The organism is Terriglobia bacterium (genome assembly GCA_020073185.1).
Taxonomy (GTDB): Bacteria; Acidobacteriota; Terriglobia; order Terriglobales; family Acidobacteriaceae; genus JAIQGF01.
Genome location: JAIQFT010000001.1, coordinates 57,672 through 115,342 on the forward strand (window position 1 = coordinate 57,672; position 57,671 = coordinate 115,342).

The 57,671-nt window shown below is 62.3% G+C and carries 51 protein-coding genes and 1 tRNA gene (1 of these 52 only partly in view); 29 read left to right on the forward strand and 23 right to left on the reverse strand.

Annotation, left to right across the window (positions count from 1 at the left end; all coding sequences use genetic code 11):
• Both LAN64_00265 and LAN64_00270 read left to right on the forward strand, forming a co-directional pair.
• Positions 1–678, forward strand: a complete 678-nt coding sequence (locus LAN64_00265) for a hypothetical protein (GenBank protein MBZ5566261.1) — start codon at positions 1–3, stop codon at positions 676–678.
• Between the two features lie 112 nt (positions 679–790).
• Positions 791–2,239 (forward strand): hypothetical protein, encoded by a 1,449-nt coding sequence (locus tag LAN64_00270; GenBank protein ID MBZ5566262.1) that lies wholly within the window; start codon positions 791–793, stop codon positions 2,237–2,239.
• Positions 2,240–2,289: 50 nt separating this feature from the next.
• Here the strand turns inward: LAN64_00270 and uvrB are convergent, their stop codons facing one another.
• Entirely contained in the window at positions 2,290–4,281 is a 1,992-nt protein-coding gene (gene uvrB, locus LAN64_00275) for an excinuclease ABC subunit UvrB (GenBank protein ID MBZ5566263.1), read from the reverse strand.
• Between the two features lie 402 nt (positions 4,282–4,683).
• Between uvrB and LAN64_00280 the strand changes: the two genes are divergently transcribed.
• Positions 4,684–5,124, forward strand: a complete 441-nt coding sequence (locus LAN64_00280; GenBank protein ID MBZ5566264.1) for a hypothetical protein — start codon at positions 4,684–4,686, stop codon at positions 5,122–5,124.
• A 163-nt stretch (positions 5,125–5,287) separates the two neighbouring features.
• Positions 5,288–5,833: a DUF4118 domain-containing protein gene (locus LAN64_00285; GenBank protein ID MBZ5566265.1), complete on the forward strand. Its 546-nt coding sequence runs from the start codon at positions 5,288–5,290 to the stop codon at positions 5,831–5,833.
• Positions 5,834–5,885: 52 nt separating this feature from the next.
• Here LAN64_00285 and LAN64_00290 read toward each other — a convergent pair whose 3' ends face one another.
• A complete protein-coding gene (locus LAN64_00290) occupies positions 5,886–6,461 on the reverse strand; it encodes a hypothetical protein (protein ID MBZ5566266.1) in 576 nt (191 codons plus the stop codon).
• Between the two features lie 339 nt (positions 6,462–6,800).
• On the opposite strand from LAN64_00290, the gene LAN64_00295 reads away from it, so the two are divergent.
• Positions 6,801–7,553: a class I SAM-dependent methyltransferase gene (locus tag LAN64_00295; GenBank protein MBZ5566267.1), complete on the forward strand. Its 753-nt coding sequence runs from the start codon at positions 6,801–6,803 to the stop codon at positions 7,551–7,553.
• A 42-nt stretch (positions 7,554–7,595) separates the two neighbouring features.
• Here the strand turns inward: LAN64_00295 and LAN64_00300 are convergent, their stop codons facing one another.
• On the reverse strand, positions 7,596–8,342 hold the full coding sequence (locus LAN64_00300; GenBank protein MBZ5566268.1) for an HAD hydrolase-like protein: 747 nt from the start codon (positions 8,340–8,342) through the stop codon (positions 7,596–7,598).
• 110 nt (positions 8,343–8,452) lie between these two features.
• Between LAN64_00300 and LAN64_00305 the strand changes: the two genes are divergently transcribed.
• Entirely contained in the window at positions 8,453–10,657 is a 2,205-nt protein-coding gene (locus LAN64_00305; GenBank protein MBZ5566269.1) for a dehydrogenase E1 component subunit alpha/beta, read from the forward strand.
• Positions 10,658–10,803: 146 nt separating this feature from the next.
• Here LAN64_00305 and LAN64_00310 read toward each other — a convergent pair whose 3' ends face one another.
• From LAN64_00310 to LAN64_00325, 4 genes are all read right to left on the reverse strand, one after another.
• Positions 10,804–11,229, reverse strand: a complete 426-nt coding sequence (locus LAN64_00310) for a DoxX family protein (protein MBZ5566270.1) — start codon at positions 11,227–11,229, stop codon at positions 10,804–10,806.
• A 15-nt stretch (positions 11,230–11,244) separates the two neighbouring features.
• Positions 11,245–12,432 carry a saccharopine dehydrogenase NADP-binding domain-containing protein gene (locus LAN64_00315; protein ID MBZ5566271.1) on the reverse strand — a complete coding sequence of 396 codons (1,188 nt, stop codon included), beginning with the start codon at positions 12,430–12,432 and terminating at the stop codon, positions 11,245–11,247.
• A gap of 109 nt (positions 12,433–12,541) precedes the next feature.
• Positions 12,542–13,060 (reverse strand): hypothetical protein, encoded by a 519-nt coding sequence (locus LAN64_00320; protein ID MBZ5566272.1) that lies wholly within the window; start codon positions 13,058–13,060, stop codon positions 12,542–12,544.
• Positions 13,061–13,106: 46 nt separating this feature from the next.
• Positions 13,107–13,262: a hypothetical protein gene (locus LAN64_00325; GenBank protein MBZ5566273.1), complete on the reverse strand. Its 156-nt coding sequence runs from the start codon at positions 13,260–13,262 to the stop codon at positions 13,107–13,109.
• Between the two features lie 150 nt (positions 13,263–13,412).
• On the opposite strand from LAN64_00325, the gene LAN64_00330 reads away from it, so the two are divergent.
• On the forward strand, positions 13,413–13,820 hold the full coding sequence (locus LAN64_00330) for a hypothetical protein (GenBank protein MBZ5566274.1): 408 nt from the start codon (positions 13,413–13,415) through the stop codon (positions 13,818–13,820).
• 319 nt (positions 13,821–14,139) lie between these two features.
• On the opposite strand, the gene aspS is transcribed toward LAN64_00330, so the two are convergent.
• From aspS to LAN64_00355, 5 genes are all read right to left on the reverse strand, one after another.
• Positions 14,140–16,311, reverse strand: a complete 2,172-nt coding sequence (gene aspS / locus LAN64_00335) for an aspartate--tRNA ligase (GenBank protein ID MBZ5566275.1) — start codon at positions 16,309–16,311, stop codon at positions 14,140–14,142.
• A 218-nt stretch (positions 16,312–16,529) separates the two neighbouring features.
• Positions 16,530–17,807, reverse strand: a complete 1,278-nt coding sequence (gene hisS / locus LAN64_00340; GenBank protein ID MBZ5566276.1) for a histidine--tRNA ligase — start codon at positions 17,805–17,807, stop codon at positions 16,530–16,532.
• A gap of 103 nt (positions 17,808–17,910) precedes the next feature.
• Complete coding sequence (locus tag LAN64_00345; GenBank protein ID MBZ5566277.1) at positions 17,911–19,536, reverse strand: sel1 repeat family protein; 1,626 nt, start codon at positions 19,534–19,536, stop codon at positions 17,911–17,913.
• Between the two features lie 58 nt (positions 19,537–19,594).
• Complete coding sequence (locus LAN64_00350; GenBank protein ID MBZ5566278.1) at positions 19,595–19,798, reverse strand: type II toxin-antitoxin system HicB family antitoxin; 204 nt, start codon at positions 19,796–19,798, stop codon at positions 19,595–19,597.
• Between the two features lie 21 nt (positions 19,799–19,819).
• Positions 19,820–20,335: a gamma carbonic anhydrase family protein gene (locus tag LAN64_00355; protein ID MBZ5566279.1), complete on the reverse strand. Its 516-nt coding sequence runs from the start codon at positions 20,333–20,335 to the stop codon at positions 19,820–19,822.
• Positions 20,336–21,179: 844 nt separating this feature from the next.
• On the opposite strand from LAN64_00355, the gene LAN64_00360 reads away from it, so the two are divergent.
• The 3 genes from LAN64_00360 to LAN64_00370 all read left to right on the forward strand — a co-directional run bounded on the left by LAN64_00360 (position 21,180) and on the right by LAN64_00370 (position 25,538).
• Entirely contained in the window at positions 21,180–24,389 is a 3,210-nt protein-coding gene (locus tag LAN64_00360; GenBank protein ID MBZ5566280.1) for a TonB-dependent receptor, read from the forward strand.
• A 386-nt stretch (positions 24,390–24,775) separates the two neighbouring features.
• Positions 24,776–24,973, forward strand: coding sequence for a 30S ribosomal protein S21 (gene rpsU / locus LAN64_00365; protein ID MBZ5566281.1), 198 nt, complete (start codon positions 24,776–24,778; stop codon positions 24,971–24,973).
• 256 nt (positions 24,974–25,229) lie between these two features.
• Positions 25,230–25,538: a zinc-ribbon domain containing protein gene (locus LAN64_00370; protein ID MBZ5566282.1), complete on the forward strand. Its 309-nt coding sequence runs from the start codon at positions 25,230–25,232 to the stop codon at positions 25,536–25,538.
• A gap of 275 nt (positions 25,539–25,813) precedes the next feature.
• Here the strand turns inward: LAN64_00370 and LAN64_00375 are convergent, their stop codons facing one another.
• Positions 25,814–26,263 (reverse strand): response regulator, encoded by a 450-nt coding sequence (locus tag LAN64_00375; protein MBZ5566283.1) that lies wholly within the window; start codon positions 26,261–26,263, stop codon positions 25,814–25,816.
• Positions 26,264–26,371: 108 nt separating this feature from the next.
• Here LAN64_00375 and mtaB point away from each other — a divergent pair, with 108 nt between their 5' ends.
• Positions 26,372–27,706 carry a tRNA (N(6)-L-threonylcarbamoyladenosine(37)-C(2))-methylthiotransferase MtaB gene (mtaB, locus tag LAN64_00380; GenBank protein MBZ5566284.1) on the forward strand — a complete coding sequence of 445 codons (1,335 nt, stop codon included), beginning with the start codon at positions 26,372–26,374 and terminating at the stop codon, positions 27,704–27,706.
• Here the strand turns inward: mtaB and LAN64_00385 are convergent.
• Together LAN64_00385 and LAN64_00390 are read right to left on the reverse strand one after the other, a co-directional pair.
• Complete coding sequence (locus LAN64_00385; GenBank protein MBZ5566285.1) at positions 27,594–28,358, reverse strand: LuxR C-terminal-related transcriptional regulator; 765 nt, start codon at positions 28,356–28,358, stop codon at positions 27,594–27,596. The genes mtaB and LAN64_00385 overlap by 113 nt on opposite strands.
• 272 nt (positions 28,359–28,630) lie before the next feature.
• Positions 28,631–29,683 (reverse strand): sensor domain-containing diguanylate cyclase, encoded by a 1,053-nt coding sequence (locus LAN64_00390; protein MBZ5566286.1) that lies wholly within the window; start codon positions 29,681–29,683, stop codon positions 28,631–28,633.
• 238 nt (positions 29,684–29,921) lie between these two features.
• Here LAN64_00390 and LAN64_00395 point away from each other — a divergent pair, with 238 nt between their 5' ends.
• The 3 genes from LAN64_00395 to ahcY all read left to right on the forward strand — a co-directional run bounded on the left by LAN64_00395 (position 29,922) and on the right by ahcY (position 33,531).
• Entirely contained in the window at positions 29,922–30,722 is an 801-nt protein-coding gene (locus tag LAN64_00395) for a helix-turn-helix domain-containing protein (protein ID MBZ5566287.1), read from the forward strand.
• 260 nt (positions 30,723–30,982) lie between these two features.
• Positions 30,983–32,170, forward strand: a complete 1,188-nt coding sequence (gene metK, locus LAN64_00400) for a methionine adenosyltransferase (GenBank protein ID MBZ5566288.1) — start codon at positions 30,983–30,985, stop codon at positions 32,168–32,170.
• A gap of 83 nt (positions 32,171–32,253) precedes the next feature.
• Positions 32,254–33,531: an adenosylhomocysteinase gene (gene ahcY / locus LAN64_00405; protein ID MBZ5566289.1), complete on the forward strand. Its 1,278-nt coding sequence runs from the start codon at positions 32,254–32,256 to the stop codon at positions 33,529–33,531.
• Positions 33,532–33,658: 127 nt separating this feature from the next.
• Here the strand turns inward: ahcY and LAN64_00410 are convergent, their stop codons facing one another.
• Together LAN64_00410 and LAN64_00415 are read right to left on the reverse strand one after the other, a co-directional pair.
• A complete protein-coding gene (locus LAN64_00410) occupies positions 33,659–34,885 on the reverse strand; it encodes a hypothetical protein (GenBank protein ID MBZ5566290.1) in 1,227 nt (408 codons plus the stop codon).
• A 225-nt stretch (positions 34,886–35,110) separates the two neighbouring features.
• The gene (locus LAN64_00415; GenBank protein MBZ5566291.1) at positions 35,111–36,802 is read right to left on the reverse strand and encodes a hypothetical protein; all 1,692 of its coding nucleotides are present in this window, start codon (positions 36,800–36,802) and stop codon (positions 35,111–35,113) included.
• Positions 36,803–36,977: 175 nt separating this feature from the next.
• Between LAN64_00415 and LAN64_00420 the strand changes: the two genes are divergently transcribed.
• A complete protein-coding gene (locus LAN64_00420) occupies positions 36,978–37,913 on the forward strand; it encodes a DUF4097 domain-containing protein (protein MBZ5566292.1) in 936 nt (311 codons plus the stop codon).
• A gap of 62 nt (positions 37,914–37,975) precedes the next feature.
• Here LAN64_00420 and LAN64_00425 read toward each other — a convergent pair whose 3' ends face one another.
• On the reverse strand, positions 37,976–38,311 hold the full coding sequence (locus LAN64_00425) for a Smr/MutS family protein (GenBank protein MBZ5566293.1): 336 nt from the start codon (positions 38,309–38,311) through the stop codon (positions 37,976–37,978).
• Positions 38,312–38,377: 66 nt separating this feature from the next.
• On the opposite strand from LAN64_00425, the gene LAN64_00430 reads away from it, so the two are divergent.
• From LAN64_00430 to LAN64_00465, 8 genes are all read left to right on the forward strand, one after another.
• Complete coding sequence (locus LAN64_00430; protein ID MBZ5566294.1) at positions 38,378–39,844, forward strand: TldD/PmbA family protein; 1,467 nt, start codon at positions 38,378–38,380, stop codon at positions 39,842–39,844.
• A gap of 65 nt (positions 39,845–39,909) precedes the next feature.
• On the forward strand, positions 39,910–40,317 hold the full coding sequence (locus LAN64_00435; protein ID MBZ5566295.1) for a four helix bundle protein: 408 nt from the start codon (positions 39,910–39,912) through the stop codon (positions 40,315–40,317).
• A gap of 3 nt (positions 40,318–40,320) precedes the next feature.
• Positions 40,321–41,700, forward strand: a complete 1,380-nt coding sequence (locus LAN64_00440) for a TldD/PmbA family protein (GenBank protein MBZ5566296.1) — start codon at positions 40,321–40,323, stop codon at positions 41,698–41,700.
• Positions 41,701–41,836: 136 nt separating this feature from the next.
• The gene (locus LAN64_00445) at positions 41,837–42,133 is read left to right on the forward strand and encodes a PilZ domain-containing protein (GenBank protein MBZ5566297.1); all 297 of its coding nucleotides are present in this window, start codon (positions 41,837–41,839) and stop codon (positions 42,131–42,133) included.
• A gap of 17 nt (positions 42,134–42,150) precedes the next feature.
• Positions 42,151–42,930, forward strand: a complete 780-nt coding sequence (locus LAN64_00450; protein ID MBZ5566298.1) for a response regulator transcription factor — start codon at positions 42,151–42,153, stop codon at positions 42,928–42,930.
• A gap of 157 nt (positions 42,931–43,087) precedes the next feature.
• On the forward strand, positions 43,088–43,564 hold the full coding sequence (gene bfr / locus LAN64_00455) for a bacterioferritin (GenBank protein ID MBZ5566299.1): 477 nt from the start codon (positions 43,088–43,090) through the stop codon (positions 43,562–43,564).
• A 174-nt stretch (positions 43,565–43,738) separates the two neighbouring features.
• Positions 43,739–43,828: transfer RNA gene (locus LAN64_00460), tRNA-Ser, on the forward strand.
• A gap of 465 nt (positions 43,829–44,293) precedes the next feature.
• A complete protein-coding gene (locus LAN64_00465) occupies positions 44,294–45,847 on the forward strand; it encodes a hypothetical protein (protein MBZ5566300.1) in 1,554 nt (517 codons plus the stop codon).
• Positions 45,848–45,895: 48 nt separating this feature from the next.
• Here the strand turns inward: LAN64_00465 and thiE are convergent, their stop codons facing one another.
• The 3 genes from thiE to LAN64_00480 all read right to left on the reverse strand — a co-directional run bounded on the left by thiE (position 45,896) and on the right by LAN64_00480 (position 47,935).
• Positions 45,896–46,564, reverse strand: coding sequence for a thiamine phosphate synthase (thiE, locus tag LAN64_00470; protein ID MBZ5566301.1), 669 nt, complete (start codon positions 46,562–46,564; stop codon positions 45,896–45,898).
• Positions 46,561–47,370, reverse strand: coding sequence for a hydroxyethylthiazole kinase (gene thiM / locus LAN64_00475; protein MBZ5566302.1), 810 nt, complete (start codon positions 47,368–47,370; stop codon positions 46,561–46,563). Before thiM ends, thiE begins: the two co-directional genes overlap by 4 nt.
• 106 nt (positions 47,371–47,476) lie before the next feature.
• Entirely contained in the window at positions 47,477–47,935 is a 459-nt protein-coding gene (locus LAN64_00480; GenBank protein ID MBZ5566303.1) for a hypothetical protein, read from the reverse strand.
• Between the two features lie 115 nt (positions 47,936–48,050).
• On the opposite strand from LAN64_00480, the gene LAN64_00485 reads away from it, so the two are divergent.
• From LAN64_00485 to LAN64_00500, 4 genes are all read left to right on the forward strand, one after another.
• Positions 48,051–49,718 carry a GMC family oxidoreductase gene (locus tag LAN64_00485; protein MBZ5566304.1) on the forward strand — a complete coding sequence of 556 codons (1,668 nt, stop codon included), beginning with the start codon at positions 48,051–48,053 and terminating at the stop codon, positions 49,716–49,718.
• A 172-nt stretch (positions 49,719–49,890) separates the two neighbouring features.
• Positions 49,891–52,578: a bifunctional acetaldehyde-CoA/alcohol dehydrogenase gene (adhE, locus tag LAN64_00490; GenBank protein ID MBZ5566305.1), complete on the forward strand. Its 2,688-nt coding sequence runs from the start codon at positions 49,891–49,893 to the stop codon at positions 52,576–52,578.
• A gap of 11 nt (positions 52,579–52,589) precedes the next feature.
• On the forward strand, positions 52,590–52,862 hold the full coding sequence (locus LAN64_00495; protein MBZ5566306.1) for an STAS domain-containing protein: 273 nt from the start codon (positions 52,590–52,592) through the stop codon (positions 52,860–52,862).
• Positions 52,863–52,882: 20 nt separating this feature from the next.
• Positions 52,883–54,460, forward strand: coding sequence for a wax ester/triacylglycerol synthase family O-acyltransferase (locus LAN64_00500; GenBank protein MBZ5566307.1), 1,578 nt, complete (start codon positions 52,883–52,885; stop codon positions 54,458–54,460).
• On the opposite strand, the gene LAN64_00505 is transcribed toward LAN64_00500, so the two are convergent.
• Positions 54,457–54,993, reverse strand: coding sequence for a pesticin (locus LAN64_00505; protein ID MBZ5566308.1), 537 nt, complete (start codon positions 54,991–54,993; stop codon positions 54,457–54,459). The genes LAN64_00500 and LAN64_00505 overlap by 4 nt on opposite strands.
• 107 nt (positions 54,994–55,100) lie before the next feature.
• Between LAN64_00505 and LAN64_00510 the strand changes: the two genes are divergently transcribed.
• Positions 55,101–56,027 (forward strand): hypothetical protein, encoded by a 927-nt coding sequence (locus tag LAN64_00510; protein MBZ5566309.1) that lies wholly within the window; start codon positions 55,101–55,103, stop codon positions 56,025–56,027.
• A gap of 113 nt (positions 56,028–56,140) precedes the next feature.
• Positions 56,141–57,079 (forward strand): alpha/beta fold hydrolase, encoded by a 939-nt coding sequence (locus LAN64_00515; GenBank protein MBZ5566310.1) that lies wholly within the window; start codon positions 56,141–56,143, stop codon positions 57,077–57,079.
• 9 nt (positions 57,080–57,088) lie between these two features.
• On the opposite strand, the gene LAN64_00520 is transcribed toward LAN64_00515, so the two are convergent.
• Positions 57,089–57,671, reverse strand: the 3' portion of a protein-coding gene (locus tag LAN64_00520; GenBank protein MBZ5566311.1) for a hypothetical protein. 1,142 nt of this gene lie beyond the right edge of the window; only the last 583 of its 1,725 coding nucleotides appear in the window; the start codon falls outside the window, past its right edge; it ends in the stop codon at positions 57,089–57,091.

A 57,671-nucleotide genomic window follows, 5' to 3' on the forward strand; every position in this document is an offset into this window, starting at 1 on the left:
GTGTCGCAACCCTCGGTGTTAATCGTCTCGGATGAACCGGAGTTCGCGCCCACCATTATGGCGCGCTGGCAGACGGAACGCAGCGTACCCGCTTTCCTGCTGATGTCGACTCCCGCCTGGAGCGATTTGCTGGTGGCGGCCTGCGATATGGTGCTGATCGCCGGCGTGCGGCAGGTGGTCGCGCCGCTGTTCAAGTGCCTGGACGAGTCCGTCAAACCGGTCGTATACCTGGTTCCCGATTCTCTCGAACTGCAAAAGCTGCGCAGCGATTACTCGCGTTTCATGCTGGTGCGCGACCACCACGGCTGGGTAGACGTGCTGGTAGCGCTGGCGGCCGAGACTTTGCGCCGCCTGGATGCCAACGCGCGCGCGCGCCGGGCCGAGCAGGCGCTGGCGCAAGCCGAGCCCCATGCTATGCTGGGGCAGTACATGCTGGACATGCGGCACAGCCTGAACAATGCGCTGACCTCGGTCCTGGGAAATGCCGAGCTCATGCTGCTGGAGCCGGGTGCCTTTACCGCCGAGGTGCGCGATCAGGTTGCCACTATCCACACCATGGCGCTGCGCATCCACGATATTGTGCAGCGGTTCAGTACGATGGAGTCAGAAATCAAGTTCGCCGCCAAGTCTCACTCTGAGATGAAGGCCCCGCCCCCACGACTGGCCACTGCACGTTGAGGTGCATGTCCTAAATTCCGGTTCTCGCGGTGACGATTCTTGAGTACAGTACGGCTGGAGACCATCCACCAGCCGTCGTCGTTTTTTCTGAAATCAAGTTCCGGAGAATTCTGTGAAGGACCGAGTCAAGAATCGCGTGTGGTCGCTAGTTGGTTTTAACGCAGTCGTTCTCATTGTCGTGCTCGCGCTGGCTTACGCCGCCGGAGCCAGGTCGGGAGGGCTGTCGCTGCTGGATTTTGGTGCACTGCCGAAGATCGCCGGCTTTGAGTTCCTGGGCGCCGCCTTCCTGGTGATGCTGGCCAGCATTGTGCTGCTGCTGCAACTGGGCAGCCACGTGGTGAAGCCGACACGCGACCTGGTGGAATTTTCCGAGAAGCTGATGGCGGCCGACTATGAGGTGCGCGCCAGCGTGACGCCGGACGACTTCGGCTTGATCGCGGAAAGTTGGAACCGCGCCGCGGAGCTGCTGGCGCAGTTGGCGGCGATCAAAGCGGCAGAGGAGTCGCTGAGGGCGGACGTCGCGCAGTTGGAGCAAGTGGTTACGCAGGTGGCGCGCGGGGAGTTGACGGCACGGGCGCAGATAGCGCATCCCGTGCTGACGCCAGTCATTGAGGCTTTCAATGCGCTGGCTGACAATTATGCGCGGCGGATGGAGCGGGTGCGCGCCGCCAGTGCCGAGATCGCGTCGGCGGCCAACCAGGCGCTGGATGCGGCCGGCGAAATGGTGAACGGCGAGGAGCGGCAGGAGCAGGCGACCATGGATGCCACCGCGGCCGTCGCGGACCTGGCCGGCAGTACACAGCAGGTCGCAATGCATGCCAACGCGGCGACCGAGGCGGCGCGCAACGCGCTCGAATTGTCCGATCAGGGCAGCCGTGCGGTGCGCGACACCGCCGACGGCATGCAGCGCATTAGGTCCTCGATGCAGGCAACGGCGGCGAAGATCAAATCGCTGGGAGATCGCTCGCTGGAAATCTACGACATTATCAACCTGATCCACGAAACCAACCTGCTGGCGCTGAGCGCGGTGGTGGAATCGTCGCGCGGCGGGCCGGCCGGACAGACGGTGGACGTGCTCTCGACGGAACTCAAGAAGCTGTCGGACCACTCCCGTTCGGCGACGCGCGACATCGTGAGCTTGCTGAAGTCGATCCAGGCGGAAAGCAACGAAGCGGTGGGTGTCATGGAGCAGGGAAACCGCGTAGCGGAGACGGGGTCGAAGCTGACCGAGCAGGCCAACAGCGCGTTTGCCGGGATCGCCACGGTGCTGCGGCAGACCTCGGAATTCGCGGAGGCAATTGCGGCGGCCTCGCACGAGCAGGCATCGGGGACGCAGCGTGTGGCCAACGCGGTGCAGGAAATCGCGGCCGAGGTGCGACAGAATTCGGGGATCGGCCGGCAGAGCGCAAGCCTGGTCGCGCAGTTGGCACGCTCGGGCGAGCAACTCACCCAGCTGGTCGCGCCGCCGCGTCCTGCCGCCGTCCCGACGGTGGTGAAGCCGGAGACCGACGAGGCGGTATCGGCGGCGGTCGGCGGACGAGGCATTCAACTGTTTCCGTGACGTCCGGCGAGTCTCGATCCATCTTTCGCGCCGTCTGTCGTTAGGCCCGCTCAGGCGAAGAGGAATTCTTGCGTACGCAAGTCGCGGATGGTGTCGCGCAGCTTGGCGGCTTGTTCGAATTCGAAGCGCTTGGCGGCCTCGCGCATTTCCACCTCCAGCTTGGCAATGTAAGCGTCCAACTCCTCCTGCGACTTGAATTCCGGAATGCCCTCGGCCTGCTCGGTAACGTCCACGTAATCGGCTTCGACGATGTGCGCCAGTGACATCTCCAGCGGGCGCACGATGGACTCGGGCGTGATCCCGTGTTCTTCGTTGTAGGCGCTCTGGATGGCGCGGCGGCGCGTGGTTTCGTCAATCGCCTTCTTCATCGAGTCGGTCATGCGATCGGCATAAAGAACGGCGCGGCCGTGCAGGTTGCGGGCGCAACGTCCCATGGTCTGGATGAGCGAGCCGGCGGAGCGCAGGAACCCTTCCTTGTCGGCGTCGAGAATGGCCACGAGTGAGACTTCGGGCAGGTCGAGGCCTTCGCGCAACAGGTTGATGCCGATGAGGACGTCGAATTCGCCCTTGCGCAGGTCGCGCAAGATTTTCACCCGTTCCAGGGTCTCGATCTCGGAGTGCATATAGCGGCAGCGCACGCCGACCTCGCTGTAGTACTCCGCCAAATCTTCTGCCATGCGCTTGGTGAGCGTGGTCACCAGCACACGTTCACTTTTTTCCACGCGCCCGCGGATTTCGTGCAGCAGGTCGTCAATCTGGCCCTTGACGGGGCGGACTTCGACTTCCGGATCAATCAGTCCGGTAGGACGGATGATCTGCTCGACGACCACGCCGGCGGACTTGGTCAGTTCGTAAGGGCCGGGCGTGGCCGAGACGTAGACGAGTTGGTTGACGCGGTGCTCGAATTCCTCGAAGGTGAGTGGGCGATTGTCGAGCGCGGAGGGCAGGCGGAAGCCGTACTCGATAAGGGTTTCCTTGCGCGAGCGGTCGCCGTGCCACATGCCGTGAAGCTGCGGGATGGTCTGGTGCGACTCGTCGATGAAGAGCAGGAAATCGCGCGCGACGTAATCGAGCAGCGTCGGCGGCGGCTCGCCCGGCAGGCGGCCGGTGAAGTGGCGGGAATAATTCTCGATGCCGTGGCAATAGCCGACTTCCTTCATCATCTCGACGTCGAAGCGGGTGCGCTGGTGGACGCGCTGCGATTCCACCAGCCGTCCCTGCTTTTCCAGTTCCGCCTCCCACCACGCCAGTTCCTGGAGGATGGAATCGACCGCTGCGCTCTTGGTTTCCGCCTTCATGACGTAGTGCGTCTTGGGGTAGATCGGGAGGCGCGCGTATTTCTGCTTGACCGTGCCGAAGAGCGGATCAATTTGGCTGAGCGACTCGACCTGGTCGCCCCAGAGTTCGATCCGGTAGGCGTTGTCGTCGTAGGTGGGGAAGATTTCGATTACGTCGCCGCGCACGCGGAAGGTGCCGCGGCGGAAGTCGCTGTCGTTGCGCTCGTAGAGGATCTCGACCAGCTTGCGCAGAATGTCTCCGCGCTTGATCTTTTGCCCCTTCTCGAGGAACAGCAGCATGCCGTAGTAGGCCTCCGGCGAGCCTAGGCCGTAGATGCAGCTCACCGAGGCGACGATGATGCAGTCGCGGCGCTCGAACAGCGACTTGGTGGCGGAGAGCCGGAGCTTGTCGAGCTCCTCGTTGATGGTGGCCTCTTTCTCGATGTAAACGTCGCCGGCGGGAATGTAGGCTTCCGGCTGATAATAATCGTAATACGATACAAAGTACTCGACCGCATTGTGCGGGAAGAAGCTCTTGAACTCGTGGTAGAGCTGTGCCGCCAGGGTCTTGTTGTGGGCCAGTACCAGCGTGGGGCGGTTGATCTGCTCCATGACCTTGGCCATGGTGTAGGTCTTGCCCGAGCCGGTGACGCCGAGCAGGACCTGGTGCTTGTCGCCGTCGAAAACACCGCGCGTGAGGGAGTCGATGGCCTTCTCCTGGTCGCCGCGGGGCTTGTATTCACTGACGAGCTTGAAGTCGGGCATGGCAGGACCTGATTTTTAGTATACCGGGCCGCCGCTTGCGGCGATCGTGACTGCTACGTATCCTGTGATCACATGGCTGGCATTGCGAAGCCGCAAAGAACCGCCCCGACCAAGAAGGACTTGCAAGACTTGGCTCGGCTTCGGTCGAGTGTTGGAAATTGCGACGTACCCAGCCGAGGGATTCGGCAGTTCGTACAAAGTTCACAGTCTTGACCAGTTGAAAGTCTTGGCCGCTCTCGATCCTGACATAAGGGTCACCAAGCACAAGGAGTTGTTCGATAACTGGTCAATCGCCGTCAAATGGGATCCTGAACAGCGCTACGACCCACCGGGGACATACGATAGGCAAGCGGCTAAAGACATCCTCGACAGTATCCAAACGAAGCCAAATGGAGTGTTGACGTGGCTTACAAAACGTTGGTAGCTGATACGTTTACAACCCGGTTGTGGGATGCTCTGCGGAGCATCGAGGAAGACAAGGGTCCGTATTTCCTCGTCATGGTCGTGCCTTCTGAATCAGGCCTTTCACAGAAGTGGAACTTGGTCGTAAGTGCCCCCTGGATGGATCAGGAAGGGGTTCGTAATTCTGTGATTCGTGTCTCATCCGCCCTCAAGCAGGGTCTTAAATCAATGGCCAACCGCATCGAACGCATATCGGTGATGCCCGGCGGCGACCCTTTCGTGCGTGAGATGGCATTGTTGAATATCTCTGGGGGACCACCGACCCGAATTGAGAGCCTCGCATTAATGAGCCGCGGCTTTGAGGACGCGATCGTATTCGTGGCAAAACGTCCACCTGACCTGCACCAACAGGCTCGCCCAACCGTGAGAAACCAACGGTAACCACGCCATCGCGCAATATGTAGTCGCGGAGCGTGCGTCACAAGCGCGCCGCTCCGTCCCATCTTGGGAGTTACCAAAGCAGGTGCACCGGCCCAAAAGGCTTGCGCAGAGCGGCTTTCCACCTCATGCTTGTAGGTGCCCTTAAGTTCCTGGGAGGTGTGCGATGAAGTCCCTGCGCACCTACGCCGTGGTGCTGGGCTCAGTGGCGGCCGCCGCCGGGATCACCTGGCTGCTGCGCCCCACCATGCAGGAAGCCGTGTCGATTGTGTTCCTGGGCGCGGTGACGGTCAGCGCTAGGTATGGCGGGGTGGCGCCTGGACTGACTGCGGCGGCGCTCTCCGTCCTGTCGTTTGAATATCTTTTTCACCGCACACCGGAGACGGTCGAGAGCGCCATCGCCTGGGCGGTGCGCACGATCCTGTTCGTGGCCGCTTCGCTCATGGTCAGCTACTTCGAAGCCTCTTTGCGCAATGCCCTGGAACAGGTCGAGGCGGCGAATCGGGACCTGCGGGACATCCTGGACCACACCCGGCGGCTGGAATCGCTGCTCCCCATCTGCGCCGGCTGCAAACGCATCCGCAATAAAAAGGGCGAATGGGTGGTGGTCGAGCGCTACCTGCACGACACCGCCGGCACCAATTTCACCCATGGGCTGTGCCCCGTCTGCCTGCAGCGGTACACGGGAGAGGACACAGGCACGGCGGCGTAGATCAACCGTCGAGTTCGCATCCAAGATCGATTCTCCAAGCCAATCTGACTATTCATTTCCACCGGTGTCCGTGCAGACCCGACTCGTAGGAGCGGCGGTCGAGGCGATTCAGGTTCTTCTCCTGCGCCGCGGTAAGCAGGCGGTAATGATGAATTTCCAGCAGGTACTCGGGGATGAACCACAGGTCTTTTTCCGAGGTCATCCACTGGCGGTCGTCGAAGCGCGTCAAGTTCACCGGGCGGGAGAAAGTGCGCAGGGTGCGCTCGCCGCGGAGGTTGAAGTAGTCCTCGAAGTAGCTGATGGCCAGCTCGCGCAGGCTGCGATAGACCGGCTCGCGATAGCGGCAGCCGGCGTAATTGGAGTTGGCGACGGCACCCCAGTGGCCGCGGTGGCGGAACACCGCGAGGACGTGGTCGGTGTCCTGCGCCGCCTCAAGGTCCACCACGCGCGGCGGATAGCCGAGCACGCGCAGCGCGGCAGCGGCGAAGATCGCCCCCTCCAGACAGTGGGACGTGCGCTCGCGCAGCACCCGGCGCGGCGACCAGGCACTGGTGGCGACGTGGTAGGGCATGTCGTTGAGGAATTTCTGGATGCCGTGCGGATTTTTCAGCGAGCGGAGCTTGCGCAGCTCGGCAGCAGTGAAGCCGAAGTTTGAGTTGTTGGACATGAAGAGTTTCAGTTTCGGTTTCAGTTTCGCCGGAGGAGTGCAGATTCGCCCTTCGCTGAATGAATGTCCCACGATTACCCATGCGGTGCCATCCCGAGCGAAGCGAGGCGAAGCCAAGCGGAGTCGAGGGACCTTGCGTTCGTTCCCTAAACACAACGTCCCTCGGCTCTCCTTCTGCCTCGCCGCGCTCGGCCTCATGGCAAGTTCCGCCGTGCTGCCCCCGCTGCTGCAACTGAGACGCGAAACTGCAATAATGCGGGTACGGCGGGGGGTTGCGCAAGCCTTCACGCCGCGACGCCTATGGACTCGACACTACGATTCTCCAACCGCGTTGAAGACTACGCCCGCTACCGCCCGGGATATCCGCCGCAGGTGCTGGAAACGCTGCGGCGCGAATGCGGGCTGACGGCGCAGTCGTTGATCGCCGACGTCGGCTGCGGCACCGGCATCTTGTCGCGGCTATTTTGCGATGCGGAGAATTGGGTGTACGGGGTCGAGCCGAACGCGTCTATGCTCCAGGCCGCGCGCGAGTCGCTGCGCGCCTACCCGAAATTTACCGCCGTGCACGCCCCTGCCGAGGCGACCACGCTTCCCACCGCCGCGGTGGACTTTGTTACCGCCGCGCAGGCGTTCCACTGGTTCGATCCGAAGGAAACGCGACGGGAGTTCACGCGCATCCTCAAGCCGGGGGGCTGGGTGGTGCTGCTGTGGAACGAGCGCCGCATGGACGCCACGCCGTTCATGGTGGCCTACGAGCATTTGCTGGTGCGCTTCGGCGTTGACTACCACAAGGTCAAACCGTTGTGGAATAAGAACTCGCTGCCGGAGTTCTTCGGCGCCGCCGGTTTTCGCAAAGCCGTGTTCGACAACCCACAGATCTTCGATCGCGCCGGGCTGACGGGCAGGGTTCTTTCCGCCTCGTACATGCCGCACCGCGGACATCCGAACTTTGCGCCGATGCTGGGGGCGATTGACAATATGTTTGACGCCTACCAGAAGGACGGACAGTTGCGGATGGAGCAGGAGACCATGATGTTTTATGGGAAGTTGTGAGTTGCGAACCCGTTTGCGGAACTGCGGAATCGGAGAACCGCCTTAGGCTGGGGTCCCGGGAATTGCTGCTTGCGCATCGGGATCGGGCGGCTGGTTTCTGAAAATGAGCGGCAGTTCGCGCGGTGAGTCCGCCATGACGTCGGGCGGAGCCTGCTCCAGCGAGTGCGGCGCGAAGCCGTAGGTCACGCCGCAGCTCCACATGCCGGCATTGCGGGCGGTGAGCACGTCAATGTCGGAGTCGCCGACAATCAGCGCTTGGCGCGGCTCGACGGCGTTCTCGCGGGCCAGGGTGAGAGCGCCCAGCGGGTCGGGTTTCTTGGTGAGGAAGCTGTTGCCGCCGTAGACTTGCGTGAAGAATTCGCCCAGGCCAAGCGCCTCCACGATGGCGCGCGAAGGGTTCACCGGCTTGTTGGAAAGCACCGCCATGCGGCGCTCCATACCGGCGCCATTGCCGCAGATGCGAATAGAACGCAGGGCTTCAAAAACTCCGGCGTAAACCATAGTCGTGTCCAGCTTGTGCTCGCGGTAGTAGGTAAGGAAAAACTCCAGCGCGGATTTCAGGAGGGTTTCATCGTCAGGATCGGCGAGTGCGCGGCGGATCAGCATGGGCGCGCCGTCGCCGATGTAACTGGCGATCACCTCGATCGGCAACTCCGGCCTCCCGAAATGGCGGAGCATGCCGTTGACCGAATTGGCCAGGTCGAGGCGTGAGTCCACCAGCGTGCCGTCCAGGTCGAAGATGACGAGGCGGATGTCGTCGCCGCGGATTTGCCGGTTGACCTTCAGCATCTTATCCGAAGTAACTCTGGGCCGGGGTTCCGGCACTGGTTGAGTATATCCGCTGTTGGCACCCGCGATTTACAATGCGGGTGCCAGATTCCCGGGGTCGAGGACAGAGCATGGCGACAAGCAAAATCGAGCCCAAACCGGCGCGGTGCGAAACCGGAAGTGAACCCAGCTACCAAGGCCTGACGGTGCCTCAACTCGTCCGCATGTACCGGCTGATGTTCCTGTCGCGGCGGGTGGATGATCGCGAGATTCTACTCAAGCGGCAGCAGAAGATTTTTTTCCAGATTTCTGGCGCGGGACACGAAGCCTTGGGCATTGCCGCCGGGATGACGCTGAAGCCGGGCTACGACTGGTTCTATCCCTACTATCGCGACCGCACCCTGTGCCTGGCGCTGGGCATGACGCCCTACGAGCAGTTGTTGCAGGCGGTGGGCGCGGCCGATGATCCCAGCTCGGGCGGGCGGCAAATGCCGTCGCACTGGGCAAGCAAGAAGCTGAACATCGTGACCCAGTCTTCGCCGACGGGCACGCAGTTGCTGCAAGCGGTGGGGTGTGCCGAGGCCGCACGGTATCTCACGCGGCATCCGGATGCGGTCCAGAAAGTAGCGGGCGATTATCGCCAGTTCAAGGACGTTGTTTTTCACGGCGACGAGGTGGTGTATGTCTCCGCCGGCGAGGGCACGACCAGCGAGGGCGAGTTCTGGGAGGCGATGAATACTGCCTCCACCCGCACGTTGCCGGTGCTGTTTCTGATCCAGGACAACGGGTACGCCATCTCGGTTCCGGTTGAAGTGCAGACGCCCGGCGGGAATATTTCGCGGCTGGTGGCGAATTTCCCCAATTTTCATTTCGAAGAGGTTGACGGCACCGACGCGATCGCCACCTGCGCCGCCTTAACCAGAGCTGTCGCCCACGTTCGCGCCGGCAACGGGCCGGGGTTCGTGCACGGCCACGTGGTGCGGCCCTATTCCCACTCCCTCTCCGACGACGAGCGTCTCTACCGGCCGGACTCGGAGCGCCAGGACGAAGCCAGGCGTGACCCGATCACGCGGCTGCAGATGTTCCTGCTGCGCGAAGGCCTCCTCGACGAAGAAGGCATTAACAACCTGGAAAAGGAAGTTGAGGAGGAAGTGCTGGCGGCCAGCGACCGTGCCGCCGCCGCCGCTTTCCCGGACCCGAAAAGCGTGACCGTGTTCGTGTACTCTCCGAACCTCGACCCGCGCTCCGAAGCGTTCCACACGCAGCCACACTTCCCCAAGGTTGAACCCGGCAAGGCATCGCCCGGCGAAAAGACCATGGCGGACCTGATCAACGCCACCTTGCGCGACGAGATGCGTCGCGATGAACGCATCGTGATGTTCGGCGAAGACGTGGCGGACTGCTCGCGCGAGCAGTACCTGCAGCAGAAGCTGATCAAGGGCAAGGGCGGGGTGTTCAAGCTGACCGCCGGGCTGCAGCGCGAATTCGGTTCCGACCGCGTCTTCAATTCGCCGCTGGCGGAAGCTAATATCGTGGGACGAGCTATCGGCATGGGAACCCGCGGGCTGAAGCCCGTGGTCGAAATCCAGTTTTTCGATTACATCTGGCCGGCGATGCACCAGTTTCGCAACGAGATGCCGCTGATCCGCTGGCGCTCCAACAATGCTTTCTCCTGCCCGCTGGTCGTGCGGGTGGCGATCGGCGGATACCTGACCGGCGGCTCCATCTATCATTCGCAGTGCGGTGAGAGCATTTTCACGCACATTCCCGGCCTGCGCGTGGTGTTTCCGTCGAACGCGCTGGATGCCGCCGGCCTGCTGCGCACCGCCATCCGCTGCGACGATCCGGTGCTGTTCCTGGAGCACAAGCGGCTGTACCGCGAGACCTTCGGGCGGGCGCCCTATCCCGGGCCGGATTTCATGCTGCCGTTCGGCAAGGCGCGCGTGGTGCAACATGGCGATGACTTAACGGTCGTAACGTACGGCGCGGTAGTGCCGCGGGCGTTGCAGGCGGCGCAGCGGCTGGAGCGCGAGCACGGCCTCAAGGTCGAAGTGCTCGACCTGCGCACCCTGAATCCGTACGACTGGGAGGCGATTGCCGAGTCGGTGCGTAAGACCAGCCGGGTGATCGTCGCGCACGAGGATACGCGGAGTTGGGGCTACGGGGCCGAGATTGCCGCTCGGATTGCGGAGGAGTTGTTCGAGTATCTCGACGCGCCGGTGCGCCGCGTGGCTGCCCTCGACACCTTTGTCGCCTATCAGCCGCTGCTGGAGGACGAAATCCTGCCGCAGGCGGACGATCTCTATAAGGCAATGCTGAAACTGAGCGAATTCTAGGGGCTGCCTCACAAGTACATCGCAGCTTGCGCGGCTGTTGCAGCGCGCTCGCCCGCGAGCGCGACCAACCGCTCAGTTTCAGTCTTAGTGTGGACCGTAGTCGCCGAAACCCGAAACTCGAAACCGAAACTGAACTTTCCTTCCCATTACCCGCGCCGGCGCGGCAACGATGGACGGCCGCTGAAGATCGAATCCAGCGAGATCGGTCCGGCGCCAAAGAAAATCAGCGCGAAAGCAATCACCACCACCGACAGCGGAAACTCGAAGCCGCCAGGGCCGCGCAGCCCGGCCTTGGCGTGCACCTTGACGATCGCTACCAGCAAGTCGATGGTGATGGCCAAGGCGGCCAAGCGGGTCAGGACACCGAGCAGCACCAGAATCCCTCCTCCGAATTCGGCTGCGGCGGACAAGTAGGCCATCCAGGCCGGGAAACCGATGTGGGAGACTATGGTCTGGAATTTCGGCATGCCGCCGAAGACCTTCTGCGAGCCGTGCGCGATCATCACCGTCGCCAGCACCAGCCGCATGACGAGCAGGGCCAAAGGTTGCAGGCGGTCAAGAAATTCGCTCACACTTCCTCGTCAAGATCACCGTTCCTCATACTGAATTTGGATGCCGCGGCGCGCCATGGCGCTCAAGAAAGCTTCCGCCGGTACCTCCGTTTCCTGGCGCACGGCGCCGCGCTTGGCGATCTCGCCCGACGCCAGCATTTGCACGATGATGGACGCCGGCCAGGCGGTGGTCCGCATCATGGAAGTCATGCCGGTGCGCGCATCGGAATGGTCCACCAGCGTGAAGCAGAGCACCCGCGCGGGACGTTTTTCCGCAAGCAGCGCGCGCAGGCCTCCGGGACGCTTTTCGTGGGCCTCGACGCGCATGATGGTGACGTCGGGATCCATGCCGGCGAAGCGCTCCTCGAACAGCTTGGCCATCAGCTCGCGCGGCCCGACCTCGACTTCCCCCACTCGTCTCTTTTCCTTGGAGAACAAGCCCAGGTCATAGAGCGCGCGCACCATCGCCAAGTGGCCGGGGTAGCGCAACGTCTTTTCGAAGCACTCACCCACCCGGCCGCGAAACGTTTCCGGCAGCGTCGAGGTGCCGCCGGAGGTGTGAAAGGCTTCCAGCGGTGGGAACCCGGCAATGCGGAAGACCTCCGCTTCGCTGAGCGGCTCAACTTCAGCAATCTTGCCTTTGCGCAGGATTCTTGCCGGCTCGGCGTACTCGTTGATCAGGCCCTCGACCGAGAAAGCCAGTTGGTAGTTGAAGGGTGGCTTGGGTTTCTCCGGCAGACCGCCGACGTAGATTTTGAGCGCGCCAGCCTCGCCGCCGATGCGGCGCATAAGCTCGCCGGCGAGTATGGATGCCATGCCCGGAGATAACCCGCAGTCGGGAGCGATGGCCACGTCGCGCTTGGCGGCCTTTTTCTCCAACTCGAATTCCTGGCGCACGACCGTGTTGTTGCCGCCCAGGTCGGCGAAGTGACAGCGCGCTTCCACAGCCGCCCGTGCAAGTCCGAGATTGAAGAAGTAGGGAACGGCGGAGAGGGCCGCGTCGTGGCCGCGCATCAGCTTGGCGGAGGCTTTTTCGCTGCCCGCGTCCACCTCGACGGCGCGGACCTTGTCGCTACGCGTGAGCTTGTTGACACGCGCGGCCGCATCCTTGGCGCGCTTCTTATCGGCGTCGGCAAGCGTGACCGACTCCACTGACTCTTCGCGCGCCATGTCGTAGGCTGCCGCCGAACCCATCATTCCCGCCCCGATGACCAGCAGTTTCATCGTCCGCACCTCCGTGCCGTGGAAACCGTCAGGTTACCGAACCCTGGGCAGGCAAAGCAATGATTGGACTCACTCGGTAGTGGGTCAGTTTTGACTGACCCACTACCACTCACTCCTGCCATCCGCCGAGGGCGGCGCGCAGCGATTCCAGGCGCAGGCCGCGTTCACGCAGGATCAGGGCGGCGAGCGAAGTGTCCGAATGCAGCAGGCCGAGCAAGAGATGCTCGGCGGCGATCTGGCGCGAACTGAAGCCACGGGCTTCACGGGCGGCGGCCACCAAGGCCAGCCGCGCGTCGTCGCTGAAGGGCAGGTCGTCGCGATAATCCACGATGGCGCCGCCGCCGACGTGGTCTTTCACCTCGTCGCGGATCGCCTGGTGCGAGTCCAGCGGCAGCAGACGGACGATCGCGGGCGCCGGCACATGCAGCAGTCCCAGCAGCAGGTGTACCGGCTCAATGGTAGGCGATTGCAGGCGTTCGGCTTCCACCCGCGCGAAGGCGATGGCGCGTTGCGCTTCTTCGGCGAAGCGGGTCTCGCGACGCCGCGCCGAGCGCAGGATCCAGAGATACGCGGCGAGCAGCAGCAGCACCGCGAGAACCGACGAAACCAGCCGGAACCAGTCGAGCATGGCGGGAATAGTCTATCGGGCTGCCGGGCCATCGGTCGATCCAGTATCAGCCAATGCCGAGTTCGTCGGAGGATTCCAGCGGGGTTCCGCAGACGCGGCAGATGACCGCCGAGCAGTCGCCGCAGGTGAGCGGATCGGTCACTTCGCGGGCGCACTGCGGACAGTACAGCGCGGGCGGAGGTGCTTGCGGCGGGTCGGGCATGAGATTCAGTCTATCCGGCGGCAATCGGGCTATGATAGTCCGAAGCGCAAGCGCCGTTTTGCAATCCCAATCGAAAATGCAGCGGCTTACCTTGACACGGCAACCGCCAGTGGTACGATCCAGCATTCCACGGAATGGGGCAGGTGGCTCTTGAGAAAACGAGTTACTCTTCTCGTGTTTTTCCTAGTGTGTTCGGCGGCGGCGGGAGATGTCGGCACCGTCACCATCTTCCGAACGATAGATCATCACCGGGGCTGGAAGCCGATCGCGTTCTGCGACGGGCAACGAATCGCCGCGGTGCAGGGCGGGAAGTACGTGAAGATGAACGCCTCCGCCGGCAAACACACCTTTACCTCGAATAACGCCAAGACCGGCATTGATCTGGAAGTAAAACCCGGCGGCGACTACTTCCTTCGAGTCGTCGGCACGACACTCAGTGAGAATGGAACGTTCGAGCTAGTCGATGCGGTGCAGGCACGGCAGCAGGTTGACCGCTTGGAACCACTCAAGGCCGATCAAGTCGCCGGCGTGTGTCGGAGTGGAGCCGGCGGGCAATAATTGAGCCGATCGCCAGGGGGCGATCTTCCAGCACTACGCTCATTCCCATGCACTCCACTACCTCGAGATCTTTGTCAGCTTATATACTACAATAGTAGTTATTGACCCGGAGCGCGCGGCGCGACAGAACCCAGCCCGGCACGTAAGTGCCGGGTTTGAGAATGGAATTTGAGAAAGAGTCCCGCAGGGACGCCAGAACCTAGCGCGGCACGTTAGTGCCGCGTTGGAAATGGAATTTCGATAAGAGTCCCGCAGGGACGACAGAACCCAGTCGCGATCCTGATGATTGTGCACGCGAACCAAGTCTCACTTGATAGGCCTAACCCATTGGCGTCACCGGAAGTCTTACGTCTCCGTGAATGAGTGAGAAACTTCCGTTCTCGTCCATTACGCGAACTATCCAGGGGCCTTTCTGGTTCTGAATGAGGTCGATCACGTTCCTCTCGAGCCGAAAGGCTGTGATCGATTCGTCCCCGCGCAAGCACAGGAGGATTATGTAGTCACAGTGTTTGTCCCACCTGAACGTCCATTCCTTGTCCGCGCGACCGTAATCGAAAGAGATCGTTACTCGCTGATCCTGAGCATCCAAAAAAGTGCCGCCGCCTTCGTCTCGTCGCAACTGCAGTTGATCGCGGTTCCGAGCCGTCCAGAGCTCTCTGTGAATCATGCGTTTGAACCTAATTGCCAAATCACCTAATTGAGAAGAGGGCACCGGTGTCGGCGCGTCCACCATCAGGTCCACCGCCTTGGCGGTCTTGGGGAAGGGAATCACCTCGCGCAGGGAATCCGCGCCAGCAAGGATCATCACGATGCGATCCAGTCCCAGCGCGATGCCACCATGCGGCGGCGTGCCATAGGTCAGAGCCTCCAGGAAGAATCCGAAGCGCGCCTGCGCCTCTTCCGGGGTCATGCCCAGCGACTTGAAAATCTTTTGCTGGATTTCCTGCTGGTGAATACGGATTGATCCGCTGCCCAACTCAGTGCCGTTCAACACCACGTCGTAGGCCAGCGCGCGCACCGACGCCGGATCGCTCTCCAGCTTGCCCATGTCCTGTTCGTGCGGCGAAGTGAAGGGATGATGCGCCGCCGCCCAGCGCTGCCCTTCCTCGTCCCACTCAAACATGGGAAAGTCGGTCACCCACAAAAAGTGGTACGACGCCGGGTCGTTGCGCGCGCCCGCAAACGCCTTGTGCCGGTCGGCGTACCTCTGCCCCAGCGCCACGCGCAGCGCGCCCGCCGCCGTGTACACGGGAACATCGTGCTGCTTGACCTCGGGCTTCACCCCGCCCTCGGACTTGTGCTCCGCCGGGCGCTCCGGGCCCGCGACCAGCACGATCAGGTCATCCGGCGCGGCCTGGGCCAGTTGGCGCACCTTCTGCATCGCCTCCGGCCACAATTTCTCGAGGCGCTTGAAGTCCTCGAACAAACGCGCATCGCCGCGCGTGCCGAACAGCGGCTTGATTTCGTCGCGCTCCTTGCGCGATAGCTCGCCGACCTGGGGAATGCGGATCGCCATCACCGGCGCGTCGGGGGCGATCTTGAGTTGCGCGATCGTCTCCGCCGGGAGCGCCTCGCGCACGTCGGCCATAGGCGGCAGGCGCAGATCGGGCTTGTCGCTGCCGTAGGAACGGATCGCCTGGTCGTAGGTCATTTTCCGAAACGGCGTCGGGATGTCCACGCCGGCGGCCGAAAATCCCGCCTTCAGGAATCCCTCGGTGACCTCGAATACCCGCTCCTGCTGCGGGAAGCTCATCTCCAAATCCACCTGGGTGAACTCCAGTTGGCGGTCGGCGCGCAGGTCCTCGTCGCGGAAGCAGCGCACGATCTGAAAATACTTGTCGAAACCGGAGATCATCAGGATCTGCTTGAACAACTGCGGCGACTGCGGGAGCGCGTAGAACTTGCCGGGCTGCACGCGGCTGGGGACCAGAAAATCGCGCGCGCCCTCGGGCGTGGAGCGCGTCAGGAAGGGCGTCTCGATCTCGAAGAAACCTCGTGACGCGAGGTATTCGCGGATGGCCAGCGCAATCTTGTGCCGCAGCTCGATATTGGCCTGCATGGCCGCTCGCCGCAGGTCGATGTAGCGGTAAGTGAGACGCACTTCCTCGTTGGGCAGCGTCGGCTCCGACGGCAGGAACGGCGGCGTCTTCGACTCGTTCAGCAGCAGCAGCTCTTCCGCGACGACCTCGACTTCTCCGGTCGCGATGTTGCGGTTCACCGTGTCGGGGTCGCGCTGCTCGACTGCGCCGATGACCGCGATCACGTATTCGGAGCGCAGCGCTTCCGCCTTGTCGTGCAGGCGCGGGCTGCGCTCGCGGTCGAACACCACCTGCGTGATGCCGGTGCGGTCGCGCACGTCGATGAAAATCAGGTTGCCGAGATCGCGCCGCCGGTTCACCCATCCCATGAGCACGGCGCGCGAGCCGGCGTCGCTGGCGCGTAGCTCGCCGCAGGTGTGCGTGCGTCGAAGATCGCCGAGAGAGTCGAGCATGGGTGCAAACCGTATCAGGGCACGACTTCAGTCGTGCCGCAGCTATGCTTTTATTGGCCCGCTGGGCTTCAGCCCCTGTGGGTTCGGAGCATGATTCGCGAACAAGAGCCTTCGCCACTCTCTCGCGAATTCACAATTCTACACGCGACAATCGTGCCGAGGGTGTCCCACATCTGCCCACGGCTTGGCAAATGGGGTGTGTTTCCTGAAACGGAATCTTATCGTTGAATTCGACCGGGCAGTTCCGTTCGCGGCACCGTTACCTGCTCGCCGGTGGAGAGCTTCTTCAGCGCGAACGCGTCGGCCTTGACCTCATTTTCGCCGACGATTACCGCATAGCGCGCCCCGATCTTGCTTGCCGTCTCCAGCGACTTCTTCAGGCGGAAGCTTTCGTCGCCGAGTTCGATAATCAGGTCGTGACGCCGCAAATCGCGCGCCAACTTCGCCGCTTCGGCATTCATACCCGGACCCAATGGAGCGAGGTAAGCGTCCGGCTTCTTGGCCAGCGCCTCGGCGGATTCCTTCAAGGAGAGAATCAGCCGGTCCTCGCCGATCGCGAACCCGATCCCCGGCGCCCTCGGCCCGCCCAGCGTTTCCGACAACCCGTCATACCTCCCGCCGCCCAGGATCGCGTTCTGCGCTCCCAGCGACCCATGCGTGAACTCGAAAGCGGTTTTCTCGTAGTAGTCCAGGCCGCGGACCAGCCGATCGTTCAGCACAAAAGGAACGTTGAGGGCGGCGAGAATGCGCTGCACTTCGGCAAAATGCGTGCGGCAGGAGTCGTCGAGATAGTCGGCGATGCTGGGAAGCTTGGCGATGATGGGCTGGTCTGCGGGGACTTTGCAGTCGAAGACGCGCAGCGGGTTGGTGACGGCACGGCGCTGGCAGTCGTCGCACATGCGGGCGACCACGGGCGCGAGCGCGGCCCGCAGAGCTTCGTGGTAGCGTGGGCGGTCGTTGGCGCAGCCCACGGTATTCAACTGCAGCGTCCAGCCCTGGATGCCGAGGCGGTCGAGCAGCGTGGCCAACATTTCCAGCACTTCGGCGTCGCGGGCGGGGGACTCGCTGCCGGCGGCGGGCGGGCCGATGGCCTCGGCGCCGATCTGGTAGAACTGGCGATAGCGGCCCTTCTGCGGACGCTCGCGGCGGAATTGCGGTCCGATGTAGAACAGCTTCTGCACCCCGGGACGTTCCCACAGCTTGTGCTCGATGTAGGCGCGAACAACGCCGGCGGTGTTTTCGGGGCGAAGCGCCAGCCACTGGCCTTTGTCGCTCTCGGCGCGGCCGCGGTCCTGCCAGGCAAACATCTCTTTCGATACGATGTCGGTTTCTTCGCCCACGGAGCGCTGGAACAGCGCGAGGTCCTCGAAAACGGGGGTGCGGATTTCCTGGAAGTTGTAATCGCGGAAGACGTCGCGGGCGGTGGCCTCGACAAAGTTCCACAGCGCCGTCTCCGGCGGTAGCAGGTCGCGGGTTCCTCGGACAGACTTAATCATCAGTCTCAATTTCGAGTTTCGGTTTCAGTCGGCGGCAAGCATCCAGACCAAAATAGCTAATGTACCGCACCGGCGAATGCGGGCGAAATGCCGCCGTGCGAGATCACTTGCAGCCGCGGTCGGCGGCGAGCTGGCGGACGGCGTCGGGCAAATCGCCGCGGTCGCGCATTTCCAGCAGGCTGTCGAGCCAACGGGACTTATCCGAGGGCTGCTGGCGAAGAATGGATTCATACGCGCGCAGGGCGCCCTGCATGCCGGCCAGGTACGAAGCGGGCCAATCGCGAGGTTGCGCGAGCTGCTCCAGGATGTAGGCGCCCTCGGAAAATGCGATCTGGTAATAGAGGATCTGGGAATGCTGGTAGGGCTGGTGATCGGGCGGGTCAATGAAATTGCAATAGCGGACTTCGATATCCGGAATTCCCCACCACCAGCGTTCCAGCCAGGCGCGGCCGGCGGCGGCATCGAGGGAGAGCGGGTCCTGCTCGAGCTTGCGCGTGAGCTGCAGAGCGTAGGCGCGGTCCTGGGGAGTGGAAGGCGGGAGCTTGGGCCAGTCGGTGGGATACTCAGCTAAGGTGTATTCCTGGAATTCAAATCTTCCCGGCTGCTGCCGCATGGCGTCGGGATGCTCGACTATCCAGGTGTTAGTGCGGGCGGCGGCCATCTGGCGCTGTGCGTCGGAGAGGCGCGCGTTTAACTGCTGCTGCGCATTCTGGCCCTCTCCGCCGCCCATCTTGCCGGCGATAGTGAACCACATGGCGGCGGCGACCAGGTCGGGAGGCTGGTTACGGCCGTCGCGGTTGATCTCGCCGAGCTTGAGCAAGGCGCGGTACACGCCGAAACCGGCGGCGCGCTGGTAACGCGAGAGCGCCTGGTTGAAGTCGGCGGGTACGCCCTGCCCTTGCTCGTACATTTCGCCGAGGGCGAGGTCGGCGGGTGCGTAGCGGGCGCTGGACGCCCGTTGGTACCACGCCAATGCCTGGGGATAATCGGGCGCGCCGAGATATCCGGCGCGGTAGATGTTGCCGAGCTCGAATTGTGCAAACTGCGAGCCCCGGTCCGCCGCGGCGCGGTACAAATCGAAGACCAGGACAGGGTCGGAAGGCACTCCCGTCGGCCCGGTGTGCATTCTGGCTAGAAAGTTCATTGCCCCAGGATGCCCCTGAGCGAGGGCCTTGGTGAACCAGCGCTCGGCCAGGGCGCGGTCGGGTGGGACGCCGGTGCCTTCCAGATAGAGCTTGCCGAGAGCCCATTGCGCGTGGGAGAAGCCGCCCTCGGCCGACTTGGTGAGCCAGAAGCGCGCCTGCTGCAGGTCCTGTTTGACGCCAATGCCGTCCCGGTAATACACGCCGACGTTGAGTTGGGCGACGAGGTGGCCGTGCTCGGCAGCCTTCAGCGACCACTTGAAATCCTCAGCCGGGTCCTGCGGCAGGCCGCCCACTCCATGGCGGTAAAGCTCGGCCAATTCATTTTGCGCGCGCGGGCTGCCCTGCTCGGCGGCCTTGCGCAGCCAGGGAACACCCTTGGCGAGATCCTTGGGAACGCCGTACCCGCGGCGGTAGGCCTGCCAGAGCAACCCCTGGGACTCCAGGTCGCCGGCATTGGCCTTTTCCGTGAGCAGGGGAATGTCTTCCGCTTTGAGGCGCTGGGCACGGTCCTCGATGGGTTCCTGTCCGGAGAGAGGAACAACACAAGCCAGGAGCGCAGCGAATATCAGGGTCAGGCGGCGCATGGTGCGGCAACGGGAGAAAAAGGTAGCACAGCGGAAAGCGGTTGTCAGCGGCGGGCTTTCATAGGGTGATTTCGATCACCTCATCGTGGCCGGTCTTCTTCGCGTCCTCCACGTCGACGGCGAGACATCCCTCGACCGCCTCGCGGACATTTGCCTGTACTTCATCCATTGTTTCGCCCTGGCTGGCACATCCGGGAATGGCGGGCACTTCCGCCCAAGAACCGCCTTCCTCCGCTTTATGGACCACAACCTTTAGCAGCACGGCTCCATGTTGTAACCGGGATTACCTCTTCTCCCGCAGGTACGACTCCTTGTACTCAAGATATCGCTGGGCGTAGGCCATGATGGTCTGCTCGTCGTCGTGGCCAAGTTTCTTGCGGAAGCGGCCGGGAACGCCCATCCACAACGAGCTGGGTTCAACGATGGTGTTCTCGGCAATCACCGTGCCGGCGGCGATGATTGAGCCCTTACCGACGCGCGCGCCGTTTAGGATGATGGCGCCCATGCCGATCAGGCAGCGGTCTTCAACCACGCAGCCGTGCAGCGTGACCGAGTGGCCGACGGTGACCCACTCGCCCACCTCCACCGGCCACTGCTCCTTCATGCCGTGCAGCACGCTGTTGTCCTGAACGTTGGTGTGGGCGCCGACCTTGATGTAGTGGACGTCGCCGCGCAGCACCGCGTTCATCCAGATGCTGGCGTGCTGGCCCAAGGTGACATCGCCGATCAGTTGGGCGGAGTCGTCCACGAAGGCGGTGGCGGGAACGCGCGGGGTCGTGCCTTTGTAGCTTCGGATCATGGCGCGAAAGGTAAAGAACATAGCATGACCGAGTTGCCGGTTGCGAGCCGTGAGTTTCGAGTGCCCGGACTTAGCGCGGAGGAACGCAGAGGAAACCGAGGACGCGCAGAGGCTCTCTTTTTCTCTTTTTTGAGCTTCCGCTGCATCCTCCGTGTGCTCCCCGGCCTTCCGGTTTTGGGACTACTACCAAAACAGGTTTGAGGCACTTGTAAAAAGACAGGAAAAGCTTGGGGCGGGGTCGCGGGCCGACGTACAAACTGGGGATGGATCAGTCGTTTCTCGCTCTGGCACTCTTGCTGGTATGCGTGGGCATCGGGGTGGTGCTCACTTCGCCCCACTACGAACCGCCGGCTCCCAAACCCAATTCTCCACGCCCGCGGAGAAATCGAATGCCCGGGAAGATGTACAGGACCGTCAGCCCACATTATCGTTCAACCCGTTCATCGGACAGGCCGACGGACGGCAACCTTCCATTTCGTCGATAAGCCTAAGGCACTGCGGTTGGAGATTCGCGTCGGCGGTCTGCGCGTGCAGCCGAACCACGATCCAGGATCCCTCCCTTGCAACGGCCGGCGTAGCAAGTGACAGACCCCCCGCTTCAGCACGAACAACCTCCCCCGCGGACATGAGAAGCCGCCACACAACGTCCGGAAGCTGAACTGGCCAGTCCTCCAGCGCGCGCACCACCGGCTCCCGCGACTCGACTGGGCGAAGACCACTCGTGTGTTCTAGATCGAGAACAAAGGTGTTCCAAATCAGGAACGAATCCATTAAAGGAAGCGATTTCAGGGCTGGTGAGGCGTGGCCCGTGCTATAGGAAAGCTGTTTTCCCCCAGGAGAACGGGTGGAAGAGGCGCAAGGCTCACTCCGCAAGGCTCAAGGCTGCGCTCGACCAGCCCAGCGGGGCTCCGGGCGAGGGCGGGCGCGCGCCACCGTGTTTCTTATCGCCTGCGCTCTCTGCGTTTGCCTGACCTCTCGTGCCTTTGCCCAGGACTCGGCCACGGGCGCGATTCGCGGGATCGTCGAAGACGCAGCCGGTGCGCGCATGGTAGGGGCGCGCGTGGTCGTGACCGACTCGGCCCAAGGATTTTCGCGCGCGACGGTCAGCAATGATGAAGGCGGGTTCACCGTCGCGCTGCTCACGCCGGGGGAATATTCGGTGCGCGTGGAAGCGCCGGGCATGGCGCCGCTGCAGCAGGCCGCGCGGGTCGAGGTCGGAGGCACGGTCGAGTTAACCCTGCGGCTGCGCCTGCAAACCGCGCGCCAGACGGTGGAGGTCGCCGCCGAAGCGGGCACGGTCGCTACCGAGACCAGCGCCTTTTCCGCCGTCCTCAACCAGGAAGACATCTCCGACCTGCCGCTGAACGGGCGCCGTTTTGCCGACCTGGCGCTGCTCACCCCGAACATGACGCAAGACCCGCGCTCGCTCACCTCGGCGACCAACGGCGATCTTTCCTACGGAGGAATTCGCGGCGTTTATTCCAGTTACCTGGTGGATGGCTCCGACAACAACAACGCCTTCTTCGCGCAGGCGCGGGGGCGTTACCGCGCACCCTACCAGTTCAGCAACGAGGTGGTGCAGGAGTTCCGCGTTTCCTCGAACAGCTATGGGGCGGAACTGGGCCGGGCCGGCGGCGCGGTGATCAACGTGGTGACGCGCAGCGGCTCGAATCACTTTCACGGTACCGGGTTCTACTACTTGCGCGACAGCAGCTTCAATGCCACTCCGGCGTATGTCGGATTCAAACCCCAGGACCGGCAGCACCAGTTCGGCGGCACGCTCAGCGGCCCGATCAAGAGGAACCGGGCGTTTTTCTTCGCCGGCTTCGACCAGCACGTCTTCCAGGTGCCGGCGGTGGTGCAATTCCTGAACGGCTACTCGGCGCTGATGCCGTCGGTGAACGACTTCGCGTACGGCGATTACCCGCTGGTGATGGCCACCGCGCAGGCGCTCTCGAAGATGGGCGGGGAGTTCCGCTCGCGCCTGCTGGGCAACGCGGCGTTCGCCAAGGTGGACGTGGCGATCACGCCGCGGCATCATCTGAGCGCGCGGGTGAACACCTCGCGCTATTACGGCGCGAACAACGTCTTTTTCGATCCCGCCAGTCCGATCACGACGTACGCGCTCAGCGAGAACGGGGAAGAGAACGTGGCCACGGAGACGGCTTCCGCCACGCTCGCCAGCGCACTGACCAACCGCCTGACCAGCCACTTTCGCATCCAGCTTTCGCGCGACCTGCAGCAGTCGTTCGCCAACTCGGCCTATCCGCTGACCCGCATTTATGGCGTGATGGATGGTTTCGGGCGGTCCTCGATCTTGCCGCGCGCGACGCGCGAGCACCGCCTGCACGCAGCCGAGGCACTGGCCTTGTCCGGACGGCGGCATTCCTTCAAGTTCGGCGGCGACTTCCTCAAGACCTGGGTCTACAACTTCTTCCCTTCACTGTTCGGCGGGGAATACATTTTCGATGACGTTACGGTCGATCCCTGGAGCTTCGCGCCGCAGACCTACGGCATGCGCATCACCCCGCTGCGCGCCTACGCGCACATGGTGCCACACTACTACATCCAGAACTTCGGGACGGCCGTGTCGCATCCGGACGCCACCGAGTACGCCGCCTTTGCGCAGGACACCATCCGAGTTACCGATCATCTGGCGTTGATGCTGGGCCTGCGTTACGACTTCCAGGCATTCCGCACCGACGAACTTGTCTCAAACTACTACTTCCGCGATTCGGGACGCGTGCCGGTGGACCGCAACAACATCGCGCCGCGGGCGGGATTCGCCTATTCGATCGGCGACCGGCGCCCGTTCGTCATCCGCGGCGGCTACGGGCTGTTCTACACGCGCATCCCTTCCATGTACACCTCGGCCATCGAGACCGACAACGGCGATCGGCGCATGCACCTGCTGCTGACCAGCGCACGCCAGGAAGATCGTCCGCTGTTCCCGGCGTACCCGAGTGCGCTGCTGTCGTGCGCGCCGCCGCCGGAACTGCTGAGCAAGATGACGACCGAGGTCTCGGCCTTTGCGCACAATTTCCAGACCCCGGTGGTGCAGCAGACCAGCCTGAGCGTGGAGAAGGAGGTCGCCACTCGCACCGCCATCGGCGTGAGTTACTTGTATGTGCGCGGCATGCACCTGATCCGGGCGCGCGACGTTAACCTGCCGCCGCCCACGCCGGTCACCTACCCGCTGTATGACGATTCTGGCGCCAACCTGCTCGGCTACTACGTGGTGGATTCATTCGCGACCTGGGAGACAACGAAATCGCTGACCTGCCCGTTTCCGCCGTGCTTGGGCGAAGTGCAGCGCCCTATGCCGCAGCTTGGCTCGGTGACGGTCTTCGAGAGCGCGGCCACCAGCATCTATCACGGGCTCACCATCTCGATGCGCCGGCGCATGCATCGTGGATTCGGGTTACGCTTGGCCTACACCTGGGCGCACGCCATCGATGACGGACAGGACGCGCTGGTCGTCGGTCGCCCGGCGACGGTGGAGAACTCCTACGCGCCAACCCTGGAGCGCGGGCCGAGCACTACCGACCAGCGCCATCGTTTTGTGGTGGCATTCACGGCGGAGCCACGGCCGTTCCATCGCGACCACCCCACTTTGCATTGGATGTTCAATGACTGGCGCTTCGCCGGCGTGGTCACCGCCGGCAGCGGGCGTCCGATGAGCGCACGCATCGTCGGCGATGCCAATGGGGACGGCAATACCTACAACGACCGCCTGCCGGGGTATCGCCGGAATTCCTTTACTGGGCCGAATTACATGAGCGTAAACCTCCGTGTGGCGAGACGGTTCGTGGTATACGACCGCTGGAAGATGGAGTTTCTGGCGGAGAGCTTCAATTTGATGAACCGGGCCAATAAGAGGGTGGACATTAGCGAGGACGGATTCTTGAATACTGCGGCGAACTTTGTGCAGAGCGATGTCACTGTGGGAGGAAAGCAATATCCGGCTTCGTTTCGTCAGTCGCGCGGATTTCTTTCCCCAACCAGCGCTTATGCGCCGAGGCAGGTGCAGTTTGGGGTGAAAGTCAGCTTTTAGCGATTGGGGAACGTTTGATTAAGTTCCATTCTTTGAAGCCGACGGCCTTCAGGCCGTCCGTAAGTGCCGCAAAACGAACACGGCCGCGAAGGTCTCGGTTTACTGCCGGCTGCAAATTACGAGCAACTACAGAACGGCGTTCTGGAAGTACAGCGTATGTTAGCCTCGCTCGCCCGTCACCGCCGGGGTTCGGCAGGGCGAAAAGCGGCGGCTGCATCTCTTATTTGATTGCTAATAGCTAATTGCTAATCGCTAACGGCTAGTTGCTTATGGTTGTTTCATTTTGGACTGTGCCCGATGCAATGCAGATGGCGCTTGACTTTGATAGTCAAAGCTTGGGATAACTACCCCAGTCCTACTGGGCTGGTTTGGGGGTGTCGTCGCACTTGGCCGAAGTTCGCATACAGGAAGGCGAATCGTTAGAAAACGCCCTACGGCGATTCAAGCGCAAGGTCCAGCAGGAGGACATCATCAAGGAGGTTAAGCGGCACTCCTTCTACCTCAAGCCGGGCGAGAAGAAGCGCGCCAAGGAGGCTCTGGCACGTAAGCGGAGCCGGAAGAAGGCGCGTAAGGAGCAGGAATAAGCGAAACAACACGGGCCGCTGTGTCTCCCCCTGACGGCCCGTTCTTTTTATATTCCGCCGCACCGAGGCGGTAGCATTCATATTCAGTATGGGAATCATTGCGTGTAAGCGCCGCCAAACCTGGCAGCGCTGGGCTATGTGCCAAGCAGCATCCTGCGGCGCGTAACTGAGGACGCTCGCGGGTGGGACTAACGGCTCAGGCCATCTCGCGCTGGGAGGCGGTGCGGGATGGAGACCCTGAAGGGAGCAAGTTTCCATGGAATTCCAGGACAAGATTCTCAAGTGCATCGACTGCGGTGCCGAGTTCGTGTTCACGGCGGGGGAGCAGTTGTTCTTCCACGACAAGCAGTTCAAGAACGAACCCAAGCGTTGCAAGCCGTGCAAGGCAAAACGCGCCGGCATGCTGGGTACGGCCACGCCAGGTAGCTATCCCAAGGTGGAGACCCGGACCGTCTGTTCGCAGTGCGGAAAAGAAACCACGGTGCCGTTTAAACCGACGCAGGGACGCCCGGTATTTTGCCGGGAATGTTTTCAGTCGAAGCGGAGTTCAGCAGCCAGCGCCTGACCTGCTGACTGGCTTCTGACGGGGCCAAGATTGTAGGACGCCCGCCCAGGCTTCCGCGGAGGCCGAGTCTCGCCCGCCCGCATCCGCGTGCGGATTTGCAACTTCTCAAGCTGAAAAGTTGGTTCTCACCATGCGCTGAGCCGGAGCGTTGAGAGCGGTTCCACAATCGGTGTAGCCGCATGTCCTACGGTGGAACTGCCGGGCTTTAGCCCGGCGAAACGCGAGCTGAAAACGATAAGGGCTTCAGCCCCGGTTACGGCATCTGTGGAAACGTCTTAGCCGGCCTTTTTGACTTGGTTGCGCGTCGTTCGCGCGGATGATGCGGCTCGGTTGGTGGCGGGGGCGCTGGCGCGCTTCTGGTCTTCGTGCGTTATCAGCAGCGCTTCAATCTGCCGCAGCAGATCCTGCGTGTTCACCGGTTTGACCAGCAGCGATTGCGCGCCCTGGCTCTTCCAGTCGCTGCCCAGGGAGGGATACGCGGTGAGGATAGAGGTGGCGGGATTGTAGGGTTTCTGCTGGGCGGCGCGGATCACGTCATAGCCGGCAGTCTCGGTTTCCATGCTCATGTCGGTGATGACCATATGATAGACGGCGCCCTCCAGCTTCTGCATCGCCTCGCCTCCCGAGGAGGCGGTCTCCACTTCGAAGCCGTTAATTTCCAGGATGGCTTTGAGGGTGAGCAGTATGGCGAGTTCATCATCCACCAACAGAATGCGGCGTTTCATGGCATTGACCCCCCACGGAGAACCGCTTGCCGAAGCCCGCGATGCAATGCACGCTGGCGCAAATGGCGCAGCGGGATCGTGGGAAAACTTGCCCGTATAATAGCACTCGTGACCAGCTACCACGTGGAAAACTTCGGCTGTCGCGCCACGCAGGCCGATGGCGCCGCCATCGAACGACAGCTTCGCGAGCGCGGCCTGGGGCGTGCCGATGGCCCGCTGTGCGCCGATGTGGTGGTGTTGAACTCCTGCACCGTGACGGCGTCGGCGGACCAGGACGTGCGCGCCGCGATCCGCAGGATCCATCGCAAGAATCCCGCCTGCAAAATCCTGCTCACCGGCTGCTATGCGCAGCGCGCCCCCGAAGAACTGGCGGCGCTGCCGGGCGTGAGCTGGGTGGTCGGAAACTCGCACAAACAGCACGTCGGCGACGTGGTATGCGGCGCCGACGGGTTCGTGCCGTGGCAGGAGATTTCGCCGGCGGAGGACAGGACGATCGCGCCGATGATGGTCGGCGACATCTTCGCGCACACCCAACTGCTGGCGGCGCCGGTGTTCGATGGCGGCGCGGACAAGACGCGTCCCAACTTGAAAGTGCAGGACGGCTGCGACAACCGCTGCTCGTTCTGCATTATTCCCTCGGTGCGCGGGGCCAGCCGGTCGCTGCCCACCGACGAAGTCGTGGCGCAAGTTGGCGCATTGGTGGACGCAGGATTTCGCGAGTTGGTGATCTCCGGCATCAACCTGGGGCGGTGGGGACGCGATTTCGACACCCCCGACCGCTTCGCCAACCTGGTGCGTGCCATCGTGCAGCGCACCGAGTTGGAGAAGCTGCGCATCAGTTCGGTCGAGCCGATGGACTGGACCGAGGAACTGATCGAGCTGGCCGCGGGCTGCCAGCGCATTGCCCAGCATGCCCACGTGCCCATGCAGTCTGGCAGCGACCGCGTCTTGCGCGCCATGCACCGCAAGTACCGGCCGTGGCACTACGCGGAAAAAATCCGGCGCATCCGCGACGCCATGCCGGCGGCGGCCATCGGCGCCGACGTGATGGTCGGTTTTCCCGGCGAGAGCGACGCAGATTTTCAAGCCACGCGGCATATGATCGATGCCCTGCCGCTTACCTATCTGCACGTGTTCACGTATTCCTCGCGTCCGGGGACGCGCTCGGCGGCCATGCCCAACCAGGTGCCGGTGCAGATGGCGCGCGAACGCAACCGCATCCTGCGCGAACTGGCGGCGGAAAAGAAGCGCGCGTTCATGGAGTCATTTATCGGACGCGATTTGCCGGCGATCACGCTGCGCGTGGGTGACGCGGAATCGACCGAGGCGCTCACCGACAACTATCTGCCGATAAGATTGTCCGGACGTCACGACGCCAATCACTGGGTCGCGGCCGCGGTGCGGCAGGTGAACGGGGAGGAGCTTGTCGGATCAGTGCTTTGAAATTTCCACGTGTCCTCCTGCCCTCCTCCAGGCTTGCGGCAGTTACATCAATACCTTGCCAACCGTTTGCGAGATCCGATGCCTCATCGGCATCGAGCCCCAGCGACACCATCCAGTTGGCCAGTTCCAAGCGAGTGGAGACCCCGAGCGCATCGTAGATATCCGTCAGGTATCCCTTGATGGTGCCCTCGGTGTTGCCGAGCGCTTGCGCGATGTCGCGGTTGGTCAGGCCGTTGCGCACCAGCGCCGCAATGCTCTTGCGCTTGGGCCCCAGGGCATCGAGCGCGGCCCGGTAACGGGACATGTCGCGTTGTTGCGCTCGGTGGCCGGCATCGGCCTCGGCTGCGGCGACAACGAGTTGCACGCGGTTGCGGACGCCGACTTTCTGCATCAACCTGCCGAGGCGGTTCTTCACGGTGCGCTCGGTGAGGTGGAGTTCGGCGGCGATGGCAGCGTTGTCGTATCCCATGGCCAGCAAGCGAAGGACTTCATTCTCGCGGTCGGTAATCAGAAAATAAGGAAATCCGGAGAGAATGATGTCGTGCCGTTCGCCGTTTTCCTCCTGCACGCAGACGCTCGGAATGCCTTGTGGGCTGTATCGATATTCCTTTAACGCGGCAATGGCCGCGTCCCGGCAACTCGGGGCGTCCACTCGTGCCTGCACTTTCCACGAAACGGTGTAGGTTGGCATACGCTCGGCGCCTCGACGCGCAGTTCACTCCTGCGAGAATCGCCGCTCGCGCGCCAGTGTTTCGCGGTCAAACCCGGCACTCGCTGGAAGCCAGCGGCAGGGGCGAGCCTCCATTCGGATTTTTACCTGTTGCGGGACAAAAAACCGGCTGGGCGGGTCAAATAAAATGGGCCACGGTTTCGTTTTGTACTGAGTGCCGAAATGGGAACCCCGCTGAGATCCTCAATCTGCCATCACCTCAGCATCCCGTGCTGGGCCACCGCGATGTTGTCGCGGGTGGAGTTCTTGACCTCGTACATCATCTCGTCGGCCTGGCGGATGATTTCGTGCGCGCTCTTGGCGTCTTCGGGATAGGCGGCAACGCCGATCGAGGCGCGGATGTTGAGGTTCAATCCCTCGTCCTTCAGGAACGTCCCCTTGCGAAAGGATTCCAGCAGGCGGCGGGCGACGATCAGTCCCGAATCTTTCCCGGTCTGCGGCAGCAGCACGACAAACTCGTCGCCGCCGTAGCGGAAGGCGAAATCAATCAGCCGCAGGTGGCTCTTGATGGTGTAGCCGATCTCCGCCAGCAGCTTGCTTCCGACCAGGTGGCCGTGCGTGTCGTTGACCTGCTTGAAGTGGTCCAGGTCGATGAACAGCACGGTGAACTCGTAGCCAAAGCGCGCCGAGCGGTAGACCTCCGATTCCAGCGTCTTGTAGAGGTGGCGCGCGTTGTACAGGCCGGTGCAGTCGTCGGTGATGGTGAGTTCCTGGATCCGCTCCACGGCGCGTGCGTTATCAATGGCGATGGCGGCGTAGTCGCAGATGGCGCGCAGGAAGAACATCTCGCTGTCGCTGAAGCTCGACATGGGCACGTTGATAAGCTGGATGACGGCCAACACGCGGTGCTTGGCTTTCAGCGGTATGCAAATTATGGAGCGCGTCTGCCACTTGGTCATTTCGTCAATGCGCTTGGCAAAACGCGGGTCGGTGTAAACGTCGGGGACAATGAGCGGCTCGCCGTGCTTGGCCACCCATCCCGCGATGCCTTCCCCCATCTTGAGGCGCACCGAGCGCAGCGCGTCGGCCGCGTCGCCCACGGCGATGGCGAAGTAGAGTTCATCGACCGTCTCATCCACCATCAGCAGCGACCAGGTGTCGGGGCAGAAGTACTCTGCCACCTTCTCCATGATGGTTTGCAGGATGGAATCCAGATTGAGCGAAGACGTCAGGGCCTTGGCCACTTCATGGAAGATGGATAGCTCCTGCAGATGCCGTTTGCGGTCGGTGGCAGTGGCCTCGCTCATATCGTGGGTCGGCGCGCCGGTCGGCGAACTGGTCGCATTATAAGGTTTATTCTCCGCCATACAATCGCCAGATGCGATACTCCAAGTTCCCCGGCTCGGGCCAGTGACCCGGAACTGTCTGGTGCAGGTGAGTTTACGGTTTTTTCTTTGACACTGCCAAGCGCCAAACCTATGATGGCCGCGCTCTTACTCTCACCCATTTGGGCGGTCGGTGTACCCTACCTTGAAGGATGTGTGCGTGGGATCGTTTGGTGAGCGACTACAGCGCGAACGCGAGATGCGCGGCATCACGCTGGAAGAAATAGCCGAGGCGACCAAGATCGGCACCCGTTCCTTGCGTGCCCTGGAAGAACAGGACTTCGACAGGCTGCCCGGCGGTATCTTCAACAAGGGATTCGTGCGCGCCTACTCCCGCTATCTCGGCCTCGACGAAGAGCAGGCCGTCGCCGACTACCTGGCCGCTCTCACCGAAGCGCAGGCAGCCGGCAAGGTCACGCGGCAGGAACCCACCGCCAGCGGCGCCGCGCCGGACCGAAATATCTTCATCGGCGAGGACGATTACTCGGAGCCCTTGCGCCTGCCTCTGATCCCAATCGCGCTCTTGGTGCTGATCGCGGTGCTGCTGTACGGCGGCTGGCGCTATTACACCCAGCACGGATTACCGAATTTGCGCCACGTGCGCGCCGCCGGCCAGCAGCCATCGCAGCCTGCGTCCAAGGCGGCGCCGCCGGCCGCCCGGCCTGACACGGCGGTCGCACTTCCGGCTGCCACTCGGGCGCAACCGGCGGGCGGTTTCGTGGTGCGCGTCAAGGCCAAGGAAGACACCTGGGTATCGCTGGTCGCCGACGACAAACCGGTGATGTCGGGCATGCTGCAGGCCGGCGACGAGAAATCGGTGCACGCGCAGCGCAGCGTGGTCTTGAAGACCGGCAACGCCGCCGGCGTCGAGCTCTTCCACAACGACAAGATGGTCCCGACCCTGGGTGCAAGCAAGGAGGTCAAGACAGTGGAATTCACCGCCGCCGGTCTGCGCCAGTGAAGGTCCCTTCCAGCGCGCGACACCAGTGCGCGCCGGGCCCTCAGGGCGCCTGCGCCGCAAGTCGCGGTTCAGAGTCCAAATTCCGCCATTCGATGCAGGGGGGAGAGAAATTTCTGCTGCTTCGTGCGTTAATCCTGGTTGCCGGAGAAATCACATAGGCGTTGCGGCGAGCGGTATGCTCTGCTACTTTGGATGAGACCTGAATATGTTTCCTGTGGTTCATTCCCGCCCGTAGCGCCTAACGCCAGCAGGAGGTTGATGTGTCAGCCAAGAATCGTTTTTTATTCACCTCGGAGTCGGTCACCGAAGGCCATCCCGACAAGATCGCCGATCAGATTTCGGATGCCATTCTCGACGCCTGTTATGAACAGGATCCTTACAGCCGGGTGGCCTGCGAGACGCTTACCTGCACCGGCCTGGTGGTGATCGCCGGCGAGATCACGACCAAGGCGTACGTGGATTTCCAGACCCTGGTGCGCGGCGTTATCACCTCCATCGGCTACGACAACGCCCTCTACGGCTTTGATGCCAACACCTGCGCCGTAATCTCCAGCATCAATAAGCAGTCCGGCGATATCGCCATGGGCGTGGACACCGGCGGCGCCGGCGACCAGGGCATGATGTTCGGCTACGCCACCAACGAGACCCCCGAACTAATGCCTACCCCCATCTCCCTCGCACATAAGCTCACCCACAAACTCTCCGAGGTCCGCAAGAGCGGCACGTTGCCGTATCTGCGCCCGGACGGCAAATCGCAGGTCACGGTCGAGTACAACGAGCAGATGAAGCCGATGCGGGTGGACGCGGTTGTGGTCTCCACCCAGCACGCTGAGACGGTCACCAACGAAGAGCTGCGCGCCGACATCCTCAGGTACGTTATCCAAGCCGTAATTCCTGCCGAAATGCTCGACGCCGACACCATCTACCACATCAATCCCACCGGGCGCTTCGTCATCGGCGGCCCCATGGGCGACACCGGCCTGACCGGCCGCAAGATCATCGTCGATACCTACGGCGGCATGGGACGTCACGGCGGCGGCGCCTTCAGCGGCAAGGACCCGACCAAGGTGGACCGCTCCGCTGCCTACATGGCGCGCTATATCGCCAAGAACATCGTCGCCGCTGGACTGGCAGACCGTTGCGAAGTCCAACTCGCCTACGCCATCGGCGTCGCGGAACCGGTCAGCGTGCTGGTGGAAACCTTCGGCACCGGCAAGATCGCGACCGACAAGCTCCAGGAGTTGATCCGCGCCAACTTTCAACTGACGCCACGCGGCATCATCGACTTGCTCAAGCTCCGCCGTCCGATCTACCGCAAGACGGCCGCCTACGGCCATTTTGGACGCGACGACAAGGACTTTACCTGGGAAGCGACCGACAAAGCCAAGGCGCTGCGCGAGCAGGCCGCCGGTGCGTCGCACGGCGTCGCACACGCCGCCAAGGAATAAAACAAGTTTCAGCTTCAGTTTCGAGTTGCAACCGGTTTTCCATCCTCGAAACCGAAACGGAACTCGAAACTGTTTAGGAGATTATGTCAACCACACCTGCTCAAGTCGTCTGCGACGTTAAGGCCATGGATCTGGCCGATCTTGGCAAGAAGCGCATTGAATGGGCCAACCAATCGATGAAGGTCCTGCAAATCATCCGCAAGGATTTCATTAAGGGGCAGCCGCTAAAGGGGGTGCGCATCTCGGCCTGCCTGCACGTCACTGCGGAGACCGCCAACCTGGCCATCACCATGCGCGACGGCGGCGCGGAAGTGGTGCTGTGCGCCTCCAACCCGCTGTCCACGCAGGACGACGTTGCCGCCTGCCTGGTGCGCGACTACGGCGTGCCCGTGTTCGCCATCAAGGGCGAAGACAACGAGACCTACTACCAGCACATCATGGCCGCGCTGGACCACAAGCCGCACTTGACCATGGACGACGGCGCCGACCTGGTTACCACCGCGCTCACCAAGCGCAAGGACGTGCTCGACGGCGTCTACGGCGGCACGGAAGAGACCACCACCGGCGTCATCCGCCTGCGCGCCATGGCCAAGGAAGGGGTGCTCGCCTACCCCATCATCGCCGTCAACGATGCCGACACCAAGCACCTGTTCGACAACCGCTACGGCACCGGCCAGTCCACCATCGACGGCATCATCCGCGCCACCAATTTCCTGCTTGCCGGATCCAAATTCGTCGTTGCCGGCTACGGCTGGTGCGGACGCGGGCTGGCCAGCCGGGCGCGCGGCCAGGGCGCCGAGGTTATCGTCACCGAAGTCGATCCCACCCGCGCGCTGGAAGCGGTGATGGACGGCTTTCGCGTCATGTCCATGGCGGAAGCGGTTCGCTTGGGCGACGTCTTCTGCACCGTCACCGGCAACAAGAGCGTCATCCGCGCCGAGCACTTCGAGCACATGAAGGACGGCGCCATCATCAGCAACTCCGGCCACTTCAACGTCGAAATTGATATCCCGGCGCTGGAGAAGTTGTCGTCGTCCAAGCGCACCACGCGTAACTTCGTCGAGGAGTACTCGCTGAAGGACGGCCGCAAGATCAACCTGCTGGGCGAAGGACGCCTCATCAACCTCGCCGCCGCCGAAGGACACCCGGCCTCGGTAATGGACATGAGTTTCGCCGACCAGGCGCTCTCTGTCGATTACTTGGTGAAGAACCACAATGCGCTGGAGAAGAAGGTCTACCCTGTCCCCGCCGAACTGGACAAGCGCGTCGCCAAACTGAAGCTGGAGTCCTTGGGCATCAAGATCGACCGCTTAACTCCGGAACAGGAAGAATATCTGGCGAGCTGGAGCGAAGGAACCTAGCAGGCTGCAGGCGTCAGGCTTCAGGAAATGCAAAGCCCGGCACAGAGATGCTGGGCTTTGCTTCGCATGGCTTGCTGGAACGCCCTAGCCCTCGAGCGCGACGACTCGCTAAATGCTGATCGCTAGTCTAGTGTTCGTCTTCTTCGTTCCTGAATAACCGAAGGTTGATGAAATCGGCCATGGCCTGGTGTCCCGCATCGTTGGGGTGGATTCCATCTGTGAGGTACTGCGGCAGCATGTGGGAGGGATTGTTGGGATCATTGAGGAGCTTGTCAAAATCGATCAGACCATCGACGATCTTCACTCCTTCTGTACGCATCCACGCGTTATACGCCAGGCGCTTGAAATCGATATTTTCGTAGCCGCGGAAACCCCACGCTGGGCCCATGGTGGTACCGATCACCTTCACTCCCCGTGCATGCGCCCGTTCCACGATCTGTCGCAGTCCATACTCCACGTCTTCGGGGTTGGGCGGACTGCTGGGGTTCGTTGCGGTTGAGCCTAAGTCGTTGATGCCATCGGCCATGATGATGTAGGTCAGTCCGGCCATCCCCAGCACATCGCGGTCGAAGCGCGCCAGCGCCGCCGGGTTTGAGGTGGCGCCAGAAAGCGTGCGATTTCCGCCGATGCCCAGCCCGAGCACGCCCATTTCAAGATGGTTCGGCGGAGTGTTGATACGGGCCGCCAGGCGATCGCTCCACTTGAGGTTTTCTGCGTCGCTGCCTCCGCCGGCCACGATGGAATCGCCCAACGCCGCGATTACGCCTCGCCCATGACGATTGTGTACCTCCAGCGCGGAGACGAAATACCCGTTCGCGGCAGTCGAGGAGAACGGCAAGGTGATCGCCAACGTCTGATCGCCGCCACTGGAGATGTAGGTGATCTTGCGCGAGCCGGGATATTGCGCCGATTCCCCGGATCCGTTCGGCAGGTAAATACTGATGGAGACATCGGTGAGCGAGGGCACCTCAAGATCGACCGGATCGCTCAACACAAAACCCTGGATGGGCACAGTCGCTGATGTCTGTCCTCCGAAGGTGAGCGCGTGTAGGGTGTCGGGAATCACCGACGCAGGACTCGACTTCAACCCCACTGAGGCGGAGCCTATCGTCAGTGGTTGCGCCCCAAAGGCATTCGAGAACTTGACCCGGACCTTGTCGCCGCCGAGTGTCGCCCAGACCGTCTCGCGTACCGTCGTGCCCGCGGCAAAGGTGCTGGCGGTGGCGCCCGGATCCTGCTGCGGCCCCGCCCACGCCGCGAACCAGTGATTGTCATGGTCGCCTGCCAATGCTGCCTGAGTAAGAGTGGCGACCGCCAACAGAGCGAATACGAGCCATCGTCTCTTCGATTTCATGTGGTTGTCCTTTCGTCTGGAAATCCTGCTGGTGTCCACCGGAGGGAAAGGTGAAGCTTGCCCTCCGTCGTGCGCGCCGGACAGCGCCGGAAAGTGCGGCGGAGCTTAAGCCGCCATCAGCCTGCTGTCAATAGGGACGAGGGGCGCAGATGGTAAAGAATTGTAAAGGCCGGACGCCCGGCTGTTGGAGCGCGCTCGCCCTCGCGCGCGACCGATCGCTAATCGCTAATTGCTTCCCAGCCTGATCATCGCCTGCCGCAGCCGCGGATGCTCCCGCATCAGGCGCAGGTACGCCCACTCCTCGTCCGCCATCTTGGCGCGCACCACCTGCACCAGTTTTACTTTTTCCGCCGCTGTCCACGCGCGGAGGTCGGCGCCTGCATCCAGCGCCAGGCCAAGATTGCTGAACGCACGGCGCTCATCCGCAGTCAGTTCATGCAGCGACACGTTCGCCGCCGACGCCATCCGCTCGCTGCACGCCGCCCGATAAGCGTCCGCGTTCATTCCGGACTTCGCCATCTGCCGCCCCACCGCCACGCCCAGGGTGCGCGCCCGGAAGCGGTCCCAATCCCCGCGCGGCGTGCCCGGCATCTCGAAGAACACGTGGCCCGCCGCCAGTTTGCGCAAGGTGTGCGCCGGCGTGCGATGCCCCGGCTTGGCGGCGATCTTTTTTTCCTCCGCCTCCACCAGCGCCGCCAGTTCGGGACGGCCGGAGCGAAACCCCAACTTGCGATAAAACCAGAACGCTCCCGACGCGATCGCCTCTTCGTTGTCCGCGCCCAACTGGTACGGGTACACCGAAATGCAGTTCATGCCGAGCAGTGCCCGCAGCGCGCGCAGCACTTGGGCATAGATCCACCCGGTCTCGCCCTCGCGAAACGCATAAAACACGTTGAATCCGATTTCCATCCAGTCGGCCAGCGCTATGGCTTCTAGGTAGTTAATCGGCACCCCGTTCTTCAGCGTGAATCCGGAAGCATAGGTGCGCAGCGGAAAGCGGCGCTCGGGAGGAAGTCCCCAGATGAAAATCTGCGTGCCGCGGCCCACTTCGGCCAGGTACACCGGTGGCGCGCCAAACGTCATGCCGTACAGCCCGCGGTAGCGTACGGTGAGCACCTCGCGCCCCAGGTTGATGATCTCGGCGCTTTCGTGCGGCGACAGTGCTTCCAGCCTCAGCGGCGACGCCAGCTCCCGTGCCACCGACACGTCGCCGCGCGGGATCAGCGGATGATCGTGATAGAAGACCGAACGCACTGGGCGCCGCGCCAGCGTGCGGCTCGCCGGAAGGTCTCCGAGGTTCCACTGTACCGGCAGTTGCAGCGATTCGTATAACTCCGCCTTGGCGCGCTCCGGGATGGGGAGCGACGCGAACTGCCGCAACAGCCACGCCAGCTCGCGCTCTTCGCCTCGCGCCGCCTCCAGCCACTCGCGATACGGAACGTCCGGCTCGACCAATCCGTCTTCATCCAGCAGCGGGATGAACCGCGGCCAGGTGTTCGCCAGCCGCGCCGTATCGATCTCCGCCTCCCAGCAAATGTCCACCTGGTTCGGATGCTTCTGCGCTAGCCAGGTCGCGATTTCGTACGGGAAGGAGTCGACAATCTCAATCCCCGCGATGCCCGACACGGATTCATCGTCGAACGCTGACATGTCGGCGCCGGAAGCGCGCAACTCCTCCACCCGCGTGCACATGCCCGCAAGCAATCGTTCGCTCAGCCGTAACACACCGGGCGCTGGTGGAAATGCGCGGAGAAACAGCAAAGCATCATGAAACCGAATGAGCAATGGCGCGTCGCGGAAGCGCAGCTTGCCCGCCGCGGCCACCGCCTTCTCGGTGCGCGCCGCCTCGCCCGCGCCGAACCGGCGTTTGCTCTCCTCCAGCCGGGTAAGCGCTCGCTCTGCTTTTCCCGTTGCCATGCGACGTCTCGAAGTTGGGCGGGAAGTCTAACCTGAACCGCCACCGGAGTCACTAGCTGCCTCCGGCGGGTCGGTACCTCCGATTACCTTGCTCTCGCACCGAGATGTGAAACAATCGGTCCTGGCGTAGCCGCCTCACCCGCGATTGCGCATCCTCGGGAACCAGGAGATCCTCGTGAACATTGCTGCTGTCGCGCTGCTCTTGTTGGCGCTGGCGCCGGCGTCCTTCGCCGCTTCGCGCCGCGCCTACAGCATGGAGGTGCCCACCGCCGGCGTGCGCTCCATCGCCTTTGACGTACAAGAAGGCGACCTCGTGATTCGCGGCGATCCCGACGCCACCGCCGTGCGCATGCAGGTTTCCATTGACCGCTACTGGCTGTTCAGGCTCGGCGAGCAAGGCATTCTCAAGCGTCTCATCAAGGTTACCGGCGACGGCACGCCGGAGCTGAAGATCGTCACCTATATCGAGCCTTCGTGGCGCAACTACATGCGCGCGGAGTACCCGATTGATTTTGAAGTCGTATTGCCGGCCGGGGTGGTGTTGCAGGTCCGCGACACCTCCGGAAAGATCGAGATCGCGGACATGGCCGGCGCGGTCGAGATCCACGACGGCAGCGGCACTCTCGCCGTGCGCCACGTGAAAGGGCCGCTCGACATCGATAAGGAATCCGGCGATGTGCGGGTGCAGGATGTTTCCGGCACCACCACCATCGCCAGCCGCTCCGGCCAGCTTCAGTTCCGGCGCGTGGGCGAGCTCAACGTCACCGCGTCGGACGGCAACCTTGAAGTCCATGACGCCGGCTCGGCGCGCCTGCTCAACAAGGGCGGCAACATCCGCGTCTCCGGCGTGAACGGCAGCGTGCATATTGACGACGACTCCGGCGAGATTGAAGTCCGCCAGATTGGCGGCGACGTTTCCATCCACGACACCTCCGGCCAGATTCGCGCCTCGCAGGTCGGCGCGCTCACTCTGGACGATACCTCCGGTGACATCGTGGTTGACGGCGCCCGCAGCGTGAATGTGCGCACTAAGGAATCAGGCCAGGTGAAGCTGAGGAACATCGAGGGCGAGGTGCACGTGCCGTCCGGCATTACGCTCGCCCGTCGCTAGAGCACTCCATTAGTGGTGCGGGTGCCCTCGCCCGCGACTGCCTTAAGTGTTCGCTGCTCATTTCACAGCACCACAATCGAAATGCCCTTATTCCCCCGGCCCAGGTCGGAGTCTGGTTTCAACTCCGGATGCGCCTGCAGCAGCGCCCACGAGCGCTCATCCGAAATCCGCCACTCTTCCCCGGCAATGAACGCTCGAATCTCCCCCGCGCACCCCCGCTGCATCAACTCTGCTTGCACGGCCATGCGGATCGCGCCGCCCCTCCCGGAAGAGCCATACCCGTGAATGATCTTCACTGCCGCATACCCTTCTTCGCGCGCGAGCCGCAGCGCGTCGTTCAGCAACGAAAGCGCCAGCGGCACCGTCGGCATGTCCTGTTCCAGGTTGACGATCTTCATCGCCGATTTTCGCCGCTTCAACCCGCTACCCCCTTTCCTCATTTATCATGTCTGTTTGTCATGAGCATGAAGGAAGTTGCCGGTTGGGCGTTGAACGTATGCCACGCGCGCGGCGTGCAGTTTGCCGACTGCCGCATCGTAGACGAACGCCAGCGCGGGCTTGCCACCAAGAACGGCAAGGTCGGCCACGCCGCCGACAGTCAGTCCCTCGGCATCGGCATTCGCGTGCTGGCTGATGGGGCTTGGGGTTTCGCCGCCACCGAGGACCTCGCGCGTCCGGGAGTCGAGCTTACCGCAGCCCAGGCGGTCGAAATCGCGCGCGCCTCCGCCCGGGTCAAGCAGCACGACGTGCGCCTGGCGCCGGAGAAGCCCTACACCGACGACTGGGCCAGCCCGTACCAGATTGATCCCTTCAGCATCTCGGTGGAGCAGAACCTCGAGCTGCTGATGAAGATCGACGCCGAGCTGCGCGCCGTGCCCGGCATTACGCTGGCGGAAGCCAACATGAATTTCCGCCGCTACGAGCAGTGGTATTACTCCTCTGACGGCGCTGACATTCACCAGGTGAAGTACACCACCGGCGCCGGTTACGCGGCGTTTTCCTTTGCCGGCTCGGAGATTCAGAAGCGCTCCTTTCCCACTTCATTCGGCGGACAGTGGCAGGACCGAGGCTACGAGCTCATCCACGAATTGAAGTTGCTGGAGAACGCGCGCCGCATCGCCGAAGAGTGTGCCGCGCTGCACCGGGCCGACCAGTGTCCGGAAGGGAAGTTCGACATCGTCCTCGACTCCTCCCAGCTCGGCCTGCAGATTCACGAATCGATCGGCCACCCCATCGAGCTCGACCGCGTCCTGGGCATGGAGGCCAACTTTGCCGGCACATCGTTCCTGACCCTCGAAAAGCTGCGCAAGCTCAAGTATGGCAGCGACCTGGTGAACGTGGTGGCCGACGCGCGCCCCGAGCACGGTCCCGGTCTCGGCACCTTCATGTACGACGACGAGGGTGTCCCGGCGCAGTGCACGCCCATCATCAGCCACGGCCTGTTCACCGGATATCTGACCTCGCGCGAGACCGCCGCCATGGTCGGACTGGAGCGCTCCGGCGGCACCGTGCGTGGCGAAGGCTGGAATCGCCTGCCCATGATCCGCATGACCAACGTCAGCATCCTGCCCGGCGAGAAGAAACTGAGCCCGGAGGAACTGATCGCTTCCACCGACCACGGAATCTTTTTCCAGACGAACCGCTCCTGGTCGATTGACGACAAGCGCTACAACTTTCAGTTCGGTACCGAGATTGGGTGGGAGATCAACGGCGGCAAGCTCGGCCGCATGTTGAAGAACCCGTCCTATTCCGGGATTACGACCGAGTTCTGGAATTCGATGGATGCGATTTGCTCTCGAGAGCATTGGACGCTCTGGGGGACTCCCAATTGCGGGAAAGGACAACCGCAGCAAGTGATGGGCACCGGTCATGGCGCGAGTCCGGCGCGGTTTCGCGCAGTCGATGTGGGAACGGCATATCGAGGACAGTAGCAATTGGCACTTGGCAATTGGCATTTGGCGGTTACGATTGGTGGTCCGCCCAGCGGAGGACCACGATGAAGGACTACAGGAAGCTCGACGTATGGAACTTGGCTCATCAAATCACGTTGAAGCTATACCGCATAACGGCAAAGTTCCCGCGGGAGGAGCTTTTCGGACTGACATCTCAGATCCGGCGTTGCAGCGCTTCCATCGGTGCGAACATCGCTGAAGGCTGCGGCCGAAGAGGTAACGGCGAGTTTCATCGCTTTCTACAAATGGCATCCGGGTCCGCGAGTGAGTTGGATTACCACCTCTTGCTTGCGCACGATCTTAGCTTCATCACCGAGGAAATATACCGACCCTTAAACAGCGAGTTAGGAAGCATGAGACGGAAGTTAACTACTTTAATCCTCAAAGTGGACGCGGATCGTCATGTGCCAGATGCCAACGGCCAAATGCCAACTGCTGCTCGGAACGATTAGCACATGCTCACGAAAGACAAAGCGCAAGAAACCCTTGACCGGGTCAAAAAGTTTGCCACCGCGGACGAAATTGAGTTGCTCATCTCCGGCGGGCGCAACGCCCTCACCCGCTTCGCGAATAACACCATCCACCAGAATGTCGCCGAAGAGAATTACGTTCTCTCGGTACGCACCGTATTCGATGGCCGCACCGCGCGCGCCACCACCAACCGGTTCGACGACGAGAGCATCCGCCGCTGCGTGAAGGCCTCGGAAGACCTGGCGCGCGTGCAGGCCCAGGACCCCGACCTGCTGCCGGTGGCCGGGCCTGAGGCGCTCAGCGAAGGCCCTGCGGTGGGGCGCACCTTCCTCGAAACCGCCGGCATCACGCCCGCCGTTCGCGCCGAGGGCGTGGCCAAGATCGTGCAAATCGCCCAGCGCGAAAACCTGACCACGGCTGGAATCTATGCCACGTCGGAATCGGTGGAAGCGGTGCTGAACTCGCGCGGGCTGTGCGCCTATCACACCCAGACCTCGGCCGAGATTTCCGTGACCATGCTGGCCCAGGATTCCTCCGGCTGGCAGAAGGCGAACTCGCCCGACGTGCGCAACCTGAATCCGGTCGCGCTGGCGGAGATCGCGGCGCGCAAGGCCCGCGAATCCGCTGCCCCGCAAGAACTGGCGCCCGGCAAGTACACCGCGATTCTCGAGCCCGCGGCGGTACTGGACTTGTGCGGTTTCATGTTCTGGGATTGGGGCGGGCAAGCCATCCTGGATGAGCGCTCGTTTCTGAACAACCGCATCGCCACGCAGTTGTTTGGCAACAACGTGACCATCTTCGACGACGTCTATCACCCGCTGCAGTCGGGGCCGCCGTTCGACGGCGAAGGTGTGCGCCGGCAGCGCGTGGCATTGGTCGAGAACGGCGTGCCCAAGCGGCTCGTCTACGCCCGCGGCACGGCGGAGAGAATGAGAAAATCGCGGCATGCGGCGAAGGTGGGTCCGGTCGAGGTCACCGGGCACGGCCTGCCCCTGCCCAACGAGATCGGCGAGATCCCGCTCAACATCGTCTTCGCGCCTCCCCCGCAACCCAAGACGGTCGAACAGATGGTGGCCAACACCGAGCGCGGCGTGCTCATCACCCGCCTGTGGTACATCCGCGAAGTGGATCCCTACGAGAAGATTCTGACCGGCATGACCCGCGACGGCACGTTTTACGTCGAGGGCGGCAAGGTGCGCCACGGCCTACGCAATTTCCGCTTCAACCAGAGCCTGATCGACATGCTGGCGAACGTCGAGGAAATGGCCCAGCCGGTGCGTGCCAGCGGAGAAGTGTCGTTCGACATGGTGGTGTCGGCGATTAAGGTGATCGGCTTTAATTTCACGGAAGTGACCAGGTTCTAGCTGCAATGCCGCTACACCGACCCACGGCTGGTAACCCTCATCGGTTCCTGCTCTGCTTGTCACTTTGGTAACTTTGCGGCTCTGGAGAAGGGGTGTAACTTCGATTCCCGTGAGCAAAGCTGATACAAGCACAGAAATGCGAACCGCAGTGCGGTTCCCGTTAAAGCTTCCCATCGCGATTACCAGCTCGGGCGAAGAACACCACGCGGAAACGCAGGACATTTCAGCCGGCGGGGTTTTGTTTTATCTGGAATCGGAGATGATGGTCGGCTCTAATATCGAGTTTACCATCTCCTTGCCGGCGGCCGTTCTGGGCGCATCCTCCGATGTACTGGTAACCGGTCTGGGACGTGTAGTACGTTGTAGTGTCGAAGGCGAACGCCGCGCCGTAGCCGCCGTGATCGACGAATACCGGTTCGAGCGTCGTCAGTAGATTCCTGGGGGCAACCGATGGCCAGAAGCCTGGCCAAACAGCAGTCGGGAACCCAAGCTGTCTCGGCCGCAAGCGCCAACCCCATCCGTGTCATCATTGCGGACTCGCAAGCCATTTTTCGCGTGGGCATCCGCAAAGTGCTGGCCGTCGAGGACGACCTGCGCGTGGTCGCGCAAGCGGAATCGTTAGCACAGACCTTTTCCGCCGTCGCCAAATTTCCCGCCGACCTGCTCCTGTTTGAGTCGCGCCTCTCTCCCCATGCTCCCGAAGCAGCTTCCGAGGTGCTCAAGCGCGCTCCGGGGATCAAGATCGTCGTCATTGCCAGCGAGACCGATGCCGAGCAAACTGTGGAATACCTGCGCCGCGGCGTTTGCGGCATCGTGACTCGTGCCATCGCGCCCGACCTGCTGGTGCGCAGCGTCCGCAAGGTGGCGGAGGGCGAAATCTGGCTCGACAACCGGGGCGTGAACTGGATCATCGAGGCCTATCGCTCCCAGGCCACTCTGCTCACCTCGCCGCGTCCGAAAAACCGCCTCAGCCCAAAGGAAATGCTGGTCGTTTCCTGCGTGTCGCAGGGCATGCGCAACAAGGAAATTGCGGTCGAGGTCAAGACCAGCGAGCAGGTGATCAAGAACTACCTGCGCAAAATCTACGACAAGCTGGGCGTCTCCGACCGCTTGGAACTGGCGCTCTACTGCATCCATCACCGCCTCATGGACAAGCCTAACGGCGCATCCGACGCAACCGAGACCGCCGCCAGCGCTGCCCCCGGCAGCACGGCGGTGGCCGAGCAGTAGTTAGCATTTCCCGGGCCCATTCCTCCGGCATTCCCATCCTGGTCCCGGCTGCATGTCCCCATAAGCTTCCATTTCGCGCGCGCCGCCATCTGCTAGAATCCGCTGTTTGCAGTTCAATCCGGCCATCTTCATGTGTTGCTGAGCGAACGGAGGCATCATGAAAGGCGACTCCAAAGTAATCGCCGTGCTGCAGGAAGTCCTGAAGGCGGAGCTGACCGCCATCAACCAGTATTTCCTGCACGCCGAGATGTGTGAGAACTGGACTTACTACAAGCTGGCGGAATCCACGCGCAAGGAATCCATCGAGGAAATGACGCACGCCGAAAAGCTCATTGAGCGCATCCTGTACCTGGACGGCACTCCCAACATGAGCGACTACTTCAAGATCAACATCGGCCCCACCATTGAGCAGCAGCTCAAGAACGACCTGCAACTGGAGTACGACGCGGTCAAGCGGCTGAACGACGGCATCAAGACCTGCGAGGCGGCCAACGACAACGGCTCCCGCGAACTGCTCAAGCAGATTCTGGTCGACGAAGAGCACCACATCGACTGGCTCGAAGGCCAACTACACGTGATCAAGGAAATGGGCATCCAGAATTACCTGGCGCAGCAGTTGGGCGAGAAGAAATAAAGATCGAGCTTTGCTGAACTGCGGAATTGCGGGATTACCGGATTGAGTCCGCTCGCACGCTCGCAGCCTTCGTGGCGGTCCAATTCCGCAGTTCGGCAATTCTGTAATTCCGCAGTCCGGCGCGGTCGCGTGGGGTACGCTAAAATAAGAGCGTCCCGCCTTCCTGGTGTCTGCGGAGAGATGGCCGAGCGGCTGAAGGCGCACGCTTGGAAAGCGTGTATACGGGAAACTGTATCGAGGGTTCGAATCCCTCTCTCTCCGCCATATTTCAATTTCCTGAAGCCGGTCCGTCATCCTTGCTGCCGCAAGGGCACTTGCACCCCTTGATCCGCAATCCCACACCAATATCAGCGCAATCCTGCCTCAGGGTGGCGCGATTTGGCGCTCCCGGCTTACAAATCTTTACGATATTGGCCCTTGACAGAGCGTCAGCAGAATTTTAGATTGCCTCCCGCAAATTTTTGCATCCTGCGCCAGCACGGTGGGGTGGTGGCGCAGACTCGTTGTCCGCATTCGTTTGTTCCATCAATTCTTGGGCCAGTTAATAACGTGTCACGCACCTGCGTGTCACGCACAAGACTAGTGCTGAAGGAGAGGGCAGCGATGCGACTCATTTCTTTGCAATCAGCCACCAGGCAACTAACAACCTATCGCAGCGCGATATGTCTGATTTCGCAACTTGCGACTACCGCGTCAACACCACTTTTTCTCAATAAAGGAGAACCCGTCATGGCGCAGCAACGCAGAAGGAGAAGTGTTACACGGCACCTCGCAGGGGCAATCGTGGCGCTCGGATTGGCCGCATTTAGCTTGGCCGCATGGGCGGCTCCGCCGAACGACGCTTTTCCGGTTAGCTACAACATGCGGCGGCTCGGACACGCTGATTTGCAGGGCCGCACCGCGTATCAGCCGACGCTTCACACCATCAACGGGAAAGTTTATCTCTTCGTCGGTCACTTCGGCGGCACGACCAAGGCCGGGCTGCCGAACGGCGGCACCACCATCGTCGACGTTACCAACCCTCACAATCCGAAGCAAGTGAACTTCCTTCCCTCCAATGGCTCGCAGATGGTTCGCGTCTGTGACGGCGGCGTGATCGGTCAGGCCGGCTCCTATTACATGCTGCGCAATACCAGCAACACTCACGAGGTCTGGGACGTCACCGATCCGGCTAATGCGACGCGGCTTTCCGTCATCCAGCCGGCTCCCGGTGCTTTTTTCACCAACACCCACAAGAACTGGTGGGAGTGCGATACCGGGATTGCATATATCGTTGCTGGTGCCGGCGCTGCGTCCGCCGCCCCCGACGGCTGGACGACCAACCAGCACATCAAGGTCTACGATCTCAGGGACCCCGCCAATCCCGCGTATATCCGCGATATCGGCTTGGTCGGTCAGAATCCCGGCTCGTCGGTTCACACGGCGACCTCCGGTGTGCACGGGCCGATCTCGATCAAAAACAATCCGGCGACCGGCGAGCCAGTGAACCGGATTTACATCCCCTATGGAACGTCGTCGAATGGCGTGATGCAGATCGTCGACCGCCTCAAAGTGCTCCCGATGTCCCTTGGTGGCACGTGGGATGGATTACGGCCGCAGAGTCCGACCGACGACGACCTGCGTGCGCTCGTCGTTGGATCGATGGATATGACACCCACCGAGGGCGCGCACACGTCGTTCCCGATCTTTGGTGTGCCCTTGACGCACTTCCAAGGGTTCACCAGCAATACGACTCGTGATTTGGTTGCGCTCATCTCAGAGGAAACCGACAACTATTGCCAGGGATCGCCGCACTTCGGATATCTCGTCGATGCGACCAGGGCCGTGGGAAAGGGTGCAGCCTCGGCTGGAGAGAATCACCCGATGGTGATCTCAACGATGCAAGTTCAGGAAGACTCGGCAAGACCTGACTTTTGCACTCGCGGCACACGCTTCGGCACGCATTCCACCAACGAGTCGTTCTATGCGCCGTTCTACGGCAAATTGTTGGTCATCGCCAACTTTGACGGCGGTGTGCGCGTTTGGGACATCCGCGATCCCTATCACCCGCACGATGTGGCGTTCTTCATTCCCAATGTCACCCCAAATACGATCCCAACCAATGTGACCATCAATGGCGTGGTGCAGAGCTTGTTGGACGTTTCCAGCGACAATGCGGAGGTTGACGATAGGGGTCTGATCTATATCGTCGACCGCGTGGGCGGCGGAGCGGACATCCTGCAACTCACCGGCGAGGCCCGCGAGATCGTGGAAGGTGATCACGATCACGATCACGGTCACTGACGCGCCGTTGCTGAACCATTGCTATTTTCGGCGCTCGCCTGGCTCCGGCTAGCGGGCGCCGATTTTTTTGTCGGGCACCGCATGGGGAGCGGGAAAGGAATCCCAAATGCTCCTCAATTCCGCGGTTGCTTCCACCATGTCGGGCGCTTCCGCAACCGCCGCAATCACGGCTGCGCCTTGTGCACCCGCTTCGATGACCTGCCGCAGGTTCTTCTGAGTAATGCCGCCGATGGCGACCACGGGCAGTTTCACCGCGCGGCAGATTCTAGCCAGCTCATGCACTCCGATGGGCGGCGTGGCGTCGGCTTTGCTGCCGGTGGGGAAGATTGGTCCCACCCCGAGGTAGTCGGCGCGGTCATCGGCGGCTGCCAGGGCTTCCTCGTAGCTTGTTGCCGAAGCGCCAATGATCATCCCTGCCGGCAGGCAGCGCCGCAGGTCGCGCGCGCTGGCGTCGCCCCGTCCCACGTGCACGCCCGCGGCCCCGATCGCAACCGCGATTTCCACGCGATCGTTTACCATCAGCGGAATCTCGCCCTGGCGCGCGACGTGCAGGATGCTCGTGGCCGTGGACGTGAACTCCGCGTCGTTCATGGTCTTGTCGCGGAATTGCAAGACCGTGGCGCCGCCGCGCACCGCTGCCTCGACAATCGCCAGGTGGTCGCGGCCCAGTCGCGGCAGCGCCGTGGTGATGACGTAAACGCGCAGGTCCACGCTCATCCGGCGACCTCAATGCGTGCCCCCGCGCGCAGACCTTCCTCGGTCATCTGCGCCAGGGCGTCATACAGGCGGACGTGAAAGGTGCCGGGACCGGGCGCGCCCTGAGCGGCAGTCTCGCCCGCCAGGCCGAAGGCAGCCAGCGCTGCAGCCGCGGCAACCACCGAGTCTGCTTCTACCGCAGCGTACGCCGCCGTCACCGCGGTTGACATGCAGCCCGTGCCGGTGACCCTGCCCATCAGTTCGTGCCCATTGGATACGCGCGCCACCCGGTAGCCATCGCTGACGATATCAATCCGGCCGGTCAGGGCAGCCACACAGCGGAATTTGCGCGCGCAGGCGACCGCCACAGCCGTGGGATCGGCGGACGTGCCGACCGATTCCACGCCTCTGATCTTCGCCTCAAACCCGGCCAGGGTGGCCAGTTCCGCGAAATTCCCGCGCATAATCGAGACCGCAAGCTGTTCCAGCAGCCGGTGCGAGCTCTCGCTGCGAAACCGCGTCGCGCCCGCGCCCACCGGGTCGAGAACAATCGGAATGCCGCGCACGTTCGCGCGACGCCCCGCGATCAACATCGCATCCACCTGCTCCGGCCACAGCGTTCCTAGGTTCAGCACCAACGCGTGCGCCGCGCCCGCCATCTCCTCCACTTCCTGGCGGGCGTGGGCCATCACCGGCAAGGCGCCGGCGCATAGAGTGATGTTGGCGGTTTCGTTCATCACCACGAAATTCGTGATGTGGTGCACCAGCGGTTTCGTGGCGCGCACTCTGGCCATGATCTCCGCAGCTTTGGAAGCGAGGTCGCTCATAAGGTTTGCCATTGGCCGTTGGCCCTTCGCCACTACCAGGCTGCTGAAAAACTCCATCGGACCCTTGTTTTGAAGGGGCGCGACTTCCGCCGCATGCCGGTGCCCGTTACTTTACCGTGCCACGTGACGCGGCCTGCTCCGCCTTGCGGATCGCCGCTTCGTGCAATTCCCAAGAGGTAATCGCTCTGCGCGATCCTTCGCGCGCCAGGCGCGTGCTTAATTGCCGCTCTGCTTCGTCGAAAGTGTCCTCGGCGTCCATGTGCGCGCGGTACGCAGCGTCATCGGCTTTCTTGACCGTCTTGGCGAGCGGCGTTATTTTCGTCTCTACCGATTCGATTTGTGTTCTGGCGCGATCATTTGCCGATAGGGCCAACTCACGGTAAGCTGCTTTGAGATCATCGTCCCACAATTCCTTGGTTTCCTTTTCCAGCGCGTCCAGCGCAGCGTTGGCCTTATCGGCCGCCTTCCGCACTCGTTTTTTCTCTCTCAGCCACTTGACCACCGACCACCCCACGGCTTCGCTCATCAGCGCCTTGGCGTCCTCGACCTCGCTCAGCTTGCGCATACGTGCGAACTCCACAACGACGACGGACAATAGCGCGCCACAACGGGAAAAGTCTAGGACCGCATCCGTCGGTTTCGCCTATGAACCCGTTGACTGAGCGTATAGTGCGGCTGAGATGACCGGCCACGGCAACCAATTCGATTTCGACTTCATCGTCATCGGCTCTGGCTTTGGCGGCAGTGTGAGTGCCTTGCGGCTGGCCGAGAAGGGTTATCGTGTCGCGGTCATGGAAATGGGCCGGCGCTGGACGCCCGATAACCTGCCGCGCACAAGCTGGTCGATCCATCGCTGGTTCTGGAGTCCCAAGCTGGCGCTGCGCGGCTTTTTCAGCATGCGCTACTTTCGGCACGTAACCATCCTGCACGGTTGCGCCGTGGGCGGAGGCTCGATCACCTACGCCAGCACTCTGCTGCGGCCTTCCGATAAGTTCTGGGACAACGCCTCCTGGAAAGGCCTGGCCGATTGGAAGTCGGAGATGCCGCGCCATTACGAGTCCGCCGCTCGCATGCTCGGCGTGACCGAGAACAAGATTCTCGGGCCTGCCGATCATCTGCTGAAGCGAGTGGCCGAGGAGGTGGGTGTCGGCCATACCTTTTACCGCACCAGCGTGGGGATTTTCCAGGCGGCGGAGGGCGAGCCGGGCGGCACCACCGTTCCCGATCCGTATTTCGGCGGAGAAGGACCGGAGCGGACCACCTGCAGGGCGTGCGGCGGCTGCATGATGGGTTGCCGCCACGGCGCTAAGAACACCCTCGACTTGAACTACCTTTATCTAGCCGAACAACGCGGCACGCGAATTTTCCCGGAAACCATGGTGGTGGACGTGAAACCGCTCGCTGACGCCGCCGACGGCAGCGCTGGCTATGAAGTACGCACCGTCAAGTCGACGGCCTGGTTGAGCCGGCGGCCGCAACGGTTCACCTGCCGCGGCGTGGTTTTCTCCGCCTCCTCGCTCGGCACCATGGAACTGCTCTTTCGCCTGCGGGAACTAGGCTCGCTGCCCGCGATCAGCCATCAGCTCGGCAAGCACGTGCGCACCAATTCTGAATCGCTGATTGGAGTGCGCATCCCCGGGTGCCAGGACGATCTGTCGAAGGGGGTCGCGATCGGCTCGGGGATCTATATCGACGAGCATACGCACGTCGAGGCGGTGCGCTATCCCAGCGGCTCCGATGCCATGAGCCTGCTGGCGACGATTCTCACTGGCGGCCGCCCCGGGCGCGGCCGGATTTTGCTTTGGCTGGCCAATTTCGCGCGCACCCTGCTCCGCCACCCCCTCCAATCCCTGCGCCTGTTTCGGCCCTGGGGATGGGCTCGCGAGTCCGTCATTCTCCTCTGCATGCAGGCGCTGGACGGGCACATCGAAATGCGCTGGGAGAGGCCCTGGTTCTGGCCGTTTCGGAAGTTTCTCGTCAGCCGCGGCGACAAAGTGCCCACCTACATTCCTGGCGCCAACCAGTTCGCGGAGAAATTCGCGCGCCTCACCGGCGGCGCCGCCATGAGCATGTTGCCCGAAATCCTGTTCGACGTGCCCGGTACGGCACACTGCATCGGCGGCTGCGTCATTGCCGCCTCCCCTGACCGCGGCGTGTTGGACCATCGCCATCGCGTGTTCGGCTACCGCAACATGTATGTCTGCGACGGCTCGGTGGTGGCGGCCAACCTTGGCGTCAATCCTAGCCTGACCATCACGGCGCTGGCCGAGCGCGCCATGTCCTTTATTCCCCCCGCCGCCGCCACCTCCTGGAACGACGCCGCCGAAGAGCGCTCGCTCAGTGCCTGAGGCCGATGTGACGTGCGGCGCAGTTTGGCGCATGGCGGTACCGTTCCGAATTGGAACCGACCGAACAAGTTCCTTCTCGAATCTGCACCGCGCAGAAGCGGGACGCGGCTACCATGGAAAGTTCGATTTCCCAGCCACGCTCGCGGGGAGACTCGCGGGACCGGAGGTCAGAATGACCAGCCCAGCACCCGTACGCGAGCCGACCCCCATTCCACTCGAGTCCGACAACGGCCACAAAAGCGAGACAGCCCCCAGTAACGAAAGGATTGCTTACTTGGAAGGACTGGTCACTCAGGCCAGGACTGCCGCCGCCGTGTTCACGCAATACACCCAGGAGGACGTGGATCGCATTGTTAAGCCGATGGTCCTGGCTGGGTTGGAACAAGCGCCGCATCTGGCTCGCCTGGCGATCGAGGAAACCAGGCTGGGAGTTTTGGAAGACAAGGCCCTCAAGAATATGGTGGCCACCGAGTTCGTCTACAACTACATCAAGGACAAGCGCACGGTTGGCGTCATTCGCGAGTTTCCGGAACGCGGTTTGGTGGAAATGGCGGAACCGATCGGCGTCATCTTTTCGCTCACCCCCATTACCAACCCGACTTCAACGGTCCTGTTCAAGTGCGTCATGGCGATCAAGACGCGGAACGCGGTCATCTTCAGTCCGCATCCGGCCGCCTGGCGCTGTTGCTACGAAACGGTAAAGATCATGTACGACGCGGCGGTGAAGCACGGCGCGCCCGAAGGCGTATTCACCTGCCTGGAATCTCACACCCTGCTGGACAACGCTTACCTGATGCGGCACAAGGATGTCGGCCTGATCGACGCCACCGGCGGGCCGAGCGCGGTCAAAGCCGCCTACAGTTCCGGCAAACCCGCGCTGGGTGTGGGGCCGGGCAATACGCCGGTTTATCTGGAAAAAACCGCCGACCTGGACATGGCGGTGGTGGACGTCATCACCTCGAAGACATTCGATAACGGCACGATTTGCGCTTCCGAACAGACGCTGGTGATCGACGACCAGATCTATGACGTCGTGCTGCAGAAGTTTGCCGACTTGGGCGCGCACATCTGCAATGAGAAGGAAGCGGAGTTGCTGGGGCGTACCGTGATTGATCCCGCAACCGGATTTATGCAGCCCATGGCCGTCGGCCAGAAAGCCACCGCCATCGCGCGCATGGTCGGCCTATCGGTCAAGCCCAAAACCAAGCTCCTGATCGCGCCCATTCACGGCGTCGGCCGCGATCATCCCCTGTCGGTCGAAAAACTGTTCCCGGTGCTGGCGGTGTATCGCGCCAAATCGGTGGCAGAGGCGCTTAAGGTCTGTGTGGACGTGAACCACGCCGGCGGGCTGGGGCATACGGCGGTCATTTTCTCCCGCAACGAGGAGATCATCCGCAAGTTCGGCGAGGTGATGAACGCGGGGCGCATCATCGTGAATTCGCCGGGGTCCATCGGCGCCCTGGGCGGTGTTTACAACGACATGGTGCCCACCTTCTCCTTCGGCTGCGGCACCGGCGGCGGCAACAGCACCATGGACAACGTCAGTGTCTACCACTACCTCAACATCAAGCGCGTCGCTCGCAGGACACCGGCGCACATGTGGCTCCGCATTCCCAAGGAGATTTATTTCAATATGAACGCGGTGGAAAACCTGCGCCAATTCCCGTCGCGCTCCACCATCATCGTTACCAATGCGCCGCTCGAGCAATTCGGCCATGTCGACATTGTGCGGCGTAACCTTCCGCCGGAAACGCGGGTCCACGTCTCGGTCATTCCGGACGCGGAGCCGGAGGTCAAGGTAGTCACCGAAGGAATCGAGGCGCTCAATTTCTACCAAGCGGACCAGATCGTCGCGCTGGGCGGCGGGTCGGTAATCGACGCCGCCAAACTCATGAAGCTGAAGTACGAGTCCCCGGACGCTGACTTCGATGAGTTAGGCGCGCCTTTTCTTGATATCCGCAAACGCGTGGTCGAGTATCCGACCAAGAAGATCAACCACGTGCGCTTGATTGCGATTTCCACCACCAGCGGAACCGGGAGCGAGGTCACTCCCTTTGCCGTCCTCACCGACAAGCAGCGCGGCCGCAAGGTAACCCTCGCCGACTACTCGCTGACTCCGGATGTGGCGATCGTCGATCCGCAGTTCGTCATGTCCATGCCGAAAGGCCTCACCGCCGACACCGGCATTGACTGCCTGACTCACGCACTGGAGGCTTACGTTTCCCTTTACGCCTCGCCCTACACCGATGGCAATGCCATCCAAGCGGCTCAATTGGCGTTCCACTACCTGCCACTAGCCTATGAGAATCCCCGCGACGAAGAGGCGCGCAGCATGATGCACAACGCCGCCTGCATTGCGGCGATCGCGTTTGCCAACGTCTCGGTGGGCGTGAATCACGCGTTGGCTCATGCTTTCGGCGCGCGCTTCCATGTGGCGCACGGCCGGGCCAATGCGCTCATGTTGCCACATGTCATTGCGTACAACGCATCGGTGCCCACTAAGTTCATGCCGTCGCCCAACCAGCGGACGTATGTTGCCGACAAGAAATACGCAACCTTGGCGGACCTGCTGGGTCTGGGTGGTCAAACCCGCGAGGAAAAGGTGAACAACCTGGTGGCGGCCATCGAACAGTTGCTCGACCGACTGAAATTTCCGCGTTCGATCGCGGAACTGGGAATCTCGAAGGAAGACTTCGATCGGGCGATGCCCGACCTGGTCAAACTCGCCTTTGACGATCCGTCCGGGAGAACCAATCCTCGCATGCCATTGCTGAGCGAGATGGCCGAGCTGCTGTGGAGTGCTTATCAGGGCCGCGGCGCGAGGAAGCCGGCCCGCGCGGCCGAACTACAGAACGCGTGAGGGATGTGCGTATGCCAGTGATTGCGGAATGCTTGGTGGATGCGGAGCGCGTGGGCCCCGCCTTACAAGAGGCGCGCGACAAGCTGGACGGTGCGGGCGGCGAACTGCTTTTGGATTTCTCTGCCGTTCGCCGGCTCGATGTCAGCGCCCTGCAAGCCATGGAATGGTTGGCCGTTGCCGCTGACGACAAAGCGGTCAAGGTCTGTTTGCGCGGCGTCAACGTCGAGATTTACAGGGTGCTCAAGCTGGTGAAGCTGGCGCCCCGATTCTCGTTCCTGACTTGATACAACGGAAGGGCATCGTCATGCCGGAATTGGAAAACAACGCCGCACTTTCTTTTGGAGACGCTCTCTTCCTCTACCTCGAACGCGAGGGTATGCCGTTGCACATCGCTTCGGTCAGCGTGTTTGAGGGCGAGGTTGCGCTCGAGGCCTTCAGCCCCTTCATTGATTCGAAGCTGCCGCTGGTGCCGCGCTATCGCCAGCGGGTAGTGACTCCTCCCTTGAACCTCGGGCTCCCAGTCTGGAGCTACGATCCCGATTTCGACCTCCGCAACCACATTCGCCAGGTCACGCTGAAGAAAGGCTCGCCGGCTGAGTTCAAGGCCGTGGCCGCGCACATCCTGAGCCAGATCATGGACCGTCGGCGTCCGCTCTGGGACCTCACCCTGGTGCGCGGCCTGCAAGGAAATCGCACCGGCCTCATCACTCGGATCCATCACTGCCTGGCGGACGGCCTGGCGGGCATCGGACTGATGAATGCCCTCTTGGACCCCAGCCCGGTTCCGCCGCGGCCATCGCGGCGCTCGCGGCCCCTTCCGACGCCGAAATCCGAGCCGCCCTCCCTACTCGACAGCTTGATTCGGTCCTCCTTCTCCGCCGTCCAGCAGGTGCTGACGGCGCACTCGGAGTTGCTGGCGCTCGCGCAACGGCTGGTCGCCACCGACGGAAAACAGGAGCAACACGCCCAGCTTGGCCCCAAGCTCAGCGCCGAGACTCCGCCAACGCCTTCGTTCATTGAGGAACTAAGCCGGCTGCTGCCGGAAGTTGCTGGCCCGGCTCGGCGCCTGCCCTTCAACGTTATTTGTCGCGGACCGCAGAAGTTTCATTGGGCCGAGATTCCTCTGGCCCAGATCAAAGCCGTGAAGCAGGCCTGCGGCGCCACCGTCAACGATGTCGCACTTGCTGCTATGACGTTGGCCGTCCGGCGCTACGCCGAGTTGCACGGCGTGCCGCTCCAGGGAAGGACGCTGCGCATCGTGGTTCCGGTCAGCGTGCGCGGCAAAGCCGGGGTGGAAGAGTTGGGCAATCGCATCACTTTCCTTCCCGTGAGTATCCCGCTGGATATCTCCGGTCCCAAACAACTGATCGCCGCCGTCAGCCAGACCATGGCGCTGTTGAAAGGCGCGCACCTCGCCGAGTTCGTCGGCTTCGCCGGCAGTATGCTGGGCGCGGTTCCGACCTCGCTGCAGGCGCTGCTGGGACCGATCGCCAGCCAGTTGCCGCTCAGCCTCTGTAATCTCATCTTCACCAACGTGCGTGGCCCCGATTCTCCGCTCTACCTGCTGGGGCACAAGATGCTGGCCTGCTATCCCTACGTGCCGATTGGCGGCGAGATGGGAATGAACTGCGCCGTTCTGACCTACGACGGTACCGCGTATTTCGGCTTCACCGGCGATGTCAATGCCGTACCCGATCTCCAGCGCTTCGAGAAATTGCTTGTGCGGGGTTTTGCCGAGCTGCGCAAACTCGCGCTCCCTGGGCCGCGAAAAAAACGCCGGCCGCCGAAAACGGTAGCGGTTGAACCGGCTGCGCCCGCGCCACCCACGGCCGAATCCGCGGTCCCGCCGAAGCCTGTGGCGCATGCTGTGGCCGTTGCTTAGAGCTTGGACCGGCGGCCCCTGCTGCGTCGCTTCTTCGTTCCCGCGCGCGATTCCAATTCGGCCACGCGCCGCCGCAACTCATCCAACTCTTCCGTCTCGCCGCGTTTTTCCGGTGGCGTCCCTCCGCGAACCAGCTTGCTCACCGTTTCCAGCGGCGAAAATGCAGCCGAGCGCACTTCCGCCAATCCGCTTTGCACCGCGTCCTGCATCTTCGAATAGGTGTCGAACGCCGACTTCATGAACTCCCGCCGCACCGTGTCGGAAGCCACGATCAGTTGCCGCAGCAGTTCCAGCGGCAGGCCGCTGGGCTGCTCTTTGGCATCCTCCAAAATGATCTGCGTCAGCGTGACCCGCGTCAGGTCCTGGCCGCTCTTGGCGTCCACCACCTGCAACTCGGTCCCGTTTCGGATCAGGGCGGCGAGCTCCTCCAGGTTGATGTACCGGCTCCCGGATGTGTCGTAGAGTCTTCGGTTTGCGTATTTCTTGATGACTACTTTGGCGGGCTTCACATTGGCCGGTTTCACAATGGGCATCCTCCCATGGTGCAGCGCAACAAAATTCTTCTACTATATTGACAGATGCTGCCAAAAAGACTAGGGTTTTCTCAGGATGCTGCAGTGCAGCAATCCGGAGGCAATCGATGCCAAGAGAACCAAAGCCGCGCACTCCTCCCCATCCCCCGTCTTCCTTGCTGTCTCTGCTCACCGGGTGGGTGCAACAGGGGGTGGAAAGTTTCTTTGCCACGCAACGAGTCCTCGTGGATGTTGCCATGCGTCAGAACGCCGTCGCCATGAAGACGCTTCGGGATGGTCTCACCGACCCGGAGCATTCTCCCGTCGCGATTGCAACCGAGCTGGCCATCGAGGGCACATCGAGCTTCATTGAAGCACAACGCATTCTGCTCAACCTCGCGCAGCAGGAAAACGAAATCGTCATGAACGGCGTCAAGGAGCGCATGGCAGGTTCCGTGCCCATGACCGCCACCGCTGATCTGTTCCGCCGCAGCATCGATACGTTCATCCACATGCACGAGGATTTCCTGAAGATCGCCAGCAAGCAGACCTTGACTTGGCTGGAGGCGGTGAAAGCCGGCAAGGGCTTCCAGGGTACGCACCTGGTGGACTTCGCCCGCGAAAGCATGGACACCTTTGTCCAGTCTCAGAAGAAATTCCTCGACGTCGTCGCCCAGGAAACCGCCAAGATGACCTCCGGCAAGCAGGATCAGGCCGCCAAGCACGTCAAGAAGACCGAGCTCTCCAAGCTCGCGCACGAAGCCACCAATTCCTTCATTGACGCGCAGAAGAAACTGCTCGACGTCGTGGGCCAGCAGATGAACATTAACCTGAAAACGGCAACCAAGACGATGGAAATGCTGTCGCCGACCCGGCTTCTACCCATGGCCAATCTGACCGGGGAGGGAGTCAGGACCTTTGTGGATGCCGAGAAGACGCTGATCGAATCCATGATTCATCCGCGCACCCATAAGGTAGTCCACATGGGCGAGCGGCATCGTGCGGCCCGGCCGCGCAAGGTGGTCAAGGTCCAGCCGGTCCACGCCGGAGCTTGATCGAGGCCTGAGTTCACGGGCTCGCGGTTGTCTGGCGTGCCGTGGCCCAGCCACGGCACGCCACAGTTGTCGAGGGAAGTCCTTGTCGCCGCCCTTGCCGATGTGGTATTTCAATGGGTAGCGGTCAGGGGAAATTCGCAGCAACTTGCGCGCTTAGGTCGGTATCTATTCGGCTGGCGCGGTTTGTGCGCAGCGGGCAGACATGCTGTGGCTCCGTCGCAGCTCTGGATCAAGTGAATAGAAGCGGGAAAAGCAAGGGAGCAGTGCGCCGAGCGCCGGTCATCGCGCCCCCCGACTTGGGGGTTCGCGGGCAGGAAGCGCAAGCCGATGTTCCCATCTGGAATGAAGCGCTCTTTGGCGCAGAACTCCTTTTGCTGCACGCCTCGCCCGTATACTACGGCCTGGGCGTCCCGCGCGGCGACGGCTCTGCCGTCATCGTCATACCCGGTTTTCTCGGCACCGACCTCTATGTGACCCACCTCCATTCCTGGCTTCAGCGGATCGGTTATCGCTCCTATCTGTCCGGCATCGGAATGAACGCGGAGTGCCCCAACCTGCTCATCCGCTATCGTCTGGTCGAAACGGTGAAGAAAGCCGTGGCTGCAACTGGCCGCAAGGTCCACCTGATCGGCCACAGCCTGGGCGGCATCATCGCGCGCTCCCTGGCCGCGCAACGGCCCAAAGACGTCGCCTCCGTGATTACCCTCGCCGCCCCCTTCCGCGGCACGGTGATGCACCATTCCGTACTGCAGGCCGCGAAGGTGGTCCGCAGCCATATCTTGAGCGTACACGGAGATCGCGTTCTGCCCGAGTGTTACACACCGCGCTGCACTTGCGATTTCCTCAGCTCGCTGCGTTGCCACATGCCCGCCTCCGTCGCCGCCACCGCCATTTACACCCGCGACGACGGCATGGTCGATTCTCGGTTTTGCAAGACGGGAAAGCCGGGCTGTGACTTCGAGGTCTCCGGCACCCACGTCGGACTGGTTTTCAATCCTTCCGTGTACACCATCATTGCCGACCGCCTGGCGGACGCCCGCACCCGCATTTAGCGATTCGTATCAGCTCGCGGCGCTCTGGGCTGGCGGTCGCTGCGGCAACACGCGATCCAGGATGGCTTGCTCGCATTGCACCCACATGCGGCTGCCATACAGTAATGCGCTGCACTGCAAGGTGAGCAGGTCGCGCGCCCCAATCGGCGAACGGAAGGCCTTGCGATTGGTCACCCAATGGCGTGCCAGCAGTATCGCGATGGCCAGGCCGACGTCGGTGCCGGATCCGGCCACGTCTTGCAGAATGCCGTCCAGCGTGAGCAGCACCTTCGACAGCATGATCAGCGGGGCAGGGAAGCGTATGTCCTTCATGGCCACGCTCTCCAGCAAGCGCATGACATCCGCCCCGCTGGGCAGGTGCGTCGGCGGCATTTGATCCACGAATCGATTCACCGCTTCGCGTATCACCAGCGCCTGCCGCGAATGGCGCCGGATAGGATATTGTGCCAGCGCCTGTATTTCCTCGCTCACGCCGAGCGGATCGCGCAAGCTGGCGGTCAGAAACAGGAGCGCCAGGTGGCGGCGCTGCTCGCGGCTCAAACGCTCCCGCAAGGCCCAATCCACGATCACTAGTTCGCCGCGCTTGCGGTCA

Bases quoted from the DNA above. Each gene is read 5' to 3' on its own strand.
- LAN64_00370 (MBZ5566282.1), top strand. From the start codon at position 25,230: ATGGAATTCCAGGACAAGATTCTCAAGTGCATCGACTGCGGTGCCGAG.
- LAN64_00320 (MBZ5566272.1), bottom strand. From the start codon at position 13,060: ATGCTCGACTGGTTCCGGCTGGTTTCGTCGGTTCTCGCGGTGCTGCTG.
- LAN64_00375 (MBZ5566283.1), bottom strand. From the start codon at position 26,263: ATGAAACGCCGCATTCTGTTGGTGGATGATGAACTCGCCATACTGCTC.
- LAN64_00415 (MBZ5566291.1), bottom strand. From the start codon at position 36,802: ATGGCAACGGGAAAAGCAGAGCGAGCGCTTACCCGGCTGGAGGAGAGC.
- LAN64_00425 (MBZ5566293.1), bottom strand. From the start codon at position 38,311: ATGAAGATCGTCAACCTGGAACAGGACATGCCGACGGTGCCGCTGGCG.
- thiM (MBZ5566302.1), bottom strand. From the start codon at position 47,370: ATGAGCGACCTCGCTTCCAAAGCTGCGGAGATCATGGCCAGAGTGCGC.
- LAN64_00485 (MBZ5566304.1), top strand. From the start codon at position 48,051: ATGACCGGCCACGGCAACCAATTCGATTTCGACTTCATCGTCATCGGC.
- LAN64_00440 (MBZ5566296.1), top strand. From the start codon at position 40,321: ATGCTCACGAAAGACAAAGCGCAAGAAACCCTTGACCGGGTCAAAAAG.
- adhE (MBZ5566305.1), top strand. From the start codon at position 49,891: ATGACCAGCCCAGCACCCGTACGCGAGCCGACCCCCATTCCACTCGAG.
- LAN64_00510 (MBZ5566309.1), top strand. From the start codon at position 55,101: ATGCCAAGAGAACCAAAGCCGCGCACTCCTCCCCATCCCCCGTCTTCC.
- thiE (MBZ5566301.1), bottom strand. From the start codon at position 46,564: ATGAGCGTGGACCTGCGCGTTTACGTCATCACCACGGCGCTGCCGCGA.
- bfr (MBZ5566299.1), top strand. From the start codon at position 43,088: ATGAAAGGCGACTCCAAAGTAATCGCCGTGCTGCAGGAAGTCCTGAAG.
- LAN64_00285 (MBZ5566265.1), top strand. From the start codon at position 5,288: ATGAAGTCCCTGCGCACCTACGCCGTGGTGCTGGGCTCAGTGGCGGCC.
- LAN64_00305 (MBZ5566269.1), top strand. From the start codon at position 8,453: ATGGCGACAAGCAAAATCGAGCCCAAACCGGCGCGGTGCGAAACCGGA.
- LAN64_00480 (MBZ5566303.1), bottom strand. From the start codon at position 47,935: ATGCGCAAGCTGAGCGAGGTCGAGGACGCCAAGGCGCTGATGAGCGAA.
- LAN64_00505 (MBZ5566308.1), bottom strand. From the start codon at position 54,993: ATGCCCATTGTGAAACCGGCCAATGTGAAGCCCGCCAAAGTAGTCATC.
- LAN64_00300 (MBZ5566268.1), bottom strand. From the start codon at position 8,342: ATGCTGAAGGTCAACCGGCAAATCCGCGGCGACGACATCCGCCTCGTC.
- LAN64_00500 (MBZ5566307.1), top strand. From the start codon at position 52,883: ATGCCGGAATTGGAAAACAACGCCGCACTTTCTTTTGGAGACGCTCTC.
- LAN64_00410 (MBZ5566290.1), bottom strand. From the start codon at position 34,885: ATGAAATCGAAGAGACGATGGCTCGTATTCGCTCTGTTGGCGGTCGCC.
- LAN64_00450 (MBZ5566298.1), top strand. From the start codon at position 42,151: ATGGCCAGAAGCCTGGCCAAACAGCAGTCGGGAACCCAAGCTGTCTCG.
- aspS (MBZ5566275.1), bottom strand. From the start codon at position 16,311: ATGCTCGACTCTCTCGGCGATCTTCGACGCACGCACACCTGCGGCGAG.
- LAN64_00345 (MBZ5566277.1), bottom strand. From the start codon at position 19,536: ATGCGCCGCCTGACCCTGATATTCGCTGCGCTCCTGGCTTGTGTTGTT.
- LAN64_00515 (MBZ5566310.1), top strand. From the start codon at position 56,141: ATGGGTAGCGGTCAGGGGAAATTCGCAGCAACTTGCGCGCTTAGGTCG.
- LAN64_00495 (MBZ5566306.1), top strand. From the start codon at position 52,590: ATGCCAGTGATTGCGGAATGCTTGGTGGATGCGGAGCGCGTGGGCCCC.
- LAN64_00325 (MBZ5566273.1), bottom strand. From the start codon at position 13,262: ATGCCCGACCCGCCGCAAGCACCTCCGCCCGCGCTGTACTGTCCGCAG.
- hisS (MBZ5566276.1), bottom strand. From the start codon at position 17,807: ATGATTAAGTCTGTCCGAGGAACCCGCGACCTGCTACCGCCGGAGACG.
- LAN64_00295 (MBZ5566267.1), top strand. From the start codon at position 6,801: ATGGACTCGACACTACGATTCTCCAACCGCGTTGAAGACTACGCCCGC.
- uvrB (MBZ5566263.1), bottom strand. From the start codon at position 4,281: ATGCCCGACTTCAAGCTCGTCAGTGAATACAAGCCCCGCGGCGACCAG.
- LAN64_00430 (MBZ5566294.1), top strand. From the start codon at position 38,378: ATGAAGGAAGTTGCCGGTTGGGCGTTGAACGTATGCCACGCGCGCGGC.
- LAN64_00435 (MBZ5566295.1), top strand. From the start codon at position 39,910: ATGAAGGACTACAGGAAGCTCGACGTATGGAACTTGGCTCATCAAATC.
- LAN64_00445 (MBZ5566297.1), top strand. From the start codon at position 41,837: ATGCGAACCGCAGTGCGGTTCCCGTTAAAGCTTCCCATCGCGATTACC.
- ahcY (MBZ5566289.1), top strand. From the start codon at position 32,254: ATGTCAACCACACCTGCTCAAGTCGTCTGCGACGTTAAGGCCATGGAT.
- LAN64_00465 (MBZ5566300.1), top strand. From the start codon at position 44,294: ATGGCGCAGCAACGCAGAAGGAGAAGTGTTACACGGCACCTCGCAGGG.
- LAN64_00315 (MBZ5566271.1), bottom strand. From the start codon at position 12,432: ATGAAACTGCTGGTCATCGGGGCGGGAATGATGGGTTCGGCGGCAGCC.
- LAN64_00355 (MBZ5566279.1), bottom strand. From the start codon at position 20,335: ATGATCCGAAGCTACAAAGGCACGACCCCGCGCGTTCCCGCCACCGCC.
- LAN64_00390 (MBZ5566286.1), bottom strand. From the start codon at position 29,683: ATGAGCGAGGCCACTGCCACCGACCGCAAACGGCATCTGCAGGAGCTA.